50 protein-coding genes and 1 other RNA gene are annotated in these 57671 nt (G+C 59.9%); 20 read left to right on the forward strand and 31 right to left on the reverse strand.

Annotation, left to right across the window (positions count from 1 at the left end):
- Positions 1-327: integrase core domain-containing protein (locus tag C4S63_RS16135; protein ID WP_146063369.1), on the forward strand; the 327-nt coding region annotated here is incomplete at its 5' end.
- 235 nt (positions 328-562) lie between these two features.
- On the opposite strand, the gene C4S63_RS16140 is transcribed toward C4S63_RS16135, so the two are convergent.
- Together C4S63_RS16140 and C4S63_RS16145 are read right to left on the reverse strand one after the other, a co-directional pair.
- A complete protein-coding gene (locus C4S63_RS16140; RefSeq protein ID WP_103918180.1) occupies positions 563-970 on the reverse strand; it encodes an SMI1/KNR4 family protein in 408 nt (135 codons plus the stop codon).
- A 111-nt stretch (positions 971-1081) separates the two neighbouring features.
- Positions 1082-2212, reverse strand: coding sequence for a sterol desaturase family protein (locus tag C4S63_RS16145; protein WP_103918181.1), 1131 nt, complete (start codon positions 2210-2212; stop codon positions 1082-1084).
- A 322-nt stretch (positions 2213-2534) separates the two neighbouring features.
- On the opposite strand from C4S63_RS16145, the gene C4S63_RS16150 reads away from it, so the two are divergent.
- Complete coding sequence (locus tag C4S63_RS16150) at positions 2535-4415, forward strand: ATP-binding cassette domain-containing protein (protein ID WP_103918182.1); 1881 nt, start codon at positions 2535-2537, stop codon at positions 4413-4415.
- Positions 4416-4429: 14 nt separating this feature from the next.
- Positions 4430-5749 (forward strand): succinylglutamate desuccinylase/aspartoacylase family protein, encoded by a 1320-nt coding sequence (locus tag C4S63_RS16155; protein WP_103918183.1) that lies wholly within the window; start codon positions 4430-4432, stop codon positions 5747-5749.
- A 181-nt stretch (positions 5750-5930) separates the two neighbouring features.
- On the opposite strand, the gene C4S63_RS16160 is transcribed toward C4S63_RS16155, so the two are convergent.
- The 12 genes from C4S63_RS16160 to gyrA form a co-directional block, all read right to left on the reverse strand.
- Positions 5931-6233: a helix-hairpin-helix domain-containing protein gene (locus C4S63_RS16160; RefSeq protein ID WP_062817705.1), complete on the reverse strand. Its 303-nt coding sequence runs from the start codon at positions 6231-6233 to the stop codon at positions 5931-5933.
- Between the two features lie 92 nt (positions 6234-6325).
- Entirely contained in the window at positions 6326-7021 is a 696-nt protein-coding gene (pyrF, locus tag C4S63_RS16165) for an orotidine-5'-phosphate decarboxylase (protein WP_103918184.1), read from the reverse strand.
- A gap of 326 nt (positions 7022-7347) precedes the next feature.
- The gene (gene lapB / locus C4S63_RS16170; RefSeq protein WP_103918185.1) at positions 7348-8517 is read right to left on the reverse strand and encodes a lipopolysaccharide assembly protein LapB; all 1170 of its coding nucleotides are present in this window, start codon (positions 8515-8517) and stop codon (positions 7348-7350) included.
- Positions 8514-8744, reverse strand: coding sequence for a lipopolysaccharide assembly protein LapA domain-containing protein (locus tag C4S63_RS16175; RefSeq protein ID WP_062817702.1), 231 nt, complete (start codon positions 8742-8744; stop codon positions 8514-8516). Before C4S63_RS16175 ends, lapB begins: the two co-directional genes overlap by 4 nt.
- A gap of 50 nt (positions 8745-8794) precedes the next feature.
- Entirely contained in the window at positions 8795-9145 is a 351-nt protein-coding gene (ihfB, locus tag C4S63_RS16180; RefSeq protein ID WP_062817701.1) for an integration host factor subunit beta, read from the reverse strand.
- Between the two features lie 68 nt (positions 9146-9213).
- Positions 9214-10896 (reverse strand): 30S ribosomal protein S1, encoded by a 1683-nt coding sequence (rpsA, locus tag C4S63_RS16185; protein WP_062817700.1) that lies wholly within the window; start codon positions 10894-10896, stop codon positions 9214-9216.
- 182 nt (positions 10897-11078) lie between these two features.
- Positions 11079-11762, reverse strand: coding sequence for a (d)CMP kinase (gene cmk / locus C4S63_RS16190; RefSeq protein WP_062817699.1), 684 nt, complete (start codon positions 11760-11762; stop codon positions 11079-11081).
- Positions 11759-14026: a bifunctional prephenate dehydrogenase/3-phosphoshikimate 1-carboxyvinyltransferase gene (locus tag C4S63_RS16195; RefSeq protein WP_062817698.1), complete on the reverse strand. Its 2268-nt coding sequence runs from the start codon at positions 14024-14026 to the stop codon at positions 11759-11761. The genes cmk and C4S63_RS16195 overlap by 4 nt, the downstream gene beginning before the upstream one ends.
- 128 nt (positions 14027-14154) lie before the next feature.
- Positions 14155-15267 (reverse strand): histidinol-phosphate transaminase, encoded by a 1113-nt coding sequence (hisC, locus tag C4S63_RS16200; RefSeq protein ID WP_103918186.1) that lies wholly within the window; start codon positions 15265-15267, stop codon positions 14155-14157.
- A gap of 199 nt (positions 15268-15466) precedes the next feature.
- Positions 15467-16549 (reverse strand): prephenate dehydratase, encoded by a 1083-nt coding sequence (gene pheA, locus C4S63_RS16205; protein ID WP_062817696.1) that lies wholly within the window; start codon positions 16547-16549, stop codon positions 15467-15469.
- Between the two features lie 12 nt (positions 16550-16561).
- Positions 16562-17644, reverse strand: a complete 1083-nt coding sequence (gene serC, locus C4S63_RS16210) for a 3-phosphoserine/phosphohydroxythreonine transaminase (protein ID WP_063509413.1) — start codon at positions 17642-17644, stop codon at positions 16562-16564.
- A 131-nt stretch (positions 17645-17775) separates the two neighbouring features.
- Positions 17776-20532, reverse strand: coding sequence for a DNA gyrase subunit A (gene gyrA, locus C4S63_RS16215; RefSeq protein WP_103918187.1), 2757 nt, complete (start codon positions 20530-20532; stop codon positions 17776-17778).
- A 326-nt stretch (positions 20533-20858) separates the two neighbouring features.
- Between gyrA and C4S63_RS16220 the strand changes: the two genes are divergently transcribed.
- The 7 genes from C4S63_RS16220 to C4S63_RS16250 all read left to right on the forward strand — a co-directional run bounded on the left by C4S63_RS16220 (position 20859) and on the right by C4S63_RS16250 (position 28550).
- Positions 20859-22202, forward strand: coding sequence for a TRZ/ATZ family hydrolase (locus tag C4S63_RS16220; protein ID WP_103918188.1), 1344 nt, complete (start codon positions 20859-20861; stop codon positions 22200-22202).
- 13 nt (positions 22203-22215) lie between these two features.
- Positions 22216-22914 (forward strand): bifunctional 2-polyprenyl-6-hydroxyphenol methylase/3-demethylubiquinol 3-O-methyltransferase UbiG, encoded by a 699-nt coding sequence (gene ubiG / locus C4S63_RS16225; protein WP_062817725.1) that lies wholly within the window; start codon positions 22216-22218, stop codon positions 22912-22914.
- 170 nt (positions 22915-23084) lie between these two features.
- Entirely contained in the window at positions 23085-23765 is a 681-nt protein-coding gene (locus C4S63_RS16230) for an HAD-IA family hydrolase (RefSeq protein ID WP_103918189.1), read from the forward strand.
- Complete coding sequence (locus C4S63_RS16235) at positions 23762-24538, forward strand: YciK family oxidoreductase (protein ID WP_062817691.1); 777 nt, start codon at positions 23762-23764, stop codon at positions 24536-24538. The genes C4S63_RS16230 and C4S63_RS16235 overlap by 4 nt, the downstream gene beginning before the upstream one ends.
- A gap of 329 nt (positions 24539-24867) precedes the next feature.
- Positions 24868-26037, forward strand: coding sequence for a putative solute-binding protein (locus C4S63_RS16240; protein ID WP_062817690.1), 1170 nt, complete (start codon positions 24868-24870; stop codon positions 26035-26037).
- A gap of 110 nt (positions 26038-26147) precedes the next feature.
- Complete coding sequence (locus C4S63_RS16245; protein WP_062817689.1) at positions 26148-27230, forward strand: putative solute-binding protein; 1083 nt, start codon at positions 26148-26150, stop codon at positions 27228-27230.
- A gap of 144 nt (positions 27231-27374) precedes the next feature.
- Positions 27375-28550 (forward strand): putative solute-binding protein, encoded by a 1176-nt coding sequence (locus C4S63_RS16250; RefSeq protein ID WP_103918190.1) that lies wholly within the window; start codon positions 27375-27377, stop codon positions 28548-28550.
- A 362-nt stretch (positions 28551-28912) separates the two neighbouring features.
- Here the strand turns inward: C4S63_RS16250 and C4S63_RS16255 are convergent, their stop codons facing one another.
- Positions 28913-30274: an AarF/ABC1/UbiB kinase family protein gene (locus tag C4S63_RS16255; protein WP_103918191.1), complete on the reverse strand. Its 1362-nt coding sequence runs from the start codon at positions 30272-30274 to the stop codon at positions 28913-28915.
- Positions 30275-30449: 175 nt separating this feature from the next.
- Here C4S63_RS16255 and C4S63_RS16260 point away from each other — a divergent pair, with 175 nt between their 5' ends.
- The 6 genes from C4S63_RS16260 to C4S63_RS16280 all read left to right on the forward strand — a co-directional run bounded on the left by C4S63_RS16260 (position 30450) and on the right by C4S63_RS16280 (position 36498).
- Complete coding sequence (locus C4S63_RS16260; RefSeq protein ID WP_103918192.1) at positions 30450-31478, forward strand: hypothetical protein; 1029 nt, start codon at positions 30450-30452, stop codon at positions 31476-31478.
- A 62-nt stretch (positions 31479-31540) separates the two neighbouring features.
- Positions 31541-32554: a putative solute-binding protein gene (locus tag C4S63_RS16265; RefSeq protein WP_063525765.1), complete on the forward strand. Its 1014-nt coding sequence runs from the start codon at positions 31541-31543 to the stop codon at positions 32552-32554.
- A gap of 206 nt (positions 32555-32760) precedes the next feature.
- Entirely contained in the window at positions 32761-35073 is a 2313-nt protein-coding gene (locus tag C4S63_RS16270) for a TRAP transporter large permease subunit (protein ID WP_369799178.1), read from the forward strand.
- A 186-nt stretch (positions 35074-35259) separates the two neighbouring features.
- Complete coding sequence (locus C4S63_RS17405) at positions 35260-35412, forward strand: hypothetical protein (RefSeq protein WP_156478304.1); 153 nt, start codon at positions 35260-35262, stop codon at positions 35410-35412.
- 5 nt (positions 35413-35417) lie between these two features.
- Entirely contained in the window at positions 35418-35780 is a 363-nt protein-coding gene (locus C4S63_RS16275) for a PilZ domain-containing protein (RefSeq protein WP_062817683.1), read from the forward strand.
- Entirely contained in the window at positions 35773-36498 is a 726-nt protein-coding gene (locus tag C4S63_RS16280; RefSeq protein ID WP_103918193.1) for a class I SAM-dependent methyltransferase, read from the forward strand. Before C4S63_RS16275 ends, C4S63_RS16280 begins: the two co-directional genes overlap by 8 nt.
- Positions 36499-36686: 188 nt before the next feature.
- Here the strand turns inward: C4S63_RS16280 and C4S63_RS16285 are convergent, their stop codons facing one another.
- From C4S63_RS16285 to rnd, 5 genes are all read right to left on the reverse strand, one after another.
- Entirely contained in the window at positions 36687-37142 is a 456-nt protein-coding gene (locus tag C4S63_RS16285; protein WP_103918194.1) for an HIT family protein, read from the reverse strand.
- The gene (locus C4S63_RS16290) at positions 37139-37486 is read right to left on the reverse strand and encodes a hypothetical protein (protein ID WP_231874261.1); all 348 of its coding nucleotides are present in this window, start codon (positions 37484-37486) and stop codon (positions 37139-37141) included. The genes C4S63_RS16285 and C4S63_RS16290 overlap by 4 nt, the downstream gene beginning before the upstream one ends.
- Before the next feature lie 77 nt (positions 37487-37563).
- A complete protein-coding gene (locus C4S63_RS16295) occupies positions 37564-38016 on the reverse strand; it encodes a YcgN family cysteine cluster protein (RefSeq protein WP_103918195.1) in 453 nt (150 codons plus the stop codon).
- Positions 38009-38314, reverse strand: a complete 306-nt coding sequence (locus C4S63_RS16300) for a YcgL domain-containing protein (RefSeq protein WP_062817678.1) — start codon at positions 38312-38314, stop codon at positions 38009-38011. Before C4S63_RS16300 ends, C4S63_RS16295 begins: the two co-directional genes overlap by 8 nt.
- The gene (rnd, locus tag C4S63_RS16305; protein ID WP_103918196.1) at positions 38314-39387 is read right to left on the reverse strand and encodes a ribonuclease D; all 1074 of its coding nucleotides are present in this window, start codon (positions 39385-39387) and stop codon (positions 38314-38316) included. Before rnd ends, C4S63_RS16300 begins: the two co-directional genes overlap by 1 nt.
- A 235-nt stretch (positions 39388-39622) precedes the next feature.
- On the opposite strand from rnd, the gene gpmA reads away from it, so the two are divergent.
- Positions 39623-40369: a 2,3-diphosphoglycerate-dependent phosphoglycerate mutase gene (gpmA, locus tag C4S63_RS16310; RefSeq protein WP_062817676.1), complete on the forward strand. Its 747-nt coding sequence runs from the start codon at positions 39623-39625 to the stop codon at positions 40367-40369.
- 245 nt (positions 40370-40614) lie between these two features.
- Here the strand turns inward: gpmA and C4S63_RS16315 are convergent, their stop codons facing one another.
- From C4S63_RS16315 to C4S63_RS16340, 6 genes are read right to left on the reverse strand one after another with little or no spacing between them, the layout of a single operon-like run.
- Entirely contained in the window at positions 40615-43899 is a 3285-nt protein-coding gene (locus C4S63_RS16315; RefSeq protein ID WP_103918197.1) for an efflux RND transporter permease subunit, read from the reverse strand.
- A complete protein-coding gene (locus tag C4S63_RS16320) occupies positions 43896-45059 on the reverse strand; it encodes an efflux RND transporter periplasmic adaptor subunit (RefSeq protein ID WP_103918198.1) in 1164 nt (387 codons plus the stop codon). Before C4S63_RS16320 ends, C4S63_RS16315 begins: the two co-directional genes overlap by 4 nt.
- Positions 45056-46015: a hypothetical protein gene (locus C4S63_RS16325; protein ID WP_103918199.1), complete on the reverse strand. Its 960-nt coding sequence runs from the start codon at positions 46013-46015 to the stop codon at positions 45056-45058. The genes C4S63_RS16320 and C4S63_RS16325 overlap by 4 nt, the downstream gene beginning before the upstream one ends.
- Entirely contained in the window at positions 46012-47103 is a 1092-nt protein-coding gene (locus C4S63_RS16330; RefSeq protein WP_103918200.1) for a hypothetical protein, read from the reverse strand. Before C4S63_RS16330 ends, C4S63_RS16325 begins: the two co-directional genes overlap by 4 nt.
- Positions 47100-48716, reverse strand: a complete 1617-nt coding sequence (locus C4S63_RS16335; protein WP_103918201.1) for a GH3 auxin-responsive promoter family protein — start codon at positions 48714-48716, stop codon at positions 47100-47102. Before C4S63_RS16335 ends, C4S63_RS16330 begins: the two co-directional genes overlap by 4 nt.
- Before the next feature lie 14 nt (positions 48717-48730).
- The gene (locus C4S63_RS16340; protein ID WP_235000060.1) at positions 48731-49504 is read right to left on the reverse strand and encodes a hypothetical protein; all 774 of its coding nucleotides are present in this window, start codon (positions 49502-49504) and stop codon (positions 48731-48733) included.
- Between the two features lie 295 nt (positions 49505-49799).
- Here C4S63_RS16340 and C4S63_RS16345 point away from each other — a divergent pair, with 295 nt between their 5' ends.
- Entirely contained in the window at positions 49800-50720 is a 921-nt protein-coding gene (locus C4S63_RS16345; RefSeq protein ID WP_231866074.1) for an AraC family transcriptional regulator, read from the forward strand.
- Between the two features lie 113 nt (positions 50721-50833).
- Positions 50834-51826, forward strand: a complete 993-nt coding sequence (locus C4S63_RS16350) for a putative solute-binding protein (protein ID WP_103918203.1) — start codon at positions 50834-50836, stop codon at positions 51824-51826.
- A gap of 156 nt (positions 51827-51982) precedes the next feature.
- On the opposite strand, the gene C4S63_RS16355 is transcribed toward C4S63_RS16350, so the two are convergent.
- The 5 genes from C4S63_RS16355 to ffs all read right to left on the reverse strand — a co-directional run bounded on the left by C4S63_RS16355 (position 51983) and on the right by ffs (position 56438).
- The gene (locus C4S63_RS16355) at positions 51983-53125 is read right to left on the reverse strand and encodes an acyl-CoA dehydrogenase family protein (RefSeq protein WP_103918204.1); all 1143 of its coding nucleotides are present in this window, start codon (positions 53123-53125) and stop codon (positions 51983-51985) included.
- Positions 53126-53361: 236 nt separating this feature from the next.
- On the reverse strand, positions 53362-53961 hold the full coding sequence (gene recR / locus C4S63_RS16360) for a recombination mediator RecR (RefSeq protein ID WP_062817959.1): 600 nt from the start codon (positions 53959-53961) through the stop codon (positions 53362-53364).
- Positions 53962-53974: 13 nt separating this feature from the next.
- On the reverse strand, positions 53975-54292 hold the full coding sequence (locus tag C4S63_RS16365) for a YbaB/EbfC family nucleoid-associated protein (RefSeq protein ID WP_062817960.1): 318 nt from the start codon (positions 54290-54292) through the stop codon (positions 53975-53977).
- Between the two features lie 43 nt (positions 54293-54335).
- Positions 54336-56186 carry a DNA polymerase III subunit gamma/tau gene (dnaX, locus tag C4S63_RS16370; RefSeq protein WP_103918205.1) on the reverse strand — a complete coding sequence of 617 codons (1851 nt, stop codon included), beginning with the start codon at positions 56184-56186 and terminating at the stop codon, positions 54336-54338.
- Positions 56187-56341: 155 nt separating this feature from the next.
- Positions 56342-56438: signal recognition particle sRNA small type (ffs, locus tag C4S63_RS16375), an RNA gene on the reverse strand.
- A gap of 171 nt (positions 56439-56609) precedes the next feature.
- Between ffs and gap the strand changes: the two genes are divergently transcribed.
- Positions 56610-57626 (forward strand): type I glyceraldehyde-3-phosphate dehydrogenase, encoded by a 1017-nt coding sequence (gene gap, locus C4S63_RS16380; protein WP_063508119.1) that lies wholly within the window; start codon positions 56610-56612, stop codon positions 57624-57626.
- Positions 57627-57671 lie beyond the last annotated feature (45 nt).

Here is a 57671-nt window from a genome sequence, read left to right on the forward strand (position 1 = left end):
CAACCTGAGAAACTCATGTTCCACTCGGATCAGGGCAGCCAATATGCCAGCCGAGTGTTCCGGCAGCGGTTATGGCGCTATCGAATGCAGCAAAGCATGAGCCGGCGGGGCAACTGTTGGGACAATGCGCCAATGGAAAGGCTGTTCCGCAGCCTCAAATCAGAGTGGGTGCCTACGATGGGCTACCGCAACTTGCCCGAAGCAAAGAAAGATATCGGTGACTATCTGATGGGTTACTACAATTACCACAGGCCTCACAGCTACAACGGCGGGATCGCCCCTGCGGTGGCCGAAGAAAAACCTAAATCACTGTCCGGTATTAGTTGACCACTACAGTAGGAGCACCTCTTGAGGTGAGAACCTTGCGAAGCAAGGCTGTTCATTGCAGAGAAGCCCCCCCTACAGAGGGCGGAGTATTCATTTCGAGGAAGCGGGAGGCCACGGCCAACGCCGTTTCCTCGCTTGGGCTCGGATTCGCACCTCGAGAGGAGCTTCTACAGCGGCTTCGTGAGGCGGGTTGGGGGTTTGAAGTTTTAGTTAGCTATTCATTATTAACGATGAATTAACTCTCTAACCAGACCTCTCTGGCCCACTGCCAGATAGAGCTCCATTCCTCATCCTCGTTGACGCCCTCGCCCGGTACCCAGAAAACGATCTGGCCGTCCTGGGCGATGGCGTAGAGGCCCTCTGCAGCCTGGCAGACGGGGATCAGCGAACGGGGCATGCCCTGGTCCCAGGCCTGGGCGGCCAGCTCGGGAAGGAAGTTGTGGGCGTAGTCGTCCATGACGGTAGCCGGCTCCAGGCTGCCGCAAAGAATGTCGCCGGTGGTGAGCAGGAATTCCTTGTACTCCCCCGGCAGCGGAATCAGCAGTTGCTCCTCGATTTCCACCAGCCGGTCTTCGTTCGGCAGTTCCAGGGCTACCAGAGAGCCCTGGTGGCGTTCGCGCAGCAGGTCGATCAGGTCATCCATTTACAGCGTTCCGGTTGGCATATTCGTTAACGATATCCTGTAGGAGCCATGCTTGCATGGCGAACCCGAAGCTGGAGTTCGCCATGCAAGCATGGCTCCAACGATACAATGTTATTCTTGGCGGTGATCCCGACGGAACGGGAACAGAAACTGGTCGACCACGCCTTCCGGCACCTGGGTGCTGGCCCGGGTGCCGTATTCGGCAGCCAGGCGGTTGGGCATGATCAGGGTGCCAAACAGTTTATCGTAGATGGGCAGAAAGGCGGCGTAATTTTTGTCCACGGCCTCGTCTTCCGAGGAGTGATGCCAGTGGTGGAATTCCGGGGTGGCGATGAGCCAGCGGATGCCCGGAAACCGGAAGCGCACATTGGCGTGGATAAAGATGGCATGGAAAGACACGAACACCAGGTAGGCATACACCGCTGACGGCGAGAAGCCGAGGATGAAGATGGGCAGGTAGCCGACAAAGCGGTTGGCGATGATTTCCACCACATGCAGGCGCGAGGAGGCCAACCAGTCCATCTGGGTGGTGGAGTGATGCACGGCGTGGAATTTCCACAGCCACGGCACTTCGTGGAAGGCCCGGTGAATCCAGTAGCTGCCCAGGTCAATAACGATCAGAATCTGGATGAACTGCAGCCACAGGGGCTGACTGGCGATGGCCTGCTGGAAGCCGATATTCACCTTGTCGTGGAGCACCACCTGGATGGGAATGATGGTGAAGAAGCTGATCAGCTGCAGGCCCACATGGCTGAACAGGAAATACTTGATGTCCGTGACCCAGCCACCGCGCAGGGTTTTCTGGTCCGGGTCTTTGGGGAAGGCTCGCTCCAGCGGGATAAACACCAGGGCCAGCACCAGCAGGGTGAGGATGAAATAGTCCAGCCCGGCGTAAAGACTGCGGCCATCCACCGGGGGCACATCCAGGCGCCCGGAACCAATCAGCGCGGCCATGCAGGCCAGCACCATGCCGATGATGCCGTAGCGCTTCTCCTGGTGACGGAAAACGCTGAAGAAGCCACAGACAAAGCCGATACCGATGCCGATAAACAGGGCAATGCGCAGCACCTCCGCGTTATAGAAGGCTCGGAACTCCGGGGTGGTCAACAACTCCGGATAGAGAAAACAGAAGCTGCCCAGCAGCGCCAGGACACCCAATCCGATGGACACGCTGGCGGTGATCTTGCCCTGCCCCGGGGTCAGATCCACCTCTTCGTAGCGTTCCCGCAAAAAGTCTGTCATGCATTGTTCTCCTTTGAGGGTCAGGCTGCCCGATGATCCCTTCAGACACCACTACAGGCTCGTAACAAGCTGCTACACTGCGCGTTCAGTTGAGATACCAGTTGAAAGTTCAAAGTTGAAACGCGGGCAAGCCTGGCCGCCATCCGGAAAACGGGGCGGACGCGATTACAGGCAGCCAAACGCGGGCACGGCATTTGCCAGCAAAGCAGCCTCCCCTCCCGCGCTTTTGAACTTTCAACTTTACACTTTCAACTCATTCCAGAGCCGGTGAATATTGTCACACCGGCAACCCATTATTCAAAACTTTGGTTATTCACACAGTATGCCTCTGATTACCCTCCGCGACATTCAGCTCAGTTATGGGCAGCAGCCGCTGCTGGATCACGTCACCCTGTCCATCGACCCGGGGGAGCGGCTTTGTCTGATTGGTCGTAACGGAGCCGGCAAGTCCACCTTGATGAAGGTGATTGCCGAGGAGATCCATGCGGATGATGGCCAGATCGAGAAGACCCAGGGGCTGACCGTGGCGCGTCTGGAGCAGGAAGTCCCGGACGATCAGGACCACAGCGTCCATTTCATGGTAGCCGAGGGACTGGGCGAGCATGGTGCCCTGCTCAGCGAGCACGCGGAATTGGTCCACCATCTTGGCGATGGTGATGACAAGGTGCTGGCCCGTTTCGAGCAGCTGAGCAGCGAGATCGAGGCCTGTGGCGCCTGGCAGCTGTCCCAGCGGGTGGACACGGTGCTCTCCAAGCTGAAGCTGGATGGCGACCAGCCCTTTGCCGGCCTGTCCGGGGGCATGAAGCGGCGGGTGCTGCTTGCCCGGGCGCTGGTGCAGGAACCGGATATCCTGCTGCTGGACGAGCCCACCAACCACCTGGACATGGATTCCATCCAGTGGCTGGAAGAGTTCCTGAAGAGCTACGGCGCCACCCTGGTGTTTATCTCCCACGACCGGGCCTTTATACGCTCCCTGGCCACCCGCATCATCGAGCTGGACCGGGGCAAGCTGACCAGCTGGCCGGGCAGCTACGAGAAGTACCTGAGTGGCAAGCAGGCGGCGCTGGAAGCGGAAGAACGGGCCAACGCCGAATTCGACAAGAAACTCAGCCAGGAAGAGAAATGGATTCGCCAGGGCATCAAGGCCCGCCGCACCCGCAACGAAGGCCGGGTGCGTGCGCTCAAGGCCATGCGCGATGAGTTCGCCCAGCGCCGCAACCGCACCGGCACCGCCAGCCTGACCATCCAGAGCGGCGACAATTCCGGCAAGGTAGTGGTGGAAGCCGAGCATCTGAATTACAGCGTGGACGGCAAGACCATCGTGCGGGATTTCTCCGTGAACCTGCTGCGCGGTGACCGGGTGGGCATTCTCGGCCCCAACGGCTGTGGCAAGTCCACCCTGATCCGTCTGCTACTGGGCCGACTGGCCCCGGATAGCGGCACCGTGAAGCTGGGCACCCAGCTACAGGTGGCCTATTTCGATCAGTTGCGAGATACCCTCAACGAGGAAAAGAGCGTGATCGACAACGTGGCCGAAGGCTCCGATGTGGTCACCATCAATGGTCAGAACAAGCATGTGATCGGCTACCTGCAGGATTTCCTGTTCGACCCGAGCCGGGTGCGCCAGCCGGTGAAATCCCTGTCCGGCGGGGAGCGCAATCGCCTGCTGCTGGCCAAGCTGTTCACCAATCCCTTCAACCTGCTGGTCCTGGATGAACCCACCAATGACCTGGACGCAGAAACCCTGGAGCTGCTGGAAGAACAATTGATGAACTACCAGGGCACCCTGCTGCTGGTCAGCCACGACCGGGAGTTCATCGACAATGTGGTGACGTCCACCCTGGTGTTCGAAAACGGCGAGCTAAACAGTTATGTGGGCGGTTATCAGGACTGGTTGCGCCAGCGCCCGGAACCTGTGAAGGGAAAAACCGTCAAATCCGCCAAGCCGGTACTTGAACCGGCTCCGGCAGCACCGAAACGCAAAAAGCTGTCCTACAAGGATCAGCGTGAGCTGGAGCAATTGCCGGAGCGTATTGAACAACTGGAAGCGGCACTGGAGGCGGTACAGGCGCGCATGTCGGACCCGGCCTTCTTCAAGGGTGACCCGGCTGAGATCAGTGCCGCACAACAGCAACAAACCGAGCTGCAGGCGGAACTGGAAACCACCTTCGCTCGCTGGGACGAGCTGGATCAGCTTGGCTGAATCAAGGAGCTTTTGTGTATAAAACGTGGTCTTCGCTGGCTATCACGGCAATCCTGACCCTTTCCGGTCTGGCGACAACGCCAGGCTGGGCCAATGAAGTGGAAGACGAAGAGCGCGCAGTGGAACGCCAACAGGAAAGCGATGGCCTGGCCACTAGCAGCGCGGATACGAACAAAACCGACAATCCCATGGCGGACGCCTCGGACCCGCCGGCGGAGGCCCCCTCTCCCCAGCCCTTGTCCCTGCTCGGAGAACAGGTAGCGCCGGGAAGCTTTGCCACCCTGCACTGGACCCCGGATCAGTCCTTTGCGTCGATTGCCACCCCGGTACCGGTGCTGGTGGCCCATGGCGACAAGCCCGGGCCGCGGCTGTGTCTGACCGCGGCCATCCATGGTGATGAACTGAACGGTATCGAGATGGTGCGCCGTCTCATGTACGAACTGGAGCCGGACCAGCTGGCCGGCACGGTAATCGGTGTGCCCATCGTCAACCTAGACGGCTTTCGCAATGGTTCCCGGTATCTGAGCGACCGCCGGGATCTGAACCGCTACTTCCCGGGCAACAAGAAAGGCAGTGCTGCCAGTCGCGTGGCCCACTCCCTGTTCAGCAATATTGTTCGCCACTGCGATTATCTGGTGGACCTGCACACCGGTTCCCAGAAACGGGTCAACCTGCCCCAGCTCCGGGCGGATCTGGACAACCCGGACGTGGTGGCCTTTGCCAAGCACTTTGGCGGCATGACCGTGCTGCATAGCCCCGGTGTCACCGGCATGCTCCGCGACGCGGCAGTGAAAAAAGATATTGTGGCGGTCACCATGGAAGCCGGTGGTCCCAACCGGCTGGAAACCGAAGCTGTGAGCTATGGGGTGCAGGCCATCGATACTCTGCTGGAAAACCTGGGCATGCGGAAGGCCAGCCGTTTCTGGAGCGCCCCGCAACCGGTGTTCTATGAGTCGGAGTGGATTCGTGCTACCCAGGGCGGCATTCTGCTTGCCGAGGTAGAATTGAATCAGAAGGTGAAAAAAGGCCAGGTACTGGGCACCGTCACCGACCCGATCAGCAATACCGGCAGCGCCATTATCGCCCCTTACAACGGTCGTATTCTGGGAATGGCAGTGAATCAGGTCGTCCACGCCGGCTTTGCGGCCTTCCGCATCGGCGAGGAAAAAACCACCGAGGAAGTGGAAGCCAAGGCAGAGAAAGCCACCCAGGAAAAAGAGGAACAGCGCCAGCATGAGGGCGACACTCCGGTTCAGGATACCCCGTCACACGAACCGGACCGAGTTGATGATCTCAGCCAGGCGGAAGAAGAGGAAAGTCATACGGAAGAATGAAACACTGACACCAGAAACAACACGCAAAAAGGCTTTCCGATGGAAGCCTTTTTTGTGGGCGCGATTTCAAACCCGGCCCTTCCACTAAACTGACCAACCCCGTTGGAGCCTTGCTCACAAGGCGAACGTATCTGCTACCTCTTCGCTTTGCGAGCAAAGCTCCAACGGGACCGGTGAAGGCTTACTGCACCACCAGGTTGTCCCGCATTTTTGCCAGGGTCTTTTCACCAATCCCCTTGATGGCAAGGAGTTGATCTACGCTGGTGAAAGGCCCCTGACTGTCACGCCACTGCACGATGGCTTCCGCGGTTTTCGGGCCTACGCCCTTGAGCTCCTGGAGCTGGGTCACATCCGCGGTATTCAGGTTGATGCGGTTTTCCGTTTCGGTGTTAGCTGCCTCCTTTACTGCTTCGACTTCCACGGCCAGAGCCGGCAGGCTCAGCGCCAGCAGCAGGGACACCACAATCGCTTTCCAAGTTTTCATGGGGATCTCCGTTTTTATTTATTGGAGTCCACACCATAGAAAGTCCGTGGCAGGGAAGTTATCAGCCGGAGGTGACGGATTACGTAAGCGGCTCAGGCAAGACTCTGTAATATCTCGTCCACGACCGCTGTAGGCTTGGCAGCCTGGGTAATCGGTCGACCGATTACCATATAGTCCACACCCGCATCCCGGGCCTGTAGCGGGGTCAACACGCGGCGCTGGTCGCCGGCGTCGGCGCCTGCAGGCCGGATACCCGGGGTAACGAGCTCAAATTGGCGGCCACAGGCATCCTTGAGCATGGCAGCTTCCCGGGCAGAGCACACCACCCCGTCCATGCCAGAACGTTTGGCCAGCTCGGCCAGGCGCTGCACCTGCACGTTGGGCTCGTCCATCACGCCGATTTGCTCCAGATCGGCCCCTTCCATGCTGGTCAGCACGGTCACCGCAATCAGGTGGGGGCGGCTGACGTGGTTGGCGATGGCATTGGCGGCGGCCTCCATCATCCGCTGGCCGCCGCTGGCATGAACATTGACCATCCACACGCCCAGATCGGCCGCTGCCGCCACGGCACCGGCCACGGTATTGGGGATGTCATGGAATTTCAGGTCGAGAAACACCTCGAACCCTTTGCTGTGCAATCCCTCCACAATGGCCGGGCCACTGCGGGTAAAGATTTCCTTGCCCACCTTGACGCGTACCTTGGCCGGATCCAGCTGATCAGCCATGGCCAGCGCCCGGGCGGCATCGGGATAGTCCAGGGCGACAATGACAGGGCTGGAGATGGGCATGGCGATTTCCTGAGTGGCGGGTGGGCGTGGGTATGGTAGGCGTTGGGTTAAGCGGGTTCAAGAATTGCCAGGGCACGCTTTGATCGTCATGCAAACGGTTCCTGTAGGAGCTCCACTCGAGGTGCGAACCGAACGTAGCGAAGCAACCCCAGGAAGATCACTCTTTAGCGACCTGTAGAGCCCGGAAATGCCTGATCGCCCTGCGGTCGATTCCGTGCTTCGCACGGTTCGTCCCTCAAGAGGAACTCCTACAGCGGCTTCGTGAGAAATGACGAAGCCCTGGGAACTTCCAGACATTGCCAATCCAATCGAGGGTAGCTCGTAGCCTAGACTTCCTTCACCACCGGCTTGATGGACCCCCAGCGCTTGCAGCTTGGGCAGCGCCATTGCATCAAGGGGGTTTCGAAACCACAGCGGCGGCATTTGTAGAGACTCTTGTCGTTGAGCAGTTGCTCGGACAGTTGCTTGAGCACACCCAGGTGCTCGCGGGCCTCCCCTTCTGCACTGCCGGCCAGGCTCATGTCGATGATCCGGTTGAGGCCACGCACAGAAGGATTCGCTTTCATGTATTCAGCAATGAAATCCGCCGCTTCCTTGTCGCCGTAACGCTCCTTGAGCGCTTCCGAAAGCAGCAGGATGCGGCTGGTGCTGGGTTTTTCGGCACTGTAGTCCGCCAGCATCTGAATAAATTCTTCGTCTTTCTCCTGCTGCTGGTAACAGGTGCGCAGCTTGTCGAGCACTTCATCGAAGAAGTCACTGTCCTGGACCCAGATGCGCTGCAGCCCCTGGATGGCGGCATCCCAATTCTGCTCGCCCATTTCCAGCTCGCCTTCTGCAATGCTGGCTCGTACGCACTGATCATCAAACGACAGGGCCCGGCGCAACAAGCGACGGGCTGGATTGATATCGCCGTCACGGCGCAGATTGTCCGCCTGCTCACAGCAATACTGGGCCAGTACCGGCCCCAACGCCGGGCGGCTTTTGATCAGCCGTTCGCCCATGCTGATGGCATTGACCCAGTCCCGCTCCTGCTCGTACAGGCCCATCAGTTGCTGACAGACTTCATCCTTGGCCTGACAGTCCTGATCCAGCATTTCCAGCAGTACCTGCTCGGCCAGATCGAAGATGCCACTGGCCAGATAATCCTGGGCCAGCTCCAGCTGAATTTCTTCCTGGACCGGGCGGCCATAGTCGCCATGTTCCAGCAGGTGGGTATGGAGCTGGGCCGCCCGGTCGAACTCGCCCCGTTTGCGGAACAGCTTGCCCAGGGCCAGGTGGGTATCCAGACCCTCCTCGCTCACATCCAGGCCCTTGAGCAGCGCCTCAATCCCCTTGTCGGGTTCTTCATTAAGAAAGAAGTTGATGCCGGCCACATAATCCTTGGACAGGGACGCCATGCGCCGACGTTGGCGGCGCTTGCTTTCACGCTTGCCGAGAAAAAAACCGGCCGCAATGGCAACAAAGAACAGTGGCAACAGCCAAAAGGATTCACTCATGAAAACAGGCTCTTGAGGCCACGCAGGCCGATACCGGCCAGCAGTCCCAGGAAAAGACCAATAGCCAGTACACCGATCACCAGCACACCCAGCGAGACCTCCCAGTGCCACTGGTAGAACAGCATATCCAGCATCACCAGGTCACGATTGCTGGTGACGAACAGAAAGGCAAAAAGAAAAACGGCCACAACGGCCAGAATTACCAGAATCCGGTACAGGTTTCGCATCGAAAGGTTCCCTCTTTACTGGCCAGGACGCTGCCAGGCGATAACGGGGTTTAGTTAACCGCAGCCTGATTGCCGCTGGCGCCATTATCAACACCTTCACCACTGTCTTCATGCAGTGAATCGTTAACGCGCTCGCGCAGCTCTTTGCCGGGTTTGAAGTGGGGAACGTATTTGCCGTGCAGCTCGACGCTGGCACCGGTCTTGGGATTGCGTCCCACGCGGGGCGCACGAAAATGGAGGGAAAAACTGCCGAAGCCGCGTATTTCGATACGACCTCCGCCGGCCAGAGAATCGGCCATCTGTTCGATAAGCGTTTTGACTGCCAGCTCCACATCCTTGGGCGACAACTGGTTTTGCCGATCGGCAATCCGCTCAATCAATTCCGACTTGGTTAACGCCATTACAGCCTGCTCCCTGGGCTCCCAGCCCAGTGGGACCGGCACGATGCCGGTCCCCGGGAGGAGCCGTATTATGACTCGTTGCTGCTTTCCATCTGCTTCTTGATCAGGTCACCGATGGTCTTCGGCGCATTGGCGTCCTGCTGTTCAGACAGTCCGTCAATGGCTTCACGCTCGTCGGCCTGGTCCTTCGCTTTGATGGACAAGCTCAGAACACGGTTCTTGCGATCAACGTTAGTGATTTTCGCTTCCACTTCGTCACCGACGTTAAGCACTTCGGTCGCATCGTTAACGCGGTCGCGGCTGATTTCGCTGGCACGCAGGGTACCTTCCACGTTCTCGGCAAGCTCAACGGTAGCTGCTTTCGCGTCTACCGATTTGATCACGCCCTTGACGATTGCGCCCTTGTCATTAGCAGCAACATACTGAGCAAACGGATCGTCTGTCAACTGCTTGATACCCAAGGAAATTCTTTCGCGCTCTGCGTCGATGGACAGAACCACGGTTTCCAGCTCGTCACCCTTGTTGAAGTTACGCACGGCATCTTCGCCCTGCTCTTCCCAGGAAATGTCGGACAGGTGCACCAGACCGTCGATGCCGCCTTCCAGACCGATGAAGATACCGAAGTCAGTGATGGACTTGATCTTGCCGGAAATGCGCTCGCCTTTCTGGTATTTCTGCTCGAAGGCATCCCACGGGTTGGACTGGCACTGCTTGATACCCAGGGAAATACGACGACGGTCCTGATCGATGTCCAGGATCATCACTTCCACTTCGTCGCCGATCTCTACAACCTTGGACGGGTGGATGTTCTTGTTGGTCCAATCCATTTCGGATACGTGAACCAGACCCTCTACACCCTCTTCGATTTCGGCGAAGCAGCCGTAATCGGTCAGGTTGGTCACCTTCGCCTTCACGCGGGTGCCTTCCGGGTACTTGCCCACGATATCGTGCCACGGATCTTCGCCCAGCTGCTTCAGACCAAGGGAGACACGCATCTTCTCGCGGTCGAACTTGAGTACCTTGACGTCGATTTCCTGGCCAACTTCCACGATCTCGCTCGGATGCTTGATGCGCTTCCAGGCCATGTCGGTGATGTGCAGCAGGCCGTCGATGCCACCCAGGTCCACGAACGCACCGTAGTCGGTCAGGTTCTTCACGATACCCTTGACTTCCATGCCTTCCTGGAGGGTTTCCAGCAGCTGCTCACGCTCGGCGCTGTGCTCGGCTTCCATCACGGCACGACGGGAAACCACCACGTTGTTGCGCTTGGGATCCAGCTTGATGACCTTGAAATCCAGCTCTTTGCCTTCCAGGTGCGCCACATCGCGTACCGGACGGATGTCTACCAGGGAGCCCGGCAGGAACGCACGGATCGGGCCGATATCGACAGTGAAGCCACCCTTCACCTTGCCGGAAATCATACCTTTTACGATCTCGTCTTCGTCGAAAGCTTTTTCCAGCTCGCCCCAGACTTCGGCGCGCTTGGCTTTTTCACGGGACAGGCGGGTGAAGCCCATGCCATCGTCGATGGCGTCTACGGCTACATCAACTTCATCGCCTTCAGCGATTTCCAGCTCGCCTGCCTCGTTAATGAATTCTTCGCGGGCAATAATGCCTTCGGATTTCAGGCCTGCGTTAACGGTTACCCAGTCGCTATCGATGGATACAACAGTACCCTTGATGATGGAGCCACGGGCAACGTCCAGGTCCTTAAGGCTTTCTTCAAAGAGATCAGCAAAAGATTCGGTCATGAAATTCACTCTGTATTTAAGTCACATGCCAACCAGCAGACATGGGTTAGTCAACGAAAGCGATCCACCCTCCCCCAGCTGGCTTACTTTTTCAGGGTCGAGCAGATCAACCGCTTTTACACAAAATCAGAATCCCCCCTCGACACGGATTGCCGAAGGAGTTCGATGGCGTGTGTGCTGCCTTACACCAGTTGGCGGGCGGCAGCCTCATCAAGAATCCGGTCGACCACGTCATCAACCGACAGGGTGGTGGAATCTATCACCACGGCATCGTCTGCCGGGCATAGAGGTGCCACCTCACGGTTCATGTCACGGTCATCCCGGGTGCGGATGTCCTCAACGAGGGTCGCGAGGGTAGCACCAAAGCCCTTTTCCTTCAACTGCTCAAAGCGCCGTCTGGCGCGCTCTTCAGCGCTGGCGGTAAGGTAAATCTTGAGGGGGGCGGAGGTAAACACCACGGTGCCCATATCGCGGCCATCAGCCACCAGGCCGGGGGCTTCGGCAAAGGCACGCTGGCGGGCCAGCAGGGCATCACGGACCGGCTGCAGCACGGCAACCTGGCTGGCCAGCTCGCCGACGCTTTCCTGACGGATAATGTTGGACACATCCTCACCGTCCAGAATCACCGCCGTATCCCCCTGCTGCTCCACAAAACGGACCGGCAGGGACTGGGCCATGGCCACCAGTGCCGCCTCATCATCCAGGGCAACCCCTTGATTTCTCGCGTGATAACCCAGCACCCGGTAGAGGGCACCGGAATCCAGCAGATGCCAGCCAAGGCGGGCCGCCACCAGACGGGCCACGGTCCCTTTTCCGGAGGAAACCGGTCCGTCGATGGTCAATACAGCGGTGGACGGAGCAGTCATTTCACCTCCAGGTTCAGGCCCGCGTGGGCTGCCAGCTGGGCAAAGCCCGGGAAGCTGGTCGCCACATTGGCGCAGTCATTGATCGTAATCGGGCCAGAGGCGCGCAGGGACGCCATGGCAAAGCTCATGGCAATGCGGTGATCGCCGTGGGACTGGATCTCGCCGCCAGCAAAGGGGCCGCCGCTGATGCGAATGCCGTCCTCGAAGACCTCGTGATCCACGCCCAGCGCGGCCAGGCCGTCCGCCATGACCTGGATGCGGTCGGATTCCTTCACCCGCAGCTCTTCCGCCCCCCGCAGGATGGTATCCCCTTCGGCGCAGGCAGCAGCGATGAAGATGGCGGGGAATTCGTCGATCGCCAGCGGAACCAGCTCTTCCGGGATGTCGATGCCCTTGAGCGGTGCGGATTTGACGACGATGTCAGCCACCGGCTCGCCGCCGGCATCTCGCTGGTTTTCCAGGCGGATATCCGCCCCCATCAGCTTGAGAATGTCGATCACGCCGGTACGGGTCGGGTTGATGCCCACGTGGGGTAGCGTCAGCTCACTGCCTTCGGCAATGGAGGCGCCCACCAGGAAGAAGGCCGCCGAGGAGATGTCCGCGGGCACCTCCAGCTTGCAGGCGGTGAGTGTGCCACCACCGGTCAACGCGCTGGTGGCGCCGTCGCGGCGCACGTCATAGCCAAAACCACCCAGCATTCGCTCGGTGTGATCGCGGGTGGGGGCCGGCTCGGTGACCGAGGTTTCACCTTCCGCATACAGGCCACCCAGCAGCACGGCGGATTTCACCTGGGCGGAAGCCATGGGCAGGTCGTAATGGATGCCCTTGAGGGGCTGACCACCGCGAATGCGCACCGGCGGCCGGCCTTCGTTACCCGTGGTGATCTGCGCCCCCATGTCACGCAGGGGGCGGGCCACCCGCTCCATGGGGCGTTTGGACAGGGAGGCATCGCCGGTGAGCTCCACATCAAAGGCCTGTCCGGCCAGCAAGCCGGTGAGCAGGCGCATGGAGGTGCCGGAGTTGCCCATGTAGAGCGGTTTGCCCGGTGCCTTGAGACCGTGCAGACCCACCCCGTGAATGGTGACCTGGCCGTTGTGTGGGCCTTCGATAACCACGCCCATATCGCGGAATGCCTGCAGCGTTGCCAGGGCATCCTCGCCTTCCAGAAACCCTTCCACCCGGGTCACGCCCTCGGCCAGGGAGCCGAGCATGATGGAACGGTGGGACATGGACTTATCGCCGGGTACCCGTACCCGGCCAGTGAGTCGGCCACCCGGCGTCACCACAAAGGTGGGGTTGGCATGCTTGCTGTGAGAGGCACTGTGAATGGTGCTGTCTGTCATGGTTGTGTCGTCACCTGAATGATGGGCGCGGGTATAGGAGGTGCGCTCGTTCATGGCCAAAAAATGGGCCCGGGCCGAATTGGCGCGGGTCATGATGCCCATCAGGGCATCGGAATCATCGTCGCTGACCGCCTGGCGGAAGCGGGAAATACCGTCGCTGAACAGGTCCAGGGACTGCAGCAGCGCGGCCTTGTTCTCACGAAAAATATCGTGCCACATCAGCGGATCGGAGCTGGCGATACGGGTGAAGTCGCGAAAACCGCCGGCAGCATAGCGGAAGATCTCCGTGGAGTCGCCCTGCCGGGCCAGGGTATCCACCAGCGAAAAGGCCAGTAGATGGGGCAAATGGCTGGTTTCCGCCAGGACCTGATCGTGGTAATCCGGCGCCATCTGCAGCACTTCCGCCCCCATGGCGGTCCAGATTGCCCGCACCCGGGCAGTGGCCGCCGGGTCCGTGGCCTCGGTGGGGGTCAGGATGACCCGGTGGTCCCGGTACAGATCCGCATCGGCAGCACCAACGCCGCTCTTTTCCTTGCCGGCAATAGGGTGACCGGGCACGAAGCGGGAGACATGCTCACCCAGTGACTCACGGGCCGCGGTGATCACATTGCCTTTGACACTGCCACCATCCGTGATGATTGCCGTGCGGGACAGGCCCGGTTTCAGCGCACTCAACACCTTGCCCATGGCAGAAACGGGCGTGGAGACAAATACCAGATCGGCGCCCTTGACCGCCTCAGCCAGATCCTGGCTGCCTTCGTCGACAACACCTAACGCAATCCCCTGCTCCAGCGTCCGTGCCGAGCGAGAACCGGCTACGATTGACGCGGCTAGTCCGTTTTTGCGGGCGGCGGCAGCAAAGGAACCGCCGATCAGGCCCAGGCCGATAACGGCGATGCGGTTGAATAGGGGTTCAGGCATGACAAACGCCCCCGGTTCGCATTGTAGGAGCACCTCTCGAGGTGCGAACCGAATCTGGCACGGCATGCCGCAAGCAGGTTCGCACCTCAACAGGTGCTCCTACAGCGGGCATTTCCAAGGTTTTGGCATTACCCATCCGCCATTTCCTTCAACACATGTTTGAGGGCTTGCAAGAAACGCTCGTTCTCGCGGCTGGTGCCCACGGTCACGCGCAGGAAGTTCGGCATGCCGTAGCCTCCCAGAGGACGCACAATCACGCCTTCGCGCAACAACGCCTGGTACACCGGCATGGCGTCGCGGCCACAGTCGAAGGCGATGAAGTTGGCCACCGAGGGAATCTGCTCAAGATGCAGCTTTTGCAAGCCCTCCGCGATTTGCACCAGGCCGCTGGTGTTTTCACTGCGGGAATTCTCAATGTGGTCGTCGTCGGACAAGGCGGCTTCGGCTGCCACCATGGCCGGAGTATTGACGTTGAACGGCTGGCGCACCCGGTTCAGCACATCGGCAATCTGCGGATTAGAGACGCCATAACCGATGCGCAGGCCGGCCAGGCCATGAATCTTGGAGAAAGTCCGCGTTACCACCAGGTTCGGGTATTTTTGCAGGCGCTCGATGCCATTCGGGTAGTGGCTTTCTTCCACATATTCGAAGTAGGCCTCGTCCAGCACCACGATCACCCGCTCCGGGATGCGCGACAGGAACTCGTCCAGGGCGTGGGCGTTAAACCAGGTGCCCGTGGGGTTGTTCGGGTTGGCCACGAAAATCACCCGGGTGCGTTCGGTCACCGCCTCGGCCATGGCAGCCAGATCGTGGCCATAGAGATTGGACGGCACTGCCACCGGCCTGGCATTACAGGCCAGGGTCACCAGCGGATACACCGCAAAGGCATACTCGGAAAAAATCGCTTCATCGCCGGGCTGCAGGTAGGCCCGGGCGATCAGGTCCAGCACATCGTTGGAGCCGTTTCCCAAGGTCAGCTGACGGGTTTGCACCCCCAGCTTTTCCGCCAACGCCGCCTTCAGGGAAAAACCCGCGCCATCCGGGTACAGGTGCAGCTCATGCAGGTGTTTGAGTGCATGCAGGGCCTTGTGACTGGCGCCCAGAGGGTTTTCGTTGCTGGCCAGTTTGACGATGTCGGTGAGACCCAGCTCCCGTTCCAGCTCCTCGATGGGCTTGCCCGGCTCATAGGGCTTGAGCTGCTGAACGCCACTGTTGGCAAGTTCGATGTAGTCGCAAGTCATGATGACTCCTTTGCCTGCCTGAGCGGCACGCCTGGCGAATTCAATGGGTTCTATCTAACGCTTGGCGCTTGGTGCCATCCACGGGCATCTTCACCAAGCACGCCTCAAAACCACTGTAGGAGCCATGCTTGCATGGCGAATTACCGAAACCTTCGCCATGCGAGCATGGCTCCTACGGTCACACTATCCTGAAGACGGGCTACAGCACTGCCTTGGGGTACGAGCCCAGCAGCTTGATGGTGTTGCCGGCCGCTTCCAGCTTGTCCAGTACCGGCTGCAGCTTGCCATCTTCCTTGTGCCCTTCGCAGTCCACGAAGAACACATAACTCCAATTGGACGTCCGCGAGGGCCGGGATTCAAGGCGGGTCAGGTTGATACCTTCATCCCGGAATGGTGCCAGCACCTCATAAAGCAGGCCCGGGCGGTTCTTGCCGCTGATCATCAGGCTGGTCTTGTCGTTGCCGGACGGCGGTGTGTCCTGGCGGCCGATGATGATGAAGCGGGTGGTATTGTCCGGACGATCTTCGATGTTGCGCTGCACCGCTTCCAGGCCATACAGCTCTTCCGCCATTTCCCCGGCAATGGCCAGGGCATTCCACTCGTCCTTCAGGCGACGGGCCGCTTCCGCGTTGGAGCTGACGGCAATGCGCTCGACGCCCGGCATATGGGCATCCAGCCACTGGCGGCACTGGGCCAGGGTCTGCTGATGGGAATAGACCCGGGTCACCTTGTCACGGCGGGTGTGTTCACCGGCCAACAGGTGATGGTGGATGCGCAGCTCCACTTCGCCACAGATTTTCAGGCTGGAGGTCATGAAGGTGTCCAGGGTGTGGTTGACCACCCCTTCGGTGGAGTTTTCCACCGGCACCACCCCGTAGTGAGCGGCCCCGGCTTCCACTTCCCGGAAAACCTCATCAATGGCACCGAGCGGGACGCTTTCCACCGCATGACCGAAATGCTTGAGCGCCGCCTGCTGGGTAAAGGTGCCTTCCGGCCCCAGAAACGCCACTTTCATGCGCTGTTCCAGTGCCAGGCAGGCGCTCATGATTTCACGGAAAAACCGCGCCATGGTTTCGCCATCCAGCGGCCCCTGGTTGCGCTCTTTGACCCGGCGCAGCACCTGAGCTTCCCGCTCCGGACGGTAGAACACCGGGTTGGGATCCGTGGCGATCTTCACCTCGGCCACCTTGTGAGCCAGGGTGGCACGCTCGTTGAGCAGGTCCTGCAGCCGCTGGTCCAGCTGGTCGATCTGATCACGCAAATTTTCGAGAGATTCGGTCATGGCGGTCCCCGCTCAGCCGTTGCGTTTTTCGAAGTCCGCCATAAAGGCGATCAGCGTATCCACTGCGGCTTCCGGTACCGCATTGTAGATACTGGCGCGCATGCCCCCCACGCTACGGTGGCCCTTCAGGTTCAACAGGCCGGCCTTGTCCGCTTCGCTGAGGAACTGTTTGTCCAGGTTGGCATCGGCCAGCACGAAGGGCACATTCATCCAGCTGCGGCTGATTGTCTCCACCGGGTTGCTGTAGAAGCCACTGTTATCAATAAAACCATACAGCTTTTCGGCCTTGCGCTGGTTGGTTTCTGCCATGTTGGCCACCCCGCCCTGCTTTTTCAGCCACTGGAACACCAGACCGGCCAGATACCAGGCGTAGGTGGGCGGCGTGTTGTACATGCTGCCATTGTCCGCATGGGTCTGATAGTTGAGCATGGCAGGCACATGGGCACCGGCCTTGCCAAGCAGGTCCTTGCGCACGATGACCAGGGTCAGGCCAGCGGGGCCGATATTCTTCTGGGCGCCGGCATAAATGAGCCCGAACCGGTTCACGTCGATGGGCCGGGAAAGGATGGTGGAGCTCATGTCTGCCACCAGCGGGCTGTCACCCACCTCGGGAATAAAGCTGTACTCCAGCCCCCCGATGGTTTCGTTGGGGCAGTAGTGCACATAGGCCGGGTTGGCAGACAGCTGCCAGCTGTCCTGGGGCGGCACGGTGGTGAAATTGGTGTCTTCGCTGCTGGCGGCTACGTTGATGTTGCCGTAGCGGCCCGCTTCCTTGATGGCCTTCTTCGACCACTGCCCGGTGTTGATGTAATCCGCGGTTTGCCCTTCGCCCAGCAGGTTCATGGGCACCATGGCAAATTGTGTGGAGGCACCGCCCTGCAGAAACAGCACGGCGTAATCCTCGCTGATACCCATGAGATCGCGCAGATCCTGCTCTGCCCTTTCGGCAATCTCCACGAACACCTTGTCCCGATGGCTCATTTCCATGATGGACAGGCCCATGCCCTGGTAGTCGAGCATTTCCTGACGGGCCTGCTCCAGAACGTCCGTCGGCAGCGCCGCGGGACCTGCGCAGAAGTTATAGGCGCGGGACATGCATTTTCTCCGTGACTAGATTGAAAGTAGCAAACCGGTTAATCAAAGAAGCCCGGTAACACCGGGCTCGGGTAATTCGTCGAATCATTGAGAAAACACCGTAGGAGCACCTCGAGAGGTGCTCCTGCAGGTTATTCCTCGGCGTCGTCGGAGGCGTCAGACTCCGGTGCTTCAGGGGTAACATCCCCCTCTTCCAGCACCTCACCTTCTTCGATGTCGTCCTCATCGCCTTCCAGCTCGGGAATGGTGGCCAGGCCACACAGTTTTTCGCCCTCGCCCAGACGAATCAGGCGCACGCCCTGGGTGTTACGGCCGGACGTACTGATCTGGTCCACACCGGTACGCACCAGGGTGCCCTGGTTGGAAATCAGCATGATGTCCTCGCCACCGAACACCTGGGTGGCACCGACCAGTTCACCGTTACGCTCGTTGATCACCATGGCAATCACACCCTGCCCACCACGGCCTTTGGTGGGGTACTCGGTGAGCGGGGTACGCTTGCCGTAGCCATTTTCGGAAGCGGTCAGGATCTGGCCCTCTTCCTGCGGCACGATCAGGGAAATCACGTCCACCCCTTCGGCCAGCTTGATGCCACGCACACCACGAGCCAGACGGCTCATGACGCGCACCTTGGACTGATGGAAACGCACGGCCTTGCCGTTGCGCGCCACCAGCATCACATCTTCATCGCCGTGGGTAATGGCCACATTCACGAGATGTTCGCCTTCCTGCAGCTTCACGGCGATCAGGCCGGAGCTGCGCGGACGGGCAAAGTTGGCCAGGGCAGTACGCTTGACGATGCCGCTGGAGGTGGCCATGAAAATAAACGGACCCGGCACGGTATCGACCACGGCCTCGGCCTCATCGCCGTCTACCGTCTCGTCGATCACCTCATCCGCATCAATCACATCGTCTTCGTCCGCTTCCGTTTCCACGCCGGCGGCTTTCTGCTGACGCACCATTTCCGCGTCCAGACGCAGGATGGCGGTAATGCGTTCATCATTGCCCAGGGCCGGCAGCAGATTGACGATGGGCTTGCCACGGGACGCGCGCCCCCCCTGGGGCAGCTCGAAGGTACGCAACCAGAACACCTTGCCCGCGTCAGTGAACAGCAACAGGGTGTCGTGGGTACCCGCCACCAGCAGGTGCTCCACGTAATCCTCATCCTTCAGCTGACCGGCGGACTTGCCGCGACCACCGCGCTTCTGGGCCCGGTAGGTGTCGATAGGCTGCATCTTGGCGTAACCCCCGTTGGACAGGGTCACCACCACGGTTTCTTCAGCGATCAGGTCTTCCATGCTCAGATCGAGACGGGACGTGACGATTTCGGAACGGCGCTCGTCGGCATATTCCTCGCGGATCGCTTTCAGCTCGTCACGAATGACCTGCATCAGGCGCTGCGGGTCCGCCAGGATCAGCATCAGCTCGGCAATCTGCTCCAGCAGCTCCTGATAATCACTGATCAGTTTTTCCCGTTCCAGGCCCGTCAGCTTCTGCAGGCGCAGATCCAGGATCGCCTGGGCCTGTTCCGGGCTCAGGTAATACAGGCCCTCACGCAGGCCGTACTGCTCGTCCAGGCCATCCGGACGGGCCGCATTTTCACCACCGGCACGCTCCAGCATTTGCATCACGTCGCCGGGAGTCCAGCCCTTGGCCAACAACTTCTCTTTGGCTTCCGCGCCGCTGGGAGAGCCCTTGATCAGCTCGATCACCGGATCGATGTTGCTCAGAGCGACCGCCAGACCTTCCAGCAGGTGGGCCTTTTCCCGGGCCTTGCGCAGTTCGAATACGGTACGACGGGTCACCACTTCCCGGCGGTGACGGATAAAGGCATCCAGCAATTCGCGCAGGTTCAGGGTCTTCGGCTGGCCATCGACCAATGCCACGGTGTTGATACCGAAAACCGTCTCCATCTGGGTCTGCTGATAGAGATTGTTCAGCACCACTTCCGCGTTTTCGCCACGGCGCAGCTCGATCACGATGCGCATGCCTTCCTTATCGGACTCGTCACGCAGCTCGGTGATGCCTTCGATCTTCTTGTCTTTCACCAGCTCGGCGATCTTCTCGATCAACCGTGCCTTGTTCACCTGATAGGGGATCTCGTGAACAATGATGGCTTCCTTGCCACTCTTGTCAGTCTGCTCGATTTCGGCGCGGGCGCGCATGTACACGCGGCCACGGCCGGTGCGGTAGGCCTGCACAATCCCGGCGCGGCCATTAATGATGCCGGCGGTGGGGAAATCCGGGCCCTTGATGTATTCCATCAGGTCGTCCGGCGTCAGGCTGTCGTCATCGATCAACGCCAGACAGCCATCCACCACTTCGCCCAGGTTATGGGGCGGAATATTGGTGGCCATGCCCACGGCAATACCGGAGGAGCCGTTTACCAGCAGATTGGGCACCCGGGTAGGCATCACATCGGGAATCTTTTCCGTGCCGTCGTAGTTGTCGACGAAATCCACGGTTTCCTTGTCCAGATCGGCCAGCAGTTCGTGGGCAATCTTGGCCATGCGCACTTCGGTGTAACGCATGGCGGCAGCGGAATCCCCGTCGATGGAACCGAAGTTACCCTGGCCGTCCACCAGCATGTAGCGCAGGGAAAACGGCTGCGCCATCCGCACGATGGTGTCGTACACGGCGGAGTCACCATGGGGGTGGTATTTACCGATTACGTCACCGACCACACGGGCAGACTTTTTGTAGGGCTTGTTCCAGTCGTTGTTCAGCTCGTGCATGGCGAACAGCACCCGGCGGTGCACCGGCTTGAGGCCGTCGCGCACGTCCGGCAGTGCCCGTCCCACGATCACGCTCATGGCGTAATCCAGGTACGACTGCTTGAGTTCGTCTTCGATGTTGACCGGGGTAACTTCTCTGGCGAGATCCGTCATAGCGATCCTTACTTTCCACAAGTATCGGAAAAGCCCCTGCGGCTTTCCCAAGCCGGCCCCGGATCGGGGCCGATTTCACAGCGTGCCCATGGCACCCTGTGCAGTCTGTTCTTATAGCAGCCCGCTCGCTGCCGACAGCGGCGGACCGGGCGTACATTCCCGCTTCTGGCACGAAGCCCGGAAAAGCCCCGGATGATAGCACACCCGGAGGGCTTCGGCGCCATAGTCAGACGCCATTGATGCAGAGGCGACCAAACAAGGGCAAGAGCGCCTCTGACACGCTATACTGCGGCGAAAATTGCCCCACCCTCTTCAAGGAGTTGTGCATGAGCGACAATCAGGCTGACCTGATCGTCCACGCCCGCTGGATTGCCCCGGTTGCGCAGAATCAGGCGCCACATGCCGAGGTACTGGAACACCATGCCCTGGTCGTCCGTGATGGCCAGATTGTCGACCTGCTGCCCAGCGCCCTGGCCAATGAGAAGTGGCAGGCCGAGACAGTCCAGCGGCTGGACAGTCACCTGCTGATCCCGGGCCTGATCAATGCCCATACCCATGCGGCCATGAACCTGCTGCGCGGCATCGCCGATGACCTGCCGCTGATGACCTGGCTGGAAAAGCATATCTGGCCGGCGGAAGGCCAGTTCGTCAGCGAACAGTTTGTCTTCGACGGCACCCGGCTGGCAGCGGCGGAAATGATCCGCTCCGGTACGACCTGCTTTGCTGATCAGTACTTCTTCCCGGCCAGCGCCGCCCGCGCCACCGTGGAAGCCGGGCTGCGCGCCAGCCTGTTTTGCCCGATCCTGGATTTCCCCACCCCCATGGGCGGCGGCCCGGAGGACTACCTGCGCCTGGCCACCGATGCCATGGACGAGTGGCGCCATGATCCGCGCATTCAGATCGGTTTCGGCCCCCACGCGCCCTATACCGTGTCCGATGGCCCGCTGCAGAAGGTGCTGACCCTGGCCGAGGAACTGGACGTGCCGATGATGATGCACGTGCACGAAACCGCCGGAGAGATCCAGATGGCGGTGGGCAACACCAGTGAGCGGCCACTCACCCGCCTGAAGAATCTGGGCCTGCTCTCTCCCCGCCTGCTGGCGGTGCACATGACCCAGCTTACCGAAGACGAAATTGCACTGGTGGCAGAAACCGGCACCCAGGTGGTGCACTGTCCGGAATCCAATTTGAAGCTGGCCAGCGGTTTTGCGCCGGTGGAAACGTTGCGCAGGGCCGGTGTCAATGTAGCCCTGGGCACCGACGGTGCCGCCAGCAACAACGACCTGGACATGATCGGCGAGGCCCGCACCGCCGCCTTTCTGGGCAAGGGTGTGAGTCTGCAGGCAGATGCCCTGCCCGCCAGCGAGATACTGCAAATGGCCACCCTGAACGGCGCCCGTGCCCTGGGCCGGGACGACCAGCTCGGTTCACTGGAAATTGGCAAGCAGGCGGATATGGTGGCCGTGGATCTGAACCGTCTGGAGACCCAGCCGGTCTATGATCCGGTGGCACAACTGATCTATGCGGCCAGCCGCGATCAGGTAACCCATACCTGGGTGGGAGGCCGTTGCCTGATGGACAACCGCAAACTCACGACCCTGAACGAAGCCGTGATTCTCAAGAATGCCCAGCAGTGGCAGGAAAAAATTGCCGGAGCCAACAGTGACTGAACAACAACCGCAGATTCCCAATGTAGACGCTGGCGAGATCGCCAAATTCAACGCCCTGGCGGAACAGTGGTGGGATCCCAATTCCGAGTTCCGGCCGCTGCATGACATCAATCCGCTGCGATTGAACTACATCGACGAACGCGTCAGCCTGCCCGGCAAGAAAGTCATCGATATCGGCTGCGGTGGCGGCCTGCTTTCCGAGGGCATGGCCCGGCGCGGCGCCGAGGTGACCGGCATTGATATGGGGGAAGCGCCCTTGGCAGTGGCACGCATCCATGCCGAACAGGCCGGCGTGCCCGTGGAATACCGGCAGATTCCCGCGGAGCAGATCGCCCAGGAGCGGCCCGCCCAGTACGACGTGGTGACCTGTCTGGAAATGCTGGAACACGTGCCCGACCCGTCATCCGTGATTCGCGCCTGTGCGGCTCTGGTGAAACCCGGCGGACAGATTTTCTTCAGCACCATCAACCGCAATCCCAAGGCCTTCCTGTTTGCCATCGTCGGTGCCGAATATGTGCTGCGATTGCTGCCTCGCGGTACCCACGAATACGCCAAGCTGATCAAACCCTCGGAGCTGGCGGGCTGGGCCCGGGACGCAGGCCTGGAAGTGAAAGACACCACCGGTATGGTCTACAACCCGCTGACCCAGGTGTACAAGCTGAACCGGGATGTGTCGGTGAACTACCTGATGCACGCTGTCAAAGGCGAATAAATGTCTCCCTGCAGGAGCGCCGCTTGAGGCGCGAAAAAACAGTTTCGAGGTACGAGTCACGAGTTGCGAAAAGCACAATCGGTTTGCTTTTCGCAACTCGAACCTCGTTACTCGCTTCGCTCGTTTCGCGCCTCAAGCGGCGCTCCTGCAGGGGGCTGTAGAGAGAATGTATGAACAAGCTTGAAGCCGTTTATTTTGATCTGGACGGTACACTGATTGATACCGCACCGGATTTTTATACGGTGCTCAATACCCTGCTGAAACAACATGGCCGGCCTGAGGTCAGCTATTCTGCGGTACGCGCCAATGTGTCCAATGGCGCCCGTGCCCTCACCGAACTGGGATTCGGCGTGGGACCCGAGGATGCGGCATTCCCCCCGCTACTGGAGCAACTGCTGGACGCCTACGAACAGCACCTGGCCGTGGACACCTGCCTGTTTCTAGGCATGGCGGAAACCCTGGACTGGCTGGAGGCCAATGGCTTGCCCTGGGGCATTGTCACCAACAAGCCTTCACGGTTCACCGGGCCGGTGCTGGCCGGGCTTGGCCTGGCACAACGTGTCGGCGCGGTCATCTGCCCGGACCATGTCAAACAGCGCAAGCCGGACCCGGAGGGTCTGTTAATGGCGGCCCGGCTGGACGGGGTCAATCCGGCCCATTGCCTCTACGTGGGCGATCACCTGCGTGACATCCAGGCCGGCCAGAATGCCGGCATGGCCACCGCCGTGGCAGCCTTTGGCTATATCGACGCGGACGATGACCCCCACGGCTGGCAGGCGGACTATTATCTGGAACAGGGCAGCGATCTGCTGCCCCTGCTACAAACCATGAACACTGGGAGTACGGCATGAGCGAGCTGTCATCCGTGAATGCACAGGCACTGGCTTACCAGTGCCCTGCCGATGCCTTCAAGGACCGCATCATTCTGGTTACCGGCGCCGGCGCCGGCATTGGGCGCTGCGCCGCCCTGACCCTGGCCCGCCACGGCGCCACTGTCATCCTGCTGGGTCGCACCCCGGAAAAGCTGGAAAAGGTCTACGACGAGATCAAGGCCGCGGGTGGCCCGGAACCGGCCCTGGCGCCAGTCAACCTGGCGGTGGCCCGGCCGGAGGACTTCCAGGAACTGGCGGGACTGTTCGACAAGGAATTCGGCCGCCTGGATGGCATCCTGCATAACGCTTCCGTGCTTGGCGACATCACTCCGCTGGAGCGCTATGGCGTCGGCACCTGGGACTCGGTCATGCAGGTGAATGTAAACAGTGCCTTCTACCTGACCCAGGCCATGTTGCCGCTACTGCGCGCCAGCGACGATGCACGCCTGCTGTTCACCTCCTCCAGCGTGGGGCGTAAGGGGCGGGCCTTCTGGGGCGCTTATGCGGTCTCCAAGGCCGCCACCGAAAACCTGGCCCAGGTCTTCGCCGAGGAGCTGGAAAATACCAGTAACATCCGCGTCAACACCGTCAACCCCGGTGGCACCCGCACGGACATGCGTGCCCAGGCCTACCCGGGCGAGGATCCTCAGACACTGAAAACACCGGACGAGATCATGGCCCCCTACCTGTTCCTGCTGGGCCCGGACAGCCGTGATGTGAACGGGGAATCCATCGACGCACAGCCTAAGTAACAGGACGCCCTGTTGGCGCGTCGCTGGCGGCGCGATTGAAGAAGTGACGAGTCACGAGAAACGAGTTCCGAAAGGCATAAACTCGACATTCGGGAAGGCCCGGTTTTCGCTTCTCGCAACTCGCACCTCGAAACTATGCTACGGGCCACCAGCGACGCTGCTACGGCAAACGTCTTACTTTATACCGAATAGATTTCCTTGCCACCATTGACCGTTTTGCCGTCGCTGGCCGTAACGCGGCCACCCCCTGCGCCAAAGCTCTCCCCTATTCTGCAAGCGCGTGTTAAACGTATTGCTCATAACAAGAATGCGGCATCAGGGAGATCACCATGCGCAGCCCGATTACTCTTTTCTTTCTGCTTGGTCTGTTGTGCTCATCGCTGAGCGCAGCCAATCTGACCCAGGCCCAGAAACAGCAACTCCAGACCCTGTTACCCGGAGTGACGCTGAACGATTCCACTCTGGAAAAACTCGAGGACGTGTTTTACACCAGAGAGATGCCGGTTCGCAGCCGACTAAAAGCCATCAGCCAGATGGTGGGACTGGACCAGATGCCCGCCGGCAGCACGCTGAAACGCACTATCTGCATCTGGGACATTGCCGGACGCAACGGACCTGTGTTCAACGCGGCCATGGAACAGCGGGCCCTGGCCGTGGAATACGGCATCAATCTGGACATGGTGCCCTATACCAACGAAACCGTGATGGTCGATGAATTCAAGGCCGGTCGTTGCGATGCTGCCCTGATGAGCGGACTGCGTGCCCGCCAGTTCAACCTGTACAGCGGCAGTGTGGATGCCATCGGCGCCGTGCCTTCCCAGAAGCATATGCAAACCCTGCTTCAGGTCCTGTCGCATCCGAGGCAGGCCGGCCATATGGTGCAAGGCGACTATGTGGTGATGGGAATCTTCCCGGCGGGCGCCGCGCATATTTTTGTCAACGACAGAAGCATCAGCTCCCTGGCCAAAGCCGCCGGCAAGCGGGTTGCGGTGCTGGATTATGATGAGACCCAGGCGGAAATGGTGGCGGCCATTGGTGCCACGCCGGTGACCACCGATATCGTCAGCGCCCCCAACAAGTTCAACAACGGTCAGATTGATATTCTGCCCGCTCCCCTGGTCGCGTATGAACTTCTGGAACTCTACAAAGGCATGAGCCCGGATGGCGGTGTGGTGGACTATCCGCTGACGCAGCTGTCCATGCAGTTGATCGGCCGCCTGGACAAGTTTCCCAACGAAGTGGCACAACTGATTCGTGAAGCCTCCTTTGAGGCCTACCCGGAAGTGATCAAACGCATCGAACAGGAAACCCGCCGGGTTCCTGATCGCTGGATGATTGCCATTCCGGACAAGGACAAGCGGGAATACGAAGTGATGATGCAGGATGCCCGCGATGCATTGCGCGCCCAGGAATATTACAGCGCCGACATGCTCAGCCTGCAGCGCAAGATCCGCTGCAAGTTCGATCCCACCCGCTCCGAGTGCAGCATCACTGAATAGGTAATGACGCGGCGTCATGTTGGCGCCGCGTACAATTGTCATACAGGCGGTAAAACTTCCCTTCTCTTTCGCATGCTATAAGCATCAAAACGAATGACAAAGGAAACGTCATGGGGAAGTACCGCACATTTTTCGCCGCGCTTGCGGGCTCTGCACTGCTCACTTTCGCCAGCACCAGTCAGGCCCTGACACTGACGCCCAAACAGCAGCAGCATCTGGCCGAGGCACGAGAGGAAATGGGACTGGGCCCGGATGAGATGCTCAAGCGTCACATCTGCTTGTGGGATCTGTCCGGCCGCTCCGGCCCCATTTTCAATGGCGCCACCAACCTGCGCCTGGATTTGCTGCGCTATAAAATTGATATCAGCCTGGAAGCCTTCACCAACGAAGGTGCCATGGTCGCGTCATTGAAAAATGGTCAATGTGACGCCGCCCTGATGAGCGGTTTTCGCGCCCGCCAGTTCAATCGTTTCAGTGGCACCATTGATGCCATCGGCGCTCTGCCTTCACTGAAGCATATGGACATGCTGATGAAGTCCATCGCATTGCCTCAGCTCAGTGAAAACATGGTAAGCAATAAATATCTGACACTGGCCGTCACACCAGCCGGTGCCGCCTACCTGTTTGTCAATGACAACAAGCTGAATTCGCTGGAGCGGGTTGCCGGCAAAAAAATCGCCGTACTGGATTTTGATCCCGGCCAGTCGAAGATGGTTGCCCAGATCGGCGCCACCCCCGTGGCCACCACGCTTGCCACCGCCCCCAACCAGTTCAACAACGGTAGCGTGGACGTACTGCCCGCCCCCCTGGTTGCCTATCAGGTGCTGGAACTTTACAAGGGCATGGAGCCCGACGGCGGCATCGTTGACTACCCCATCGTGCAGCTCACCGCCCAGCTGATCGGCCATACCGATCGCTTCCCGCCGGCGTTCGCCGCTGTCATTCGTGAAGTGGCCGCCGACAGCTTTTCCTCTATCCAGAAGGCACTGGAAAAAGAAGCGGGCAACATCCCGGAAAAGTGGTGGATTCAGGTAGACCATGGCGAAAAACAGGAATACGACAGCATGATGCGTGCCGCCCGCATGAAACTCCGGGAAAGCGGGTACTACGACGCCACCATGTTGAGAATCATGAAGCGTATCCGCTGCAAGCTGGACCCCCTTCGCCCGGAGTGCAGCCAGGAGACGGAATAACTCTCACCCAGCCCCCTCAGTTGGCATCGCGGCCAGCCACCCCGGCTGGCCAGCCAGCGACTCACCGGTCACGACTGTCACAATGGGCTATCAATCTGAAGTTGTCGCTTCGGAATCAAACAAGAAAATGCCCATGGAGGCCCCGTGACATTCTTTCGCCATCTGCTCATTCTCCCACTGCTGATTGGCGCTTTCTCCGCCAACGCAGACAACGCCCTGAACCTGACGCCGGCGCAACAGGCCGAACTGGAAAAGTTCGCCCCGGGGGTATCGCTCACCCCGGAACTGGCTGACAAGCTGCGTGCCATTGCCTACGACCAGGACCGCAGCCTGGACGATCGTATCCAGGCCATGCAGAAAGTGGCTGGCTTCAGTATGGGCGAACCCCTCAAACGACGTATTTGCATCTGGGATATTGCCGGCCGTGCCGGACCGATCTACAAGGCCGCCGAAGACCAGCGTACCCGCCTGCTCGAATATGGCGTGGATCTGGATATACAGGCTTACACCAATGAAAGCGTGGTGGCAGAAGATCTGAAAGCCGGCATCTGTGATGCAGCGCTGATGAGCGGTCTGCGTGGCCGCCTGTTCAACAAGTATACCGGCACCATTGATTCCATCGGCGGTCTGCCCAGCGACGAGCACATGAAGATTCTGCTGCAGGTGATGGCCAGCCCGAAATCCGCTGACAAGATGGTCAGCGGTGAATATGTCGTTCTGGGTCTCGCGTCTGCCGGCGGCGCCTACGTCTTCGTCAACGACAGGACCATCAACACCCTGGCCAATGCTGCAGGCAAGCGGGTCGCGGTACTGGACTATGACCCCACCCAGGCGGAAATGGTGTCGCAGATCGGCGCCACGCCGGTTGCCTCGGATATCGTCTCTGCCCCCAACAAATTCAACAACGGGGTCGTCGATGTATTGGCTGCGCCGTTGGTGGCCTATGAAATCCTGGAATTGTACAAAGGCATGTCACCGGACGGCGGCATCATCAATTATCCGCTGGCGCAGATCACCATGCAGCTGATTGGTCGCAAGGACAAATTCCCCAATGAAGTGGCCCAGCTGGTGCGCGAAGAGTTCTTCAACAGCTACCACCTGATCAAGGAACGCCTGGACCAGGAAGCGGCCAAGGTGCCCGATCACTGGTGGATCGAAATTCCCGCAGCGGATAAGCGCGAATACGAAACCATGATGCAGGAAGCCCGCCTGACCCTGCGCGAGAAAGACTATTACGATGCGGACATGCTGACGCTGCAACGCAAGATTCGCTGCAAACTCAATCCATCGAAAGGGGAATGTGCCAATCCGGTGGAATAAAGAATAGCTTCAAGTACTGGCTGCAACGCGGGCAGGGTCGTGTCGGAATAGCTCCCTGCCCGCGAGATTGACTTCGAACCCGCGCTGGAGTGTCGCTCGCAGCGCGATTCGGACCTTGGCATTAATGTAGGAGCACCTCTTGAGGTGCGAACCGAGCGTAGCGAGGCAAAAGAGGGTGGTCGTCAGCCGTTCTTTCTGGGACCTGTAGAGCTCTGAAATGCCTGATCGCCCTGCGGTCGATGTCCGCGCAAGCGCGGTTCGCGGCTCAAGCGCCGCTCCTACAGCCGCTTCGTAGTGAACATGGAGTTCAGGGAGCTTTTTGGCCTTTCCCAATCCAACCGGCTATGTAGTTGTAGCTGCCTTCAGTGCAGCAACCCGCCCGGCATATCATCAATTGCCCCGAACATATCCACACGGTTATCACTGAACATATCCATTTCCGGCGCCAGCACCTGCACATAGCGATCGAAATAAAGGAATTGCTTGAGCAACAGGGCAAATTCGCGCGGGAAGCGAATCCCGTGGCCTTCACCAATCTTCACCAGATCCATGAGCAGGCGGTTCACTTCCTTGTCATTGCGATCCGCCTGCACCAGAGCGGACGGGTCAACCTGGCCCAGTGCCCCTTGCAGGCTTTCGATATCCCGTGCCAGGGCGGCCACATCCACTTCCTCGCGGGTCATGCCGATGATCGCCATGGCCTCCGCCATTTGACGGATATCGCCTCGGCCGATGGCGTCAAAGAACTTGGCCATGCCGTCCCAGGCTTCTCGACGGATTCGACCGACAATCCCGAAGTCGATGAATCCGACCCGACCGTCCTCCAGTAACATCAAATTGCCAGCATGCACATCCGCATGGAAGAAATCGCACAGCATCAGGCTGGAAAACCAGGTATTCAGGGCAGAGATCAGGGTTTCCGCCGGATCATCGGTATATTGCCGCAGGACGTTCATGTCCGTCAGAGGCACCCCGAAGAAGCGCTCCATGGTCAGCACCTTGCCGGTGGTGTGGGTCATGACCGGGTCCGGTGCTACCGCTGACGTGTTGCCGGTATCTCGCAGGAACGCATTGAATGCCTGCAGGTTATGGGCTTCCTTGATGAAGTCGCACTCCTCCAGCATGCCGGCCTGCAACTCCTCGATTACCCCGGAAATGGCAGAGCGGGACAGCCCGGGAGCCAGACGTTCGGTAACCCGGGCCGCAAAGTAGAGGAAATTGAAATCGGTCAGCAGCACATTTCGCACACCGGGGCGCTGAACCTTGATCACCACATCCTGTCCGTTTTTGAGCTTCGCCGCATGAACTTGCGCAATGGACGCACTGGCCAATGGCTTGGGATCCACGGACTGATAAAGCGACTCCAGGGGTTTCCCCAGCTCTTTCTCGATCGTTTCACGGATATAGTGAAACGGCAGTGCCGGGGTACGGTCCAGACAGCGCTGGAATTCCACCACATACTCTTCCGGGAAAATCGATGGGGAACTGGCAATAAACTGGCCCAGCTTGATGTACGTGGTACCCAGGGATTCAAAGGTAGTACGCAGCAAAGCCGGTACTGGCGGGCGATCGCCGAGCATCCAGTTAAGCCCCTGGCGCCCCACCACCCCGAGGGTTTCCAGGATGCGCAGGCCGCCACGGGCAGTATTCATCGCCAGAGCGACGCCACTTCTCTCGCCCGCCAGCCAGCTTTTCATGTCTTTGATATCGGTATGATCAGTCATAATAAAGTCTTACTTTCCCGGTGGGTGCGCAGCACAACGTTACGTATTCCATCATAAAGCAAATTTATTGTTTGTAATTGCTTGCAGGCTTTTTTGTAATTGCCACTTGTGCCAATTGGCGGACTTTCGTACCTTTGATCGCGCTAATCCGAGAACAATAACAAGGAGCTTTCGAATGGGTTCTCTGACCTTGACAAAAATGCTACGACATTCCCGTCTGGCCCTGGTAGGGGGCGCCATCATGGCTCTGCAAGGCTGTGGCGTCATCTACAAGACAACCGGGGACGTGCTGATCAGCTTCGGCCGCTCCGAGATGCTTCCCTACATGCTGACCTTCGACGATGTGCGCATGGCCTGTGTCACCGGCGAAGCGCAGACCCCGCTGCTGATGGCATTTGAACGCGTCGGCTCGCATCCCGAGAAGCTGGGCGCCATGGTTTACACCACTGCCGCCACCTGTGCAGAACAGATTGCCATTGACGCCGAGCTCCGCTACATGCGTGGCGTCAAGGATGGCAATGTGAATGAAGCCCAGGACGCACGTATTGAACAGAAACGCTGGTCGGCCATTGCGGCCAAGCGCCAGTACACCGCCTACCAGAACATGAAGACCGCCTTCGGTGAACAGAAAGAAGGCGAATGTCCCAAGCTGAAGACCGACTTCGACGAGCTGGTGTGGATGATCGGTAATATCTCCGGCGTCCAGGCCCTGCTCAATGATGGCGCATCTGATGGGGCGGTGGGTGTCCCCCGCGATATCGCCGCCAAGGTTGAGCGCAACATGAAGTGCCTGGAGAACGACAAGTGGTGGGGTGTACCCCGTGGTACCCGTGCCGCGGTCTGGAACCTGCTGCCGATGCTGGCTCCGCCCAACGCCGAGCCGTGGAAGGAACTGGAAGCCTCTGCCAAGGCCGGCTTCGATGGCGGTGTTCGACTGGGTAGCGCCCTTTACGCCATGAGCGCCTTCAGCAAGGGCGATGACGAGCGTATGCGCAAGGCCATCCGTGACTTTGCCGCCAACGACCAGAATCTGGATCCGGAGTACTCCATGATGGATGCCATTGCCGGCTTCATTGTCACGGGTATTTCCGACCGGGAATGGACAGAAAATACCGGTAAGCGCACCCCCATTGGTGGGCTCGGGACATTCTGGGATGACGCCGCCAAATCCGGGCCGGCGATCAATATTGACGATTTGCTGTAAGCCTGTTTGCGGCCCCTTGGGGCCGCTTTGAATTAGATTAAGAAGTAACCAGGAGACATGCCATGCGCTATTTGAAGGCGTTTACCACAGCAGCGACTGCTGCACTTGCACTGACAATCAGCCCCGCCCAGGCCGCCGAGGAGCGGTCCATGTGCGTGTTCGATATCATTGGCGCCAACGGTGATATCTACAACATCATGAAGGACTACAAGACCGCCGCTCTTGGCTGGGGTGTAGACCTGGAGCTGAAGCCCTACACGGATGAGAAAATCGCCGCCGAGGACCTGAAAGCCGGCCAGTGTGATGCTGCCGTCCTGACAGGCATCCGGGGCCGCCAATTCAATAATTATACCGGCAGCCTGGATTCCATCGGGGCCATCCCCTCCTATGACGCCATGCGCACCGTGGTCACTGTTCTGGCCAGCGGCAACCCTTCCATCAACGAGAAGCTGGTTTCCGGCCCCTATGAAGTGGGTGGTATTGCCCCCATGGGTGCGGCCTACCTGTTCGTGAAAGATCGCACCATCGATACCGTGGGCGAGCTCTCCGGCAAATCCATCGCCGTACTGGAATACGACAGCGCCCAGGCCAGCATGGCCTCCCGCGTAGGCATGTCTCCGGTGATGTCTGATATCACCAACTTCTCCGGCCGTTTCAACAACGGTTCCGTGGATATCTGCTTCGCTCCCATTGCGGCCTACTCTGCACTGGAACTGTACAAGGGCATGCAGCCGGATGGTGGCATGATCGATTACGTACTGGGGCAATTGACGGCCCAGGTGATCCTCAAAAAAGATCGCTTCCCGGACGGCTTTGCTGACAGCTCCCGCAAATACATGCTGGGTCAGTTCGATCGCGCCATGACCGTGATCGAGAACGCCAACAACGAAGTCGACAAGAAATGGTGGATCCGCATCCCCGAGGCCGACAAGCTGCGTTATGACGAAATGATGCGCGAGGCGCGTATCGCCCTGACCAACGACGGTGTTTACAGCAAGGACATGATGTCCCTGCTGCGCAAGGTGCGCTGCAAGGAAGAACCTTCCCGCGCCGAATGCGTTAATCCGGTCGAGTAAGCGCAGTACTGACAGCGGGGCCCCAGTGGCCCCGTTTTTCCCTAGCAACCTAATTTCTGTCACCCGGCGTCGCTCTGCCGGGTAGTCAAGGTGTTTACACTGCCATAGAATGCGGAGAACAAGGCCTGAGGGCCCGCGGGTAGCCTTTTCCCCGTAATCCAGGCGGTATAACAATAACCGGGTGCACAATGGATAAAACTTCTTCTATGAAAATGGCAAACCGTTCTGTCGGTGAATGGTTGTCATCGTTACCTACCCTGATTCTCCTGTTGCTGACGGTTTTTCTCGCATCTGGGGAAGTGATTCACTCCCAACTCCTGAAGATTGGCGAAAATACCTGGGAAGGCTATTTCCAGTTGCGGGGGGCCGGCATTCTTCAGGAGCCGACCTGTAACCCGGACGCCAATCTTGACGATCAACTGGAAGCCGCCGTCGCCAGGAAAAAACAACAGATGGCGGACGACCCACTGGCCGGGATGTTCGGCACCGAGGTCAACGAGGACGCTCTGCGCCAATCCCTGGAAGCTTCCCAGCAAATCTGCCGTGAGAAGTGGGCCACCTACAACATGGTCCAGGAGAAGGTCACGCCCGGCGTGATTGCTTTCCGGACCCTGGAAGGCGGCGTAGCAAAGGTGGTCACCTCCCTGGGCCACTACAAACGGTTGCTGCTGTGTATTCTGGTGATTATCTGTGCCGCCACCGCCACCCTGACGCGCCACCATATTTCCCTGCGCCCGGCGCAAACCCGCAAGGACCATTTCGTATCCAGCCTTGGCCAGCTTTCCGCCAACGTGATGCTGCTGATGTCCGCCTGGGTTTATCGTGGCGAGGAAGTGAGCGCCATGGCTGACGGTGTACAGGTGAACCATTTCTACCTGCACCAATTCTGGATTGCCGGCTTTGCCCTGCTCTCCCTGGCCGCCCTCTGGCAGCTGATCAAACCGCCCAAGGATCTTGAGGAAGGTGGCAGCTGGGGCAAGGCCCTGCTGACCATTCCGCTGTACAGCTTCATGTGTATCACTGCCGGCATCCAGTTCGTCAGCCAGGGCTACTACCACGGGATCAGTGTCTACCTGGGCATGATGATGGAACTGTCTACCCTGTTCCTGAGCCTGGCCCTGTACATCTGGATCGGTATGATGCTGCGCCAGACCAAGATGGCCCACCTGGTGTTTGATGTACTGCGTCCGTGGAAGATGTCCCCGGAACTGATGTGTTTCGTGGTACTCGCAGTGACCGCGATCCCCACCGCCTACACCGGGGCATCCGGTATCTTCGTTATCGCGGCCGGTGCCACTATTTACAACGAACTGATCCGTGCCGGCGCACGCAAGCAACTGGCTCTGGCCGCTACCGCCATGTCCGGCTCCATGGGTGTGGTACTGCGTCCTTGTCTGCTGGTCGTGATCATTGCTGCCCTGAACAACTCGGTCACCACCGATGAACTGTTCACCTCCGGCCTGAAGATTTTCGGTCTGTCACTGCTTCTGTTCTTTATCTACAGCCAGTTTGCCCGCACCGAAGCGGCCCGAATCGCGCCTTTCTCCGAGGCCGTACCGGCCAGCATCAAGCGCCTGGTACCGCTGCTGCCCTATGTGATCATCATGGGCACCGTCGTGGTATTCTTCCGTGACCTGCTGGATACCGAACTCAACGAAAACTACGCACCGATCATCCTGCCGGTGATGCTGCTTGCCATTCTCATCTTTGAGAAACTGAGCAATAAATCCGTGCATCTTTTCACCCTCGTATTGGTGCCTCTGCTGGCTTACTCCCTGTACAACCTGGTGGGTATCAATGCCGCGCTGGATGCGGGCAACATCCCCACCGGCACCTCTGCCGAGGACCTTGAGGCCTTGTTCTGGGGCCTGCTGTGGAGAAACTTGCTGCTCGGCGCCGCGGTCGTGCTCTACTACGTGTTGAAACAACCCGAAGAAGATCCCGATTACCGTGAGGAGCCCGGCGTCGGCGACAAGCTGGAAAACTCCCTGCGTTTTGCCACCAATGAAACCACCGGCCACATTGGCGCCCTGCTCATGCTGATGGCACTGTCTGTGAGTGTAGGCGGCATCATCGAGCGCTCCGGTGTGATGGAGAACCTGCCGGAAACCTTTGCCAACGTCTGGCTGGCCATGACCCTGCTGGTGGTGACCATGGTGATTATCGGCATGATCATGGACCCCTACGGGGCTGTGATCCTGGTCAACGCCACGATCGCCCAGATTGCCTTCGACAATGGCATCGCACCATTACACTTCTGGATGATTACCCTGGTGGCCTTCGAACTGGGTTATCTGTCACCGCCGGTGGCATTGAACCACTTGTTAACACGACAAGTCGTGGGTGAGGCCGAAGTGGAGTCCGCCAAGCTCAAGGAAGGCAGCTTCTTCCGTCGCTATGAGAAGTTCCTGCTTCCCATCGCGGTCATGCTGACGGCCCTGCTGCTGGTCTCCTACGTACCGTTGCTGTCCGATACAGTGCACGAGTACATGTTCCAGAAGATCGAGATCGGCGGCTAAACATTACGTCGGTTTCACCTCAAAAAAGGAGCCTTCGGGCTCCTTTTTTTGTCTGCCTTTTCGAGCCAATTCTGAGTAAGCCCCCCTCCCCCCGTAGCCCCTCAGGGATCAGCTGCAATACCAGTTTCCTATCGTCGATGAATAACTGATACTGTAAAGTATCCGGATGAAACAGGGAGATGGCTGATGAATAAAACACAGGGGTCCCGGACTCCCCGTGAAACAGAACCCTTGCCGAAAACGGTCAAACCCGCCCTGCTGTTTCTTCTGTTCCTGGCAGGGGTGGTCGCGACCATGGCGATTGCCGCCTACGCAGTCGACAGAATGATTTACGGGTAAATCCTATGGCAACGGCAATGGACAATCGTCGCTTCCCCCGCACCAGCCGTGAAGAAAACCTGGCGCTAACCTTGCTGCCCAGCCAGTCCGGCTCGCTGGACCCGGCCGATCGCCTGTATTTGTCTACCCACGATATTTCCCTGGCCGGCATCAGTGTCGAGCTTCCTGCTCCAATCAAACCGAACACGGATGTGGAGCTGTGGGTGGCGTTGCTGGAAGACCATGGCACTTACCACCTCTACGGCACCGTCGCCTGGTGTGCGGCCCCGGAAGGCCAGCTGTTGGCTGGGATTGCACTGGATCTGGAACGGGCAGATGGCCGCCTGTGGGCCGCCCACTTCGATGACGACGGTTTCTTCAGTGACTGAATCGCTGTTCCAGCGTGGCAGTCAGTACCAGCAGTTTCGTCCCACCTATCCTCCTGCCCTGTTCCAGTGGCTCGCTAACCAGTGCCCCTGTCGTGATCGTGCGATGGACCTGGGCTGTGGCAGTGGTCAGGCCAGTCGGGGTCTGGAGCCCTGGTTTCGGCAAGTAATAGGTGCAGATATCAGCCATCCACAGTTACTGGCTGCCCCACCCTCGTCGAGCCACTATCTGGTCAGCGTGGCCCACCGGCTGCCGCTGGCAGACGCCAGCCTGGACCTGATTACTGTTGCCCAGGCCTACCACTGGTTTGATCAAACCGCCTTTCAGGCAGAGGCGGAGCGCACCTTGCGCCCTGAAGGAGTGTTGGCCCTGATCAGTTATGGGATCTGCGAGGTTGCTGGGCTGGAAGGCATGATCCGGGATTTTCATGACGGCCCGCTGGCTCCCTGGTGGCCTGCGCAGCGGGCCCAGGTGGTTGCCGGCTACCCGGATGCCTCCCTGCCCTGGCCGGCACTGACTTACCCCGGCGACAGCATTACCCTCGACTGGTCCGCCACCGACATGCTCGGCTATCTGGACACCTGGTCCGCTCTCGTTCAGGCCGCCCGGGCCGGGGAGTCCCTGCTGGACGACTTCGCACCGAGATTGAAACAAGCCTGGGGGAAGACACAACGCACAGTACGCTGGCCCCTGCGGGTGCGGGCCTGGCGCAAACAGTGAACAGTGAACAGTGAACAGTGAACAGTGAACAGTGAACAGTCTCAGGCTGCAGTCTGAGACAACGCCATCAAGTCTTTTTCTGCTTTTTCAAAAAAAGGCCGCACCCACTGGGTGGGCGCGGCCTTTTGCCTTTCAGATCAAACCCCGCAAACTCGCGACGCAGTTAACTATTCACTATTAACTGTTTCCTACTTAGCTGCTTCCGGAAAGTGCTCACCCAACAGTCCAGCCAGGCGGTCCAGCCGTTTGCGGCGGCGGGCCAGGCCGAAGACGTTGAGCAGTCGGGTAGCCCAGGTGAAGGCGGTAACCAGGGTGTCGCCACCGCGACGGGGGATCACATGCACGTGCACGTGGGGCACATGCTGATTGGCTTCACGGCCATCGTTGACCACGATATTGTGCGCCTTCACCGCCAGTCCGGCGCGTTTCTGGGCCATGATGGTACGGCGAGCCAGGTCCATAAGATGATGGGTCAGGCTGCTGTCCAGTTGCTCCAGCAAGGGGGCATGCTCCTTGGGAATCACCAGACAGTGGGCTTCGCGGATCGGGAACAGATCCAGGATCACCATGGCTCGCTGATCCTCATAGACCACACTGGCAGGTAATTTGCCGTCGCGGATCTGGCAGAAAATGCACTCGCTCATTGGGGATCAGCCATGGCGGTCTGTTTGCGACGCTGACGCCACAACTCCAGCACGGCCGCAATCAGCGCCACCACCAGCATGGCCAACAAGGGCCCTCCGGCCCGCCACAGACTGACATCGTCCTGGGCCAGGCCATCAAACAGCGTCACCACCCATGCCGGGGCCCACTCATCGTGCTGGGGCGACACCGACCAGGGGGTCAGCAACAATGCCGTCAGCAGGATACGCAGCGGCACCTTGGCCCAGATTGCCAGCGGTCGGGTGAGCCACCACCAGACAAAAAGCACGCCTACGCAACCCAACAAATAGGCCAACCAGCCCCACATATACGCTTGTGTTGTCACAGTGACTCCCAGTTTGATGCTGACAGAGCGACCCGAAGTGGCGGGTAAAAGACCGCGCCTATTGGCTCAGGTCCATCCTACTCTATCCAATGAATAATATGCTCTTCCCAATCATCTTCGTGCACAAGCTGCTCGGAGACGACCCGCCCGGCGACGCTGATGCCCGCCTGCCGGACGGTCCCCTCCTCCCCGCTGATCAGCGGATGCCAGTCCGCCAGCGGCTGACCATGAGCCCGTAGCCGGTAGGCGCAGCTGGAAGGCAACCAGTCCGTGTTGCGGGCCACCGCCTCGGTCACCTGGATGCAATCCGGCACCTTGCGAAAGCGGCTATCGTACACCCGGCACTGACATTTCTGGCTATCCAGATAACGGCAGGCCAGATTGGTAAAGGCCAGCTCGCCGCTGTCCTCGTCCTGCAGTTTCACCAGACAGCATCGGCCGCAGCCATCACACAGCGCTTCCCACTCGGCTTTCGACAACTCCCCCAGGGGCAGTTCCCAGAAACGTGTGCGCAGACCGTTTTCAGGCATCCGGCCCTGCCGGTTTATCCGGGTGGCCGTCGGCCATGAACATGTCTTCATCCGGCGGCGGCGGCATTTGCAGATAGAACCCCTGATCACGGATCTTCTCCATCACCTGCGCCACGTCCGCCCGGGCAAGCGGCCGGTCCGGGGACAGGATCATGTCATTCACATGGATGGGGGTGCCGAATTGCTTGAGCAGCACCTCAGGGAGATCCTTGAGGCCTTTCTGGCGATCCACGAACAGATACATCCCCGCCTTCTTGCGGGTCTTGTAAATCGAGCAAAACAGCTTGCCCTTCAACATCAAAGCAACTCCAGCAGGGGCTTGGTCACAATCTCGTTACGCCAGCCGGTGAGCGGCTCGGGCACCTGGTCCGGGTGACGAATCAGGGATTCCAGCCAGCGACGGCGCATCAGCACATCCGGTTTCATGTTCATGGATTCGGCAATCTCGCCGACCCGTTTACGCAGCATCTTGGCCCGTTTTTTCTGCTGGGCATCCGGCGGCCCCGGCAGGGGCTCAGGTGGCGTGCCACGCCGGCCCGCTTCGAGCAGTTCCAGCAGGGTATCACCATCCCGGCGGATCACCTTGGGGTGCAGACCCAGGTCAGAAAACAGGCCCCGGTCGCTGCGGGAGGAGCGGGCCAGATCCAGTAGCTGGGCATCCTTGAGGATAAACCCCTTGGGCAGGTCCCGCTCCCGTGCCATGCGATCCCGCCAGGGAGTCAGCACCGCCAGCACCGCCAGCGCCTGCCCCTGTAACAAGCCGGCACCTTTCACATTACGCCAGGCCTTTTCCGGAGCGGTCACCGTCCGTGCCTGTTCGAGCAGACGCTGACACTCTTCCCGCCACCAGCTCTCACGGCCCAGATTCACCAGCCGATCCCGCAGGATATCGGTCACCTCGGGCAGATATTTCACATCGTCCTCGGCGTAGAGCAACTGCTCCTGACTCAGAGGCCGCTTGAGCCAGTTGGTGCGGGTAGCGCCCTTGGGCAATTCCACCCCGAGCAACATCTGCACCACCTTCTGGTAGCCCAGTTGCATGTCCTCACCGGTGAGAGCAGCAGCGATCTGGGTGTCCTCGATCACCGCCGGGTAATCACCAGTAAAGGCGGCGATGGCTTCCAGATCCTCGGAACAGGCATGCATCACCAGAGGGTGCTGCTGGAACAGGGGCGACAGCGTGGGGCCATTGACCTGCGTCGTGTCGATCAGCCGGATCTGCTCACCATCATGGACCTGAACCAGGGCCAGTTGTGGCCAGAAGGTGCGCTCGCGCATGAATTCCGTGTCCAGGTACAGGGGCGTTGCCGCCGCCAGTCCGGACTGCCAGGTGGAGATGTGGTCGCTGTTGTCGCACCAGAGGTAAGCCATGAAGTCGCCTGAGTCTGAATTGGCGACGATTATACGGGCTCCGGGCAGCCTTTTTCAGCATCGCAGGCCGCCGATTGGCCATTTATCCCCCCTTCGCCCTGATAACCGCCGGCAACACTGTGAAAATTTGCACTCAAGGAGCCGATTAACCGTGAAATATCCTGGCCTGCGCTCAATTTCCCGGCACTTTTCTGCTACCCTTTGCGCCGCACTGAAAACCGCACAGGAATAACCCATGAGCACGAAACTGGTACTGGTCCGCCATGGCCAAAGCGTTTGGAACAAGGAAAACCGTTTCACCGGCTGGAAAGACGTGGATCTCACCGATCAGGGCCGCGAAGAAGCCCGCACAGCTGGCGAATTGCTGAAGGAAGCAGGCTTTGAGTTCGATGTGGCTTACACTTCCGTGCTCAAGCGCGCCATCCGTACCCTGTGGACCATTCTGGACAATATGGACCAGATGTGGATTCCGGTGATCCGCGACTACCGCCTGAACGAACGCCACTATGGCGCCCTGCAGGGCCTGAACAAGGCGGAAACCGCTGCCAAATATGGCGACGAGCAGGTGCATATCTGGCGCCGCAGCTACGATACCCCGCCGCCGAAGATGGAGCGCGACGATGAGCGCTATGCCGGCAACTTCCGGGTATACCAGGGCCTCAGCGACAGCGAGATCCCCCTGTCCGAAAGCCTCAAGGACACCGTAGACCGTTTCGTGCCCTACTTCGAAAGCGAGATCAAACCGCAGATCGAGGCCGGCAAGCAGGTGCTGATCTGTGCCCACGGCAACAGCCTTCGGGCACTGGTGAAGTACCTGGGCGACATTTCCGACGAGGAAATCGTCAAGCTCAACATCCCCACCGGCGTGCCGATGGTGTACGAGCTGGATGACAACCTGAAGCCCATCAAGAACTACTACCTGGGCGATGCCGAGGAAGTGGCCAAGGCGGCCGAGGCCGTGGCGAACCAGGGCAAGGCGTAAGTCACACGGCAACGACCTGACGCAAAAGCCCGACCCGGGAAACCGGGTCGGGCTTTTTTGTTTCTGAGGGCAGATTAAAGCCGGACAGGCTCTGACAGTCGAGTTGAAAGTTAAAAGTTCAAAGTTAAAAAGTGCGCGATGGGTTGATTTTGAGCGGCCATGCCCGCGCCATTAGCGTTAATCGCGGGCACACCATTCCTGCCTTTGACAACTTAGTCCGCGTTTCAACTTTAAACTTTGAACTTTCAACTACGCTGCTCAGACGTATCCCGGTCGCTACTCTGATCCTGCCGACCCGCCTCCCAGGCAGAAGCCAGGACGGCATCCTGGTAGGGGTTGCTGGTCACCCACCAGGCCGTCATGCGACCCCGCTCATAGGCCATGTCCACGCTGTCCTCCTCCGAGGCCTCCGGCGCCCGCCAGCGGGCCAGGCTACGCTGAACCAGGCTGCGCACATCATGGCTCACCACCAACAGACAGGGCACCAGCAGCAGGCTGACCAGGGTGGCAAACAACACGCCAAACGCCAGGGACACGGCCATGGGAATCAGGAAACGGGCCTGCACACTGGTCTCCAGCATCAGCGGCGCCACCCCGGCAAAGGTGGTCATGGAGGTCAGCATCACGGGCCGCAGGCGGCTGCTGACGCCTTCGATCACCGCATCACGAAGACGCATGCCATGGCTTCGCAAGGTATTGATGGCATCAATCAGTACCAGGTTGTCGTTGACCACCACGCCACTCACCGCGATGACCCCCACCAGCGACCACAATGTCAGGCTGTAACCCAGCAGGAAGTGCCCCAGGAAGGCCCCCACCATGCCGAAGGGGATTGCCGCCATCACCAGTAGCGGCTGGCCATAGCCGCCAAACAGCACGGTGAGCAGGAAAAATATGGCAGCCAGGGCAATCAGGTAGCTGATCGACAGATGATCCAGGAAGTCCTGGATCGCCGCCTGCTTGCCGGCCACCGTCCAGCCCGCCTGGGAATCGGCGGACTCCATGGGGGCCAACACCTGTTGCTGCAGTGCCGCCATCACCTGGGCCGGTGACGTCACATGTTCATCTACGAAAGCACTGATGGTCGCACTGCGGCGGCCATCGTAATGGCTGATCATGGCCGGCACCTGGCGTCGCTGCAGGTCGGCCACTGCCGCCAGCACAGTGATCTCCCCATCCGGCAGTTGCACCGGCAACCGTTCCAGGTCACTGATATGGCGACTGTCGCGGCTGGCCAGACGCAACATCACCGGCACTTCCTGATCCTGTTCGAACCAGCGATCCAGCTCGATACCGTGGAACGCATTGCGGATCTGCAGTCCCAGCTGCTCCACCCGCAGGCCCGCCAGTTTGCCTTCTTCCCGCAGGCCGATATCAACCAGGGTGCGACGGGAAGACAGGTTGTTGGCCACTTCATGGACCCCCTCCATGTTCGCCAGGGCCTGCGCCGTCTGCGCACTCAAACGTTGCAAGGTGGCCAGATCCGGGTGGAACAGATTGACGTGAATATCCGGCTTCACCTGCATCAGGCTGGCATGGAATTTGACCGACAGGGCATCGGCAATGGGGCCATGCTGCCCCCGCCACAGACTGGCCAGCTCCCGGGGAGACAAGGCGCTGGTATCTCCGCCAATGGCCAGGGTCACCCGTACCCGGAAGCGGGCACCCGGGTCACGGGCATTGGAGGTTTTCTGGCGCACCCCCTGCTCGGCAAACACCGCATCCACGGTGACCGGCTGCTGGTCAGCCTGCAATTGCGCTGATAGCTTGCGGGCGGAGCCTTCCAGGGCCTGCACCTCGCGCAGCAGCCGCGCCTCGCCGGTGCCCCGGGGGAACACCACTTCCGCCATCACCCGGTCGCCCTCCACCCGGGAAAACAACACCATGGTCAGCCAGCCGCTGTTGACCAGGGCGCAGCAGAAAATAAACAGCCCTACAAACACCACCACCAGCACATACCGCCAGCGCAGGGCCCGTCGCAGCAGTGGCCGGGCCCGGTATTCCAGCCAGCGATCCAGCCGGCTATTGATGCGCGTGGAGAGTTGCTCGGACTTTCGCCAGATCCCCCGGGCGGGGCGGTCATAGCTGAGGTGAGAGGGCAAAATCCACAGGGACTCCACCAAGGACAGCACCAGAATGGCCATGGACACAATGGGGATCACCCGCATCAGCGCCCCTTCCGGGCCAGGCAGGAACAGCAGCGGCGCAAAGGCAATCAGGGTGGTCAGCACCGCAAACAGGATCGGTCGCGACACCCGCTGGGCGCCGGCAATGGCGGCCTCCTGACCGGCCATGCCACCCTGGCGGCGCTGGTGATCAATACTCTCGCCGACGATCACCGCATCGTCGACCACAATGCCCAGCACCAGGATAAAGGCGAACAGGGAGATGGTGTTGAAGGATTCGCCCAGCACCGGCAGCAAGGCACAGGCACCCAGCATGCAGACCGGAATCCCCAGTGCCACCCAACCAGCCAGACGCAGGGTGAGAAACACCCCCAGCATCAGGGTCAGCAACACCAGCCCCTGCAGCGCATTGCGCCACAACAGATGGGAGCGTTCGCGAAACTGGGCCGCATCGTCACTCCACACCTGCAAGGCGACGCCCGGCGGTAACTGCGCCTGCTGCAGATAGCCGCTCACCGCCCCGGCCACGTCCAGCACGTTCTGGTCGCCGACCCGGTAGATATCCAGCGCTACCGCCGGCCGGCCGTCCAGCCAGGCGGCCTGACTGTCTCGGGAGAAACCATCCTCAATGCGGGCCACGTCGCCGAGACGCAACAGATCGCCCTGCTCGGACTGGCGAATCACCAACTGTTGATAGGCGCTGGCCTCTCCCGGTTGCTGGCCGGTCTGTAGCAGCCAGTCACCCCGGTCGCTGCGCAACAGCCCCCCGGCAACCCGCTCCACGCTTTCACGGGCGGCGGCGGCCATACCTTCCAGGGTGAGCTGATAGCGGTACAGATCATCCCGGGCCACGGTCAGCGCCATTTCCCGTTCCGGCAGGTTTTCGATATCCACACTGGATACCGCATCATGATTGAGCAGCTGCCGGCGCACCTGATGAGCCAGTTGATAGAGATCCTGGCGGGACAGGCTGCCACTGAGCAGCAGCCGCACCACCCGGTTTCGCACAATCAGTTCCTGCACCCGGGGGCGCTCGGCGTCGCCGGGCAAGGTATCAAGGGCTTCCAGGCGAGTGCGGATCTGCTCCAGCACGGCGCGGGTATCATGCCCCTTGAGCACATCCAGCTGCACCGAACACAACCCCTCCCGGGCTTCACTGATCAGTTCGGTGCCCCCTTCCACATCGTCGATGGCGGTTTCCACTGGCGTGCAGACCAGGGCCTCCACACTTTCCGGTGTGGCCTGGGGCCAGGCCACATAGATACCGATGCGGTCCAGCGGCACGTTGGGCAGGGTTTCCTGGCGGGTGTGGGGGATGGCCATCAGGCCGGCCAACAGCAGGGTGATCATCAGCAGGTTGGCCACCGCGCTGTTGCGGGCGAACCAGGCAATACTGCGGTTCACAGCGCTGTCTCAGTGGCAGAACGATCCGCCAGTCCGCTGGCAGGAGGACGGGGGTCGATACGCATGCCCTCCAGCAGCTGCAAGTCTCCGGCCAGCACTACCCGGGAGGAAGCGGTCACACCGTCGTGCAGATACAGGGAGTCATCATCGTGGTGCAGTATCGCCACGGATTGACGTCGCAACCGCTTGTCCTCATCCAGGACCCAGACAGCGTTCTCGCCAGCCTGGGCTGCCCGGGGCAGCACCGCCACATTTTTCGTCGGCGCGCCGCGCAGCTCCGCCTGCACCAGCACCCCGGGCTCCAGGGGCAAGCCGTCCTCGCTATTGGTGACCTGAACGATCAGGTGCATCATGCGGTTCTTGTTCAGGCCACCTTCGCGGCGCACCACCCTGCCCGACCACTGGCCGTCCCGGCCGGCAAAGCGGCCACGCAGGGTAACGTTCACCGGCTCCAGGGTGCCTTCATCACCGGGCATGATGCCCAGCAGTGCCAGCCACTCATCGCGAACCGGCAGCCGTACCTCCACCTGATCTTCCTGATACAAGCGAGCCAGAATGCTGCCGGCCTGTATCTGTTGTCCGGCCATGGCCTGGACGGCTTTCAGGCGACCACTGATCGGCGCCACCAGCTCCGTCTGTTCCTGATTCCGTTGGGCCTGGCGCAAGCCGGCACGGGCCGAGGCAAGACGGCTGTTGGCTTCGTCCAGTTGCGGTTCAAAGCGACCCAGCGCCGAGGAACGCTTGGCGGATCCCGAGACCCGTGCCCGCGCCCGGGTTTCCTCCAGATGCAGCCGCGCCGCATGGACGGCGTTCTGCTGGGCAGTAACGTCCAGCGCAAAGGGCTCCGGATCCAGCTTCAGTAATACCTCGCCGGCCGTCACCCGCCCCCCGTCTGCCAGTAGCGGCGATACTTCCTGCACCCGGCCGGACACTTCCAGACTCAGCGGCAATTCATGACGGGCACGCACCAGTCCTTGACTGTGCACCGGAATGACCACGTCCTTCCATTCCACTTGCCAGGAGTCCAGAGCCAGAATCGTCTCTTCGCTTTTCACCGCCGGCGGTGACGGCGGCACCAGATACAGGGCCGCCACCGCCAACGCCATGGCCAGGGCGGCCAGCAGAGCCACCAACGCGCGCAGACTCACAATCCGTTTCATGCCGTCACTCCCAGTCCCTCAACCCAACATTGCAGACATTCGCGCACCGCTGACTCCGGGGCGCCCAGGGACGGGTGCAGCTTCAGCGCCAGGCTCAAGCTGCCATTCACAATGATCATGCCGTTGGCTACCGGATGGGTGGGACTCCCGGGGCCACAGCAGGCGAATACCGTGTCGGGAGCCAGGCCTCCTGAAACGAAATCCATCTGCCACTCTCCCAGGTTGGAGAAGGAGCCGCCGTGGCGGGCACCGTTGAGCAGACGGCCACATAGCCAGTCCACCCCCCGCTGGCCAATCAGCCGACCAATTCGGGCAAGGTGCCAGTAGCGCCAGTGAATATTGGCTTTCAGATAGCGACGAATGGTGTGGTCCAGATGAGTCAGCGAATCGTCACTGTCCACCGTCATGTAAAAAGCACTGGACAGATTCATATCCGGCTTCGCCATGGGCACCACGCCGCGCATGTTCACCGGGAAGCACCAGCTGATGGGCACTGCATGGGTCATCAGGGTTTGCACCACGGCCCGATGCAGGGCCTGCAACAACAGGCTGTTGAGAGAGACCTGCAGCGCCTCGGCCCGCTGCCGCAGGGCAAGGGTTTGCCGTGGCGTCAGCCATTCCACCAGGGGCGCATCCGCCTGCTTTTCGGCCGTGGAGGTGAAGGCCCGCCAGGGGGGGGATTGCGGCTGGCGTCGCTCCGGCCGTGCCTGCCAGCGACGCCAGAACGCGGGCGGCCGGGTCTGGCGACTGAGGGGCATGGGCGGCTGACGCACGCCCATGCGCTTGAGGGATTCGGCGATGCCGCCCACCCCGTCATGGTCACGGTGCCGCAACGCCACGGTATGGCGCTTCCCAGACGCCGGATGGATGAAGATAAACTCAATCCGGTCATCAATACCGAGCCGGGCACGGGCTCGGTACCACATGCCGATATAGTCGGTTGCACTGGCACTCACAGGCGCGCGACCTCCACGTAGGGCAAACGCCCATCGAGCTGGTCACGAGGATCGCCATCGTAGCTGACCAGAAAATGCTGGCTCAGCAATAGCCGACGGCGATACCGGACCGGTACCTGCGCCAGTGGGTCCTGGGCAAAGAACCCGCAAACCAGCGCGTCATAGTGGCCATGGAAGCGACTGATCACATCGTCGAGCAACAGCTGCAACAGCTCCGGGCGATTATCCTCGACCACCAGGCTGTGCAGTGTCAGGTAGGACAACACCCCACCCGGTGGCGGTAATTTCATGCCGCCCCGCAGCAGGCTGTGTGTGTTGTATAGATGGCGCATGACTCCCATGCCACGGGCATAGCCCAGCACCCGGGTCTGCTTGATCCCCTTCTGATCCCAGAAACCCAGCAATCCTTTCAGAACGCCACCGATCCAGAGACCGATAAAGTTCCGCGGGCTGAGCCCGTAACAGTAGGCATCACCCCGCACCCGGGACACATCCCAGTAGGGGAAAAACTGTTTCTGTGCCCCCTGATATCGCAACAGCTGGGAAATGGCATCCAGGTCGGCCTCGCCGGTCTGGCGAATCACCACGTCATCAGGCAATCGCCGGCGGCGGGCCCGGGTATAGAGCATGCTGGTTTCGATGGTGCCGGAGGGATAGTAGGTGGGCAGCCCGGCGCGGCCACTGGCCACGGTAGACAGGGATGCCAGGTTGTCATGCAGCACCGTGGTCTGCATCCACTCGCCGTTTGACAGTTGCTGGCGCAACTGACGAAACAGCCGGTGCAGGATCATGCCGTTGCGATATTGCGGCGCGATGCGCAGATCGTGGGCGTAACGCACCGGCCTGACCTGGCCGTTGACCCAAACATGGCGCCAACCCACATTGTAGACGGCCCCGATTTGTCCCTGACCATCCCGTGGCTCTGCCACCCACACATCCGGCTCTTCACAGGTCACCCGGGCGCCCCGAAAATAATCCGGGTTCCGTTCAAAATTCAGGGTAACCGCTCCTGCCTGGGGCGTACCTTGCAGCAAGGACAGGATGGCACCGTTATCTTCTTCCCGGGCCTGGCGAATACGGTAGCTCACAACGCCACCTCCCGGGCCGATACCGGCGGCTCACGGAGCCACACCGGCAATGCACCCGGCCAGTACTGCAGGGACTCCATCTTGATATTGCCTTCAATCATGCCCCGCTCACGGCACTGATGCAGGTAACGCTCGCGCATGTCCGGGCGAATGACGCAGCGCAGCGGTGCCAGCTGTTCCAGGTTACGGGCCAGCTGGTAGTGGAAGTGTTGCTGCAGCGCCGCATCAAGGGCCTTCGCCACGTTACCCGTGTTTGCACTCTCCCCCTCCAGCAACAGAAGGTACCCGGGAGTGCCGTCACCGGTATCTTCTACGGCCACGGTACATACCGGCAGGGTTTTCGGTGGCAACGTCACCTGCGACAGGGAGGCATCCAGCGCTGCCGCGGTAAGCTTCTCGCCAACCAGATCCGTGGTGCCGGCACGGCCGAGAAACGTCAGTGCCGGAATACCGCCTGGCAGCCCATCCACCCGCACCAGATCCTTGAGCCGGTAACGGAGCAGACCACTGCCGGTACTCAGCAGCGGCATCACCTCCTGCCCCTGCTCCAGTTCCCAGGGCGCATAAATGGTGCCATCAGAGGGGTCCTGGAATTCATAGACATGGCTGCGATAAGCCAGCGCGTACTGGCCCTGATAGGGAATGGTGACGACTCCTTCCGTGGCCCACAGGCCCTTGCCCTGAAACGCGGCCTGCGGCAACAGACCGTGCAACTGCCGGGCCCAGGGGCTTGATGCGGCGGTATCCCAGGCGCTCACCAGTGCCAGCGACGGCCACAGAGTCATAAAGAAATCCGCACTCAAGCGGCCATCCCACTGACGCAGTAACGCCGCTGCGCGCGGAGAGCGCGGGCAACACTCGGTATGACTTCCCTTCATGCGCTGGCCCCAGGAACCGCTCGCCAATACCTCCGCCAGTTCCTCTCGCCACAGGGCCATGGACTTGAGCAGACCCAGGCCAAAGGTGGGGCTCCAGATGGACATCATCGCCAGGGAGTCATCACTGACCAGGTAAGCCAGGGTGGCAAACAGGGAATCCTCGGAAGTCCGTGCCAGGGACACATCCTGAGGGACCGCCTGGGTGGCCCCGGCCAGCAGGCGCTTGCCCATGGACATGAGCTGAATATCGTCGTTGATGTCCTCGCGCATGTTGTCACGCAATGACGTGGGCACCCAGGACATGGACCAGTAATGGCGCCCCCCGCTCAGGCGGGGAAACTGGCGGTACAGGTCCACAATCCAGGGACTGATGGCGCTATCCAGTTCCGACAGAAACTGACGCGTGTAGGGAATCCACTTTATCGCCGAGGTGGAACCGCTGGTGGGCTGATAGCGAACCACCGGTGACTGAATCAGGGCATTGCCGCCGGACTCGCGGGCGCGATCGACCGGATCCCGCCAGTCGCCGTAGTCGCTCACCGGCATCTGCTCAGCAAAGGTTTCCCATTGCCAGTCTGCTGCGACACCCCGGCGCTGGCCGACCTCACAGGCCGCCACCTTGCGCAACAACAGTGCCAGCTTGTCTCTCTGAACATGCTCCAGGTTTTCCCGCCCGGCGGCAAAGCGCCGCTCACCCGGCCAGGCGGCCATTTTGAGCAAACGATGTCCGAACATGGTCACCCCGGTTTTTATTCGCAGGCCACAGCTGCAATTTGTGTTTTGGTTTTTCTGCGTTGTTTGCGCCACAGGGAAAACGGGTAACTCACCAGAAGGGAAAGATTGATTTCGCCGATACACGGTAATTCGGTACCGCGGTTCCAGGTTGGGTTACAGGTTTCGAAAAATTGAATTTTTTCGTTTTTCTGACGCATTTCTGCGGTAATGCCAGCCACATTGGATTTCAGATGGGTATAACCCTCACCGAAATCCAGTAATTTATTTTCTTCACAGTAAGCGTCGGAAAACAAACGGTCGCAGTAATAATCCACCAGATGAGCAAGCTCCGGATTCTTCCCGTCCGGATGCGGGTAGTAGGTATGGAAGTTATTCGCCATCAGCAAATATGTTTTATAGCCTTTTGATATCAGCAACCAGAAGAGCGGGCGGAACGGGTGGCGCAATTTCTCACGGATCATCCGGAAGAAGAATGTGACCTGTAAGGCCCGGCTACCCCAGTATTTTTCCTCTATGATGGTGTCGCCGCTAAAAACACCCTTTGCCCGGCGCCCACCCACATTCATATCCAGGGTTTTCATGGTGGAAAAACCAACCACGCGCTTGGTTGCTTTTTCCATCACCAGAATCACGCCGCTTTTTTCCACCATGTCTGTACAGAACACTTCGAGACTTACATTTTCGTAGTACCCGGAGTAAATCTCATACATTCTTCGCATTAAAGGAACTGATACTTTGGAAAGGGGTAGATAACGCGCTTTAAGGGTTTCAGTTTTTTCCCTTTGCATTTTTCTGCTCCATGATTATTTTTATGCACAAAAAAGCGGGGCTCATCATGTCCATGGAAGGTGACCGACTTAATAGTTAAATCGGCCATTTTTTTGTTAAAAAGGGCAAGCGGTGTTTAAAGTCCGAAAGATACACAGCCAAATGAGAGTCCCATCACACGAATAACAACAACTACATCAGGCATAATAAAAAATGAAAAACGATGGAATGGCACTCGACGTTCCTCTTATCTCTGGCCGTTATGCCCGCCGCTTTTTGCGGTTCGTACAAAAACATGGAATAACTGGAACGATAGTGCTCGATGGTTCCGGCATTGACAGCGACATGCTCGATAATCCCGACGCCTATCTTTCCATGCGACAAATCCAGCATCTTCTTCATAACGGCAACCGACTGCTCAACGATCCGACCGCCCCGTTCCGCTTTGGGCAGGAGCTGGATCTGCACGGACATGGTCTTTTCGGTTTTGCGCTTCTTCGGCAACGGGACTACCGAAAACTGGTCACCATGGTGGTGCAGTATCTGCGTGTTTCCCTGCCACTGATGGATATGGAAATACACTGCACTGGCGAACTGATTTCCATCCGCCTGCATGACAACTGGGATCTGAAAAAACTCAAACCCGTCGTTGCCAATATCTACATGGGCAGCATCCATGCCCTGGCATCCCTGGTTTGTCGAAAGTTCACGTTCGAATTTGATTTTGACTGCCCCGGCAACAGCCTCGCCTGGCAAAGACTGGCCGACGGCGTGGAAGTGAAATTCAACCGCCCACATAATCAGGTTCTGATGCCACTCTCCGGGCGTCAGGCAAAGGACGATGATGCCAGCGTGGCGACCTACCTGGCCGCCGCACGATCAAGGGAGCAGATTCAGGGCGACGCCAGCCTGAAGGTGGTCATCAAGGTACGTCACGAAATCATGAATTCTCCGGGTCGGGACAGCACCCTGGAGCGGGTATCCCAGAAGTTGGGAATGAGTCCCCGCTCGGTCAGGCGTCACCTGGGATTGGCGGGATTTGCCTTCAGCGGTATTCGCAATGACATTCGTGAAACGTTTGCCAGCCGCTACCTGTTGGAAACAGACATGCCCCTGGAAAAGATTGCCGACCAGCTTGGCTACAGCGATCAGGCCAGTTTCAGCAAGGCCTATCGGAGCTGGACAGGCCGCACCCCGGGGGAAGTTCGTCGCACCAGCCGCCCTGACCGCAACTGATGGAAATTGACCTAATCGCTCCGGGGCAAGGCGCTAGGGTTTTTCCCTTTCAGGATCATTCCCTCTAGTATCGGGGTTGCCTCCATACAAGCAATAACAAGCAGGATACACCCATGAAGAAGCTGATTACCGCCGTCACCACGGTTCTTGCTCTCACCGTTTCTCTGACTGCCCAGGCCGAACCGATTAAACGCAAGATCTGCGTCTTTGATATCGTCGGCAACGTTGGACCGGTCATGGGCGCCATGAAAGATTGGCAGGCCGCAGCCCTGGGCTGGGACCTGGAAGTGGAACTGATTCCCCATACCAACGAAGCCATTGCCGCTGAGGATCTCAAGGCTGGCGTCTGCGATGCCGCCCTGATCACCGGCATCCGTGGCCGTAATTTCAATAAGTATGCCGGCACCATCGACTCCATTGGCGCCATCCCCTCCATGGAGCACATGGAAGTCGTATTGAAGGTACTGGCCCATCCGCAAACTGCAGACAAACTTTCCCAGGGCTCCTATCAGATCATGGGGGTAGCCCCGGCCGGTGCCGCCTATGTGTTCGTGAACGATCGGGAAGTCAACTCCCTGGCCAAGGCGGCCGGCAAGCGTGTAGCAGTGCTGGAATATGATGAAACCCAGGCCATTCTGGTGTCCCAGGTTGGTGCTACCCCGGTGGGATCTGACATAACGAACTTCTCCACCAAGTTCAACAACGGCGTGGTCGATGTCATCGTCGCTCCGCTGGTGGCCTATGATGCGCTGGAACTCTATAAAGGCCTGAGCCCGGATGGCGGCATCATCGACTACCCTTTGGCCCAGCTGACCATTCAACTGGTTGCCAAGAAAGACCGTTTTCCCGCCGACATGGCGCAGAAATCCCGCGAGTATTTCTACAACAACCTGAACCGCATCACCGAGCAGCTCGACAAGGAGGCCGAAAAGGTCGACAAGCGCTGGTGGGTGCAAATCCCGGATGCCGACCAGAGAGAATACGAAGTCATGATGCAGGAGGCCCGCGACCAGCTGCGTGACCAGGGCTATTATGATCCGGACATGCTCGGTCTGCTGCGCAAGGTGCGTTGCAAAGTGGACCCGGCTCGGGCGGAGTGCACCTGACAGCTACAAGCAGCAAGCTACAACACGGGATAGTGTTGGTGGTGTTTGAAACGCAAGAGGCCGCGTCCAAACCTATGGACGCGGCCTCTTTGCTTTCATGCGGCTACCAGCTTCAATCGTGTTGTAGCTTGTAGCTTGTAGCTTGTAGCTCGCCCCTCAAAGTCCCAACTGCTTGGCGATCACCTCATTCATGATCTCGTGGGTGCCGCCACCGATGGAGAGGATACGGTTGTCACGGTACAGGCGTTCGACCACGGTGCCGCGCATGTAGCCGCTACCGCCGAACAACTGCACCGCGTCGTAGGTGACCCGGTCAGCGCAGCGGGTCGCCACGTTCTTGGCCATGGACACATCCAGCACGCAGTTTTCGCCGGCGGCAATCCTGGCCGCCACCCGATAGGTAAATTCCGTGCTGGCTTTCACATCCGTGGCCATCTCCGCCAGCTTGTGGCGGGTCACCTGGAATCCAGCCAGGGGACGACCAAAGGCTTCCCGCTCTTTCACGTAGCGCATGGCCTCATCCAGAGCCAGCTGGGCGGTACTGTTGGCGGTCACCGCCAGGATCAGGCGCTCCATCTGGAAGTTGCTCATGATGCAGTAGAAGCCACCGTTCTCCGGACCGATCAGATTTTCCGCCGGCACCCGGCAATCCTCAAAAAACAGCTCCGCGGTATCGGAGGCCCACCAGCCCATCTTCTTCAGCTTGCGGCCCACGGAAAAGCCCGGCGTACCTTTCTCGACCAGCAACAGGCTGATGCCACCATAGCCCTTGTCACCGGTACGCACCGCCACCGTGTAATAGTCCGCGCGCACACCGCTGGTGATGAAAGTCTTGGCGCCGTTGACCACATAGTGGTCGCCATCGCGCACCGCACGGGTGCGCAGGTTGGCCACATCAGACCCACCATTGGGTTCGGTAATGGCCAGGGCAGAGATCTTCTGCCCACCGATCACCTCCGGCACCACCTTCTGCTTCATGGCATCGCTGCCCCACTTCCAGATCGGCGGCAGACCAATATCCAGAGACCCCAGGCTGGCGCACAGCCCCCCGGACGAACACCGCACCAGCTCCTCGCAGGCAGCAATCTTCATGAACACATCTTCGCCGGTACCACCGAACTCTTCCGGGGCATTGATGCTCAGAATGCCGGCATCCGCGGCCTTGCGGTAAAGCTCGCGGGGGAACTCACCGGCTTCTTCCCAATCGTCCACGTGGGGCAGGATTTCCCTTTCCACGAATTTGCGAACGGTCTCACGCACCATCTGGTGGGTATCATTGAAATAATCCAACGCGCTCACAGGGCCTCCTTCTCGTAGCTAACCTAGCGCTTGCTTGGTCGCTAACATAACAGAGGTGGACCGCAGGGGGCCAGTCACCCGGCAACAATCCGCTTCACAGCATGATGGTTGTCTTTTTGCTGCCGTCGAACCCCACTTCCCAGGCAGCAGCCGCCTGCTGGCGATCCTCTTTCAGACCACACGGTCTCCCTAGCCGGCAGGCTTACGGGTATCTGTAACGGAGTAGCGGGAAAGGATTACTGGAAAGGGCGTCGGCCACGCAGAGCCTGAGCCAGGGTCGCGCCATCCACGAATTCCAGATCGCCGCCCATGGGCACACCCTGGGCAATTCGACTGACGGTGACACCGGCTTCCTGGGCCAGATCCAGCACATAGTGGGCAGTGGCTTCCCCTTCCACGGTGGTGCCGGTGGCAAGAATCAATTCGTTGATCTCACCCTGCTGCAGACGCTGTTCGAGCACATCCAGTCCCAGTTCCCGGGGACCGATGCCGTCCAGGGGGGACAGTTCCCCCATCAGCACAAAGTACTGGCCCCGGTATTCACCGGACTGCTCGAAGGCCAGCACGTCCGCCGGGGTGGCGACGATACAGACCAGGGTAGAATCCCGGCGGCTATCGCTGCACACCGGGCAGAGTTCTTCTTCCGCGTAGTTACGGCAACGCTGGCAGTGCTGCACCCCGTCCATGGCCGCGTGCAGGGCATCACCAAGCCGCCGCCCCTCTTCACGACCGCGATCCAGCAGCGCATAGGCCATGCGCTGGGCAGAACGGGGGCCAACACCGGGCAGGCAGGTAAAGGCGTGGATCAACTGGTCAACCAGCGGCGCATGCTTCACAGACGAAGGCCCCTCAGGGTTTGAAGCCCGGCGGGAAGGGAAAACCACCGGCCATATTCTGCATGTTGTCCTGCTGCTGTTTTTCCACCCGGCGCACGGCGTCGTTGACGGCAGCCGCCAGTAGGTCTTCCAGCAATTCCTTGTCCTCGCTCATCAGCGAGGCATCAATGTCCACACTCTTGACGTCGTGGCGACCGTTCATGGTCACCTTGACCAGGCCGGCACCGGATTCACCGGTCACTTCCGCGTTGGCGGCCTCGTCCTGCATCTTTTTCATCTTCTCCTGCATGGCCTGGGCCTGCTGCATGAGAGAGTTGATATCGAAATCCATCATTGTCTCCAAATTCGCGTCTGACGTCTGACGTCGAGCCCGCTTATTCCACCGTTTCCTTGGGCATTATGCTGTCTTCGTCAAGCCGTCCATCAAAGGTACTCACCAGCTGCTGTACCACCGGATCCTCATGCAAGGTCCGGCTGGCATCGACCAGCAACTCCTGACGACGGGCTTCGGCCATGGCTTCCGGGGTGTCGCCAGCCTTACGTTCGTACTCCACCTGGATCTGGATACGCCGTTGGAAATAATTCTCCAGTGCCCCGCTCAACTCGTCCAGCCGTTCCCGGTTGACCAGCACCTCGTGTCCGGTACTGATACGCAAGGTCCAGACCGGGTCTTCCCGGCTCACCAGCACCGCGTTGCGGGCGATGTTGCGCACCGTGCCGTCCAGGTCCAGGCGCAGCAGCAATGCGGCCCACCAGGTTGCCACCTCTGATTCGCTACGCGGCTCCGACAGGGGCGCCAGTGGCGGTTCGTCCGCCGCTTCCTGTTTCTGTGGTTCCACGACCGGTTCCGGCATGGGCTCCGGTTCCGGCTCGGGCGCTTCGGTCTCGGGCGCGGCCTGCTGATTCGAGGGCGACGGCGAAACCTGCGCTTCCGCCCGGGACAGGGCGGCGGAAGCGCCCCCCCCTTGCGGCACCGGTTCCGTTACCGGGGTAGCAGCAGGTGGCTCCGGGGGTGGAGCAGAAGGTGTTGGCGGTGCCGAGGCAGCGGCAGGTCGATCCAGCAGAGCCCGCAAATCCGGTTTCCCGCCGGCCTCAGCCGACGACGCTGCCGCTTCAGACTTTTTTGCGCCGGCGTGTTCCCCCCCGGCCGGCAACACTCCTTTGGGGGTAAACAGCACCATACGCAGCAGCAGCATTTCCAGTGCTGCGCGGCTATCCGGGGCATCCTGCAGATCCCGGCGGCCACGTACGGCCACATCGTAATAGAGTTGCACCTGCTCGGCACTGAGGGCCGCCGCCAGCTGGGTCATGGTCTCGTCATGACTGCCCGGCACCGCCTGGCAGACCGCCAGCTGATGAAGCTGACTGATCAGCTCGTCCAGCAGTGCCAGTTCACCGGGGCAGTGCTCACTGACAGTGGCCAACGCCTGCAGAACGCCTGCCGGGTCCTGCTCCGCCAGCGCCACCAGCAGGGTGAGCACGTGGTTACGGTCCACGGTGCCCAGCATGGCATTCACGGCCTCGCTGCTGAGCTGCTCACTGCCAAAGGCAATGGCCTGGTCGGTGAGGCTGAGGGCATCACGCATGGACCCCTGGGCCGCCTTGCCCAAGGCCAGCAGGGCGGGAGCCTCGTAGCGGATCATTTCCTTGTCGAGCAGGGCCTGCAGATGGCCGGCGATCTGCTCCGCCGGCAATGCCTTGAGGCTGAACTGCAGACAGCGGGACAACACCGTCACCGGCAATTTCTGCGGATCGGTGGTGGCCAGCAGGAATTTCACATGGGGCGGCGGCTCTTCCAGGGTCTTGAGCAGCGCATTGAACGAATGCGCTGACAGCATGTGCACCTCATCGATGAGGTAGACCTTGTAACGGCCCCGTGTGGGCGCGTACTGCACGTTGTCGAGCAGCTCGCGGGTATCTTCCACCTTGGTGCGGCTGGCCGCATCCACCTCAATCAGGTCCACAAAGCGGCCTTCGCCGATTTCCACACAGGTGGGGCAAACCCCGCAGGGTCGGGCACTGACCCCCTGCTCGCAGTTCAGACAACGGGACAGGATGCGGGCGATGGTGGTCTTGCCCACCCCCCGGGTACCGGTGAACAGATAGGCATGGTGAAGGCGATCCTGATCCAGCGCATGCATCAGAGCCCGCGAGACATGCTCCTGCCCCACCAGCTCATCAAAGGTGCGGGGACGGTATTTACGGGCAAGAACCTGATAACTCATAGCACTCCAACCAACAGGCATCGACACCGGTATTCAGCGGAAAAGGGGTGTCTCATGAAGGGCTTAATGCTAACGAAGTTCCCGCGGGGAAGACAGTGCAGAAGGCGAGTTCGGTAAAAGCAGCCGGGTATCGGCGGGAAGAAGATTGGAGGTCTTCCCGCCAGCCGCACCCCGGCACACGAGTCCACTGCTACCGTTGCTCCCTTCCGGGCCTGGCGGAGTTCACAGTCTGTCGTTGCGGGGGGACCGACGGGTCGACCATTACGCGCCTGCAACCGGGGCCGCAGAGCGAGGGCGCATTGTGGCCAAAGCGACCGGCCATTGCAAGATACCCCCTGCCCATCTGCCTAAAGCTTGATCAGACTGGCCGAGATAGTCCCCCCGGGACTACACTGAAAGTCTATGGTGGACGGAGAGTGTGCCATGACAAGCAGCAAGAAGATTCGCATTGCCATCAACGGTTTTGGCCGCATCGGTCGCTGTCTTGTCCGGGCGATCAGTGAGCATCCCGCCGGCGACCGTTTCGAGCTGGTCGCGATTAACGATCTGGCCGATTTTCACGTGCTCGCCCACTTGCTGGCGTTCGACACCACCCATGGACGCTGGCCACACTCCGTGCATTACGACGGCAGCCACCTGGAGATCAACGGCCACCGCATTCCCTGCTTTGCGGAAAGCCGACTGACGGACCTGCCATGGCAATCCCTGGGACCGGATCTGGTGATCGAATGCGCCGGCAAGTACAAAAGCCGGGACGCCCTGAAAGATCACCTGAAAGCCGGCGCCCCCCGGGTACTCGCCAGTTATCCGGTGGATGATGCAGACGCCACCGTGGTCTACGGGGTCAATCATTCACTGCTGGGCAGCGACCACCAGATTGTCTCCAACGCCTCCTGTACCACCAACTGCCTGGCGCCCATGGTGGCCGTGCTCGACCAGGCCTTTACGGTTCGCCAGGGCCTGATGACCACGATCCACAGCTATACCAACGACCAGAATCTGGTGGATAAGGCCCACGGGGATCTGCTGCGTGCCCGGGCGGCGGCGGTGAACATGATTCCCACCAGCACCGGGGCGGCAAAAGCCGTGGGCCTGGTGCTACCTCATCTGCAGGGCCGGCTGGATGGCCTCGCGGTGCGCGTCCCCACACTCAATGTGTCGCTGGTGGATTTCACCGTCACCCTGGAACAGGTGGAATCCCTGGAGCAGGTCCACGAGGCTCTGAGCAATGCCGCCCACAGTCATCTGCAAGGTGTCCTGGCGGTCAATCATCTGCCGCTGGTATCCAGCGACTTCAACCACCTGCCCTACTCCTGCGTGGTGGACACCAACCACAGCCGATTACTCGGCCAGCAACTGAAGCTGCTGGCCTGGTACGACAACGAGTGGGGATTCAGCCACCGCCTGCTGGATGTGGCAGCCTACTGGATGGATGCCTGATCACAGGCATCAGCATTATCAGCCCCGTTGGAGCCTTGCTTGCAG

Origin of the sequence: Alcanivorax sp. DSM 26293 (assembly GCF_900107995.1) — a bacterium.
In the GTDB taxonomy this organism is placed as follows: domain Bacteria; phylum Pseudomonadota; class Gammaproteobacteria; order Pseudomonadales; family Alcanivoracaceae; genus Alcanivorax.

Excerpts from the sequence above, each read along its gene's own strand:
- gpmA (WP_062817676.1), top strand. The coding sequence starts at position 39,623 with ATGAGCACGAAACTGGTACTGGTCCGCCATGGCCAAAGCGTTTGGAAC.
- hisC (WP_103918186.1), bottom strand. The coding sequence starts at position 15,267 with ATGACTTGCGACTACATCGAACTTGCCAACAGTGGCGTTCAGCAGCTC.
- C4S63_RS16230 (WP_103918189.1), top strand. The coding sequence starts at position 23,085 with ATGAACAAGCTTGAAGCCGTTTATTTTGATCTGGACGGTACACTGATT.
- C4S63_RS16270 (WP_369799178.1), top strand. The coding sequence starts at position 32,761 with ATGAAAATGGCAAACCGTTCTGTCGGTGAATGGTTGTCATCGTTACCT.
- C4S63_RS16340 (WP_235000060.1), bottom strand. The coding sequence starts at position 49,504 with ATGCAAAGGGAAAAAACTGAAACCCTTAAAGCGCGTTATCTACCCCTT.
- C4S63_RS16240 (WP_062817690.1), top strand. The coding sequence starts at position 24,868 with ATGCGCAGCCCGATTACTCTTTTCTTTCTGCTTGGTCTGTTGTGCTCA.
- C4S63_RS16260 (WP_103918192.1), top strand. The coding sequence starts at position 30,450 with ATGGGTTCTCTGACCTTGACAAAAATGCTACGACATTCCCGTCTGGCC.
- C4S63_RS16300 (WP_062817678.1), bottom strand. The coding sequence starts at position 38,314 with ATGTTGAAGGGCAAGCTGTTTTGCTCGATTTACAAGACCCGCAAGAAG.
- C4S63_RS16295 (WP_103918195.1), bottom strand. The coding sequence starts at position 38,016 with ATGCCTGAAAACGGTCTGCGCACACGTTTCTGGGAACTGCCCCTGGGG.
- serC (WP_063509413.1), bottom strand. The coding sequence starts at position 17,644 with ATGTCCCGCGCCTATAACTTCTGCGCAGGTCCCGCGGCGCTGCCGACG.
- C4S63_RS16145 (WP_103918181.1), bottom strand. The coding sequence starts at position 2,212 with ATGACAGACTTTTTGCGGGAACGCTACGAAGAGGTGGATCTGACCCCG.
- C4S63_RS16235 (WP_062817691.1), top strand. The coding sequence starts at position 23,762 with ATGAGCGAGCTGTCATCCGTGAATGCACAGGCACTGGCTTACCAGTGC.
- gap (WP_063508119.1), top strand. The coding sequence starts at position 56,610 with ATGACAAGCAGCAAGAAGATTCGCATTGCCATCAACGGTTTTGGCCGC.
- C4S63_RS16160 (WP_062817705.1), bottom strand. The coding sequence starts at position 6,233 with ATGAAAACTTGGAAAGCGATTGTGGTGTCCCTGCTGCTGGCGCTGAGC.
- C4S63_RS16265 (WP_063525765.1), top strand. The coding sequence starts at position 31,541 with ATGCGCTATTTGAAGGCGTTTACCACAGCAGCGACTGCTGCACTTGCA.
- C4S63_RS16285 (WP_103918194.1), bottom strand. The coding sequence starts at position 37,142 with ATGAGCGAGTGCATTTTCTGCCAGATCCGCGACGGCAAATTACCTGCC.
- pyrF (WP_103918184.1), bottom strand. The coding sequence starts at position 7,021 with ATGCCCATCTCCAGCCCTGTCATTGTCGCCCTGGACTATCCCGATGCC.
- dnaX (WP_103918205.1), bottom strand. The coding sequence starts at position 56,186 with ATGAGTTATCAGGTTCTTGCCCGTAAATACCGTCCCCGCACCTTTGAT.
- C4S63_RS16350 (WP_103918203.1), top strand. The coding sequence starts at position 50,834 with ATGAAGAAGCTGATTACCGCCGTCACCACGGTTCTTGCTCTCACCGTT.
- C4S63_RS16335 (WP_103918201.1), bottom strand. The coding sequence starts at position 48,716 with ATGTTCGGACATCGTTTGCTCAAAATGGCCGCCTGGCCGGGTGAGCGG.
- gyrA (WP_103918187.1), bottom strand. The coding sequence starts at position 20,532 with ATGACGGATCTCGCCAGAGAAGTTACCCCGGTCAACATCGAAGACGAA.
- rnd (WP_103918196.1), bottom strand. The coding sequence starts at position 39,387 with ATGGCTTACCTCTGGTGCGACAACAGCGACCACATCTCCACCTGGCAG.
- C4S63_RS16150 (WP_103918182.1), top strand. The coding sequence starts at position 2,535 with ATGCCTCTGATTACCCTCCGCGACATTCAGCTCAGTTATGGGCAGCAG.
- C4S63_RS16175 (WP_062817702.1), bottom strand. The coding sequence starts at position 8,744 with ATGCGAAACCTGTACCGGATTCTGGTAATTCTGGCCGTTGTGGCCGTT.
- C4S63_RS17405 (WP_156478304.1), top strand. The coding sequence starts at position 35,260 with ATGAATAAAACACAGGGGTCCCGGACTCCCCGTGAAACAGAACCCTTG.
- pheA (WP_062817696.1), bottom strand. The coding sequence starts at position 16,549 with ATGACCGAATCTCTCGAAAATTTGCGTGATCAGATCGACCAGCTGGAC.
- C4S63_RS16220 (WP_103918188.1), top strand. The coding sequence starts at position 20,859 with ATGAGCGACAATCAGGCTGACCTGATCGTCCACGCCCGCTGGATTGCC.
- rpsA (WP_062817700.1), bottom strand. The coding sequence starts at position 10,896 with ATGACCGAATCTTTTGCTGATCTCTTTGAAGAAAGCCTTAAGGACCTG.
- C4S63_RS16245 (WP_062817689.1), top strand. The coding sequence starts at position 26,148 with ATGGGGAAGTACCGCACATTTTTCGCCGCGCTTGCGGGCTCTGCACTG.
- lapB (WP_103918185.1), bottom strand. The coding sequence starts at position 8,517 with ATGAGTGAATCCTTTTGGCTGTTGCCACTGTTCTTTGTTGCCATTGCG.
- C4S63_RS16255 (WP_103918191.1), bottom strand. The coding sequence starts at position 30,274 with ATGACTGATCATACCGATATCAAAGACATGAAAAGCTGGCTGGCGGGC.
- C4S63_RS16365 (WP_062817960.1), bottom strand. The coding sequence starts at position 54,292 with ATGGATTTCGATATCAACTCTCTCATGCAGCAGGCCCAGGCCATGCAG.
- C4S63_RS16275 (WP_062817683.1), top strand. The coding sequence starts at position 35,418 with ATGGCAACGGCAATGGACAATCGTCGCTTCCCCCGCACCAGCCGTGAA.
- ihfB (WP_062817701.1), bottom strand. The coding sequence starts at position 9,145 with ATGGCGTTAACCAAGTCGGAATTGATTGAGCGGATTGCCGATCGGCAA.
- cmk (WP_062817699.1), bottom strand. The coding sequence starts at position 11,762 with ATGACTGCTCCGTCCACCGCTGTATTGACCATCGACGGACCGGTTTCC.
- C4S63_RS16140 (WP_103918180.1), bottom strand. The coding sequence starts at position 970 with ATGGATGACCTGATCGACCTGCTGCGCGAACGCCACCAGGGCTCTCTG.
- C4S63_RS16320 (WP_103918198.1), bottom strand. The coding sequence starts at position 45,059 with ATGAAACGGATTGTGAGTCTGCGCGCGTTGGTGGCTCTGCTGGCCGCC.
- C4S63_RS16195 (WP_062817698.1), bottom strand. The coding sequence starts at position 14,026 with ATGCCTGAACCCCTATTCAACCGCATCGCCGTTATCGGCCTGGGCCTG.